Origin of the sequence: Lysinibacillus sp. Bpr_S20 (genome assembly GCF_023337835.1) — a bacterium.
In the GTDB taxonomy this organism is placed as follows: domain Bacteria; phylum Bacillota; class Bacilli; order Bacillales_A; family Planococcaceae; genus Lysinibacillus.
This window is the reverse complement of sequence record NZ_JALNLQ010000007.1, coordinates 115,343-173,013: the sequence shown is the minus strand read 5'-3', so window position 1 is coordinate 173,013 and position 57,671 is coordinate 115,343. Positions and strand designations below refer to the sequence as shown.

The following is a 57,671-nucleotide window of genomic DNA, read 5'->3' as shown; positions in this document are numbered from 1 at the left end:
ATGATGATGAAATTGCAGAGTTTCAGTTAGCTAGAATAATCGATGATTTACATGATAAGGGAATAGAAATCGTATTTATAATTGATGAATTGGATAAAATTGAAAAAGATGAAGATATAAATAATTTGATTTCAGAATTAAAGCCTTTAATGTTAAAGGGAAAGTCTAATTTTCTATTAATATTTGGTCAGAAGATGTTATATAAATATTTAATGGCGGATATTTTTGATAACAATATTTTATCTAGTATTTTTTCTAGAAATATTCATATACCTTTACTTGATAGAAATGGGTTTGAAAAATATTTAAAAATGATAGCTATTGAACCAAAAGTTGTTGACGAGGAATTGTTAATACAGGACTATCTAGATGAAAAAATATTATTGTCAAATAGGATATTTAGAAAATTTATATCTTTAGTAAGGAATGACATCCAATTTGATAGTGATGGTAAAACTTTTATAGAAATAAATGGAAATAACTTAGTAAGAAATACTAATGCAAATTTAGCAAGGATACTATATATGGTAGAAGATGAAATTGAGAGTAGTAAAGACTATGTATTAGATGAAGGAGTTAAAGATTTCCTTATATCAAATTTATATAACACAATATCTATCATGAAAAGAAAGCAGCATGTGTCATTTGGTATTGAGGAGATTTTAGAAGATAAAAATTTTATTGAAGATGAATTTGCATCAGCTTACTTTAGTCACATAAAAAGGAATGTCCAATCTATAATAAAAAAGATGGTTAACAATGGACTGTTAAAAGAAGTAGTAACAATTGATATAGAGAATCCTCATTTATACAATAAAGATAATCAAAAACCAGAATATATGTGGGCAAATCTTGCTAAGATTGAGAAATTAGACAACGATTATTATTCATATTTAGATGAGTTTATTAAGTTCGAAAATTGGTTAAAGAGCATTTTTAGTCAATTGCAAGAATATCTTATTAAAGGAACCTATAATAAGACTAATTCTATAAGTAGGATATTAAATATTTTAACGAAGGAAAAAGTTTTATCAGAACACATTAATAAAGAATTTTCAAGAATATCTAAAGTGCGGAATAGTATAGCACATGGTGAAGAATTAAATGAAGAAGATAGAAAAACATTATTAACATTTGAAGAAGATTTGAACTATTTTAAAGCAAGGATATTTGAAGAAGTAATGATTTATACAACTTCTAGAGTTAATAATATTGATAAAAGGTATTTAAACTTAAATAATTCTTTACAATTATTTGATATGAGCATCGACAACATAAATTTTGAGTTTAAATTAATTAATTCAAAATCTACATTAAATAAGACATTGAAAATGCTAAGAAATGAAGTTGATGTTGAAGGGGTATATAAAGTTCGAATGGTGATTTTAGTTGATGGTATAGTAGAACTACAAAAAGTCAAAAATAGTATTGATGAAATTATCAGTAATAATCAAAGAGTAAAAGTGAAAATTATTGAGAAGGTAAGTTTAGTTGATTTGCAAGAATTTTTGATAGTACGAGATGTTGAATTTATATAGTCTATTTCATAGAAATTTAATATGAAATAATTATTACAACGTTTGATACTCTTGTAAAATCTCCTCTTCCCAAATATCCGTGCCGTAACATCTATCGACGGGATGACTTCCGACTGGGCACGTATCCCTTGGGGCGTACTAGGAAAATTCTCAGTACGCATCATAAACGAAGTAAAACATGTGAACTGTGTGCTGTATGACATTACGTCTAAGCCACCAGCGACGATTGAGTGGGGATAATTAATAAAAATATAAAAAGCCTGGTAGAGCCTTATCTAATAAGGTTTCTTCCAAGCCTTTTTTATAATTAATATATAAATAAAAGGGATAGTTTTAAGTATTTCTTTACTTACTGCGAATATCTGCTTAAAGATAGAGAAGAACAAGTGCCAAAATACAAATGTACTTTGGCACGAATTGAGATACAACTAATGATCATTTATGCAGTACGGTTAAATCGTTTTACTAATAGACTACTTAGTTCAGGAATACAATGAATATACGTATCTGTCGTTGTTGTTATGTCTGTGTGACCTAAGAAATGTTGAATGAATTTTATATCTTTTGTTTGATAGTAGATGCGGGTAGCACAACTGTGACGTAAGCCGTGAACTGAAACAAGTTTTAGTCCGTGTTGAGTTTGGAACTTTTTTAACCAGGTATTTAACTTGCTGCTAATATAAAAAGTATTTTTATTGTTTGGGAAGATAAACTGCTTATCACCTTGATGCTCAAGATTTTGCCATTTTAATTGCTCTTCTTGAAGTTCCTGCCATTTTAATAATGCTTGGAAAGTTTCCTCATCAATATCTAGCGTTCTTTCACGAAGATTCTTAGTACTTTTAATATAAGGCTTATTCGATTCGTCCATACCAACTGCTTGATGAATACGGATTTTTTTATTTTGAAAATCAATGTCTTGCCATTGAAGTGCAAGAAGTTCCCCTTTGCGTAAACCTAAATTTACAAACACGAGAAAAATTGCGATTTTTGAAATATCATCTGTTGTTTTCAGCTTTTGAATAAATACATCTATTTCATCTGATATATATAACAGTTTATCATCTTGTGCATTATCTCTCTTTTTTTCTTCTTTTTTTTCCCATAATCGTAAACCATCAAGTTTAACGGGATTTTTCGGAATGAAATCGTTATAGACAGCTTGTTCTAAGCATTTATTTAGTTCGATTGCTACCTTTGACGGTTTTTGTAATTTTTCTTTCCATAATTCAAAAGACTGCAAAGTATCTTGGTAAGAAATATTTTTAAGCTTTAAATCTCCGTAAAAAGGTAGGATGTGGTTTTTGAAAATACCTTTAATTTTCCCTAAAGTACTTTTTTCGAGGGAACAATTTTGAAGGTATTTTTCATAGTAAGAATGATAGAATTGCTCAAATGTAAGGTTTGGATTGTCAGTATCATTTCGTTGTAGCATTTCCGCCTGCTTTTGAGCATAAAAAGCTTTTGCTTCAGTTTTTGTTTTAAAACCACGCTTTGTAATATCGATTTGCTTTTTCGTATAAGGATCGATACCCCCATACATTTTCACCATATAATGAGGAACGCCTCTTTTCATATATTCTTTAACTGCTTTGTCCATTGTTGTCATTAGAATGATCTCCTTTTGTGTTTTCCATTATTTTTTATGCTTGTACATTTTTTAAAAAGTGATTGATTTCCGTTTTGGAAAATCGCTTGCTGCGACCAATTGAATTACCTTTAAGCCCTTGGTCAATAAGTTTTTGTAAGCTTTTATAGGAAATTCCGATATAGTCGCAAGTTTCCTGAACGTTCAGCCACTCTTTAGCTGTATGTTCATTTTGCTGTCCAATTGTTTCATCAAGTTTTTTTTCAAAGATTTGTTCAAGGTTTTTATCTAGAGTAAATCCAAGCTTTTTTCCAAGGTATGAATCAAGCTTCTTTTCAAGGAATGATTCAATGTTTTTTTCAAGGATTGTCTCAAGGCTTTGTTGAATTAAGTTTTCCATTTTTTCTTCGATTGATTTTTCAATAGTATGTTCCATTCGTTTGTTCCTCCGTAATAGGTAGTAAGTGTTATTAAGCAATGAAGGTTGCTAAAGTGTTAATAAGATACTCTATACACTTGCAGAAAAGATAATTCTCAAAAAAGTGTCGGACACATAAATCGGTGGTTATGAAGTATGTAGCCTGCTGAAGTATTAATACGACACTCTATACACTTGCAGAAAAGATAATTCAAAAAAAGTGTTGGACATACCAAATCAGTGATTATGAAGTATGTAGCCTTCTGAAGCATTAATACGACACTCTACACACTTGCAGAAACGAATATTCAAAAAAAGTGTCGGATACATAGAATCAGCTATTTATAAGCCTTCTAAGTCGGACAAATACTAAAGTTAAGAGAAATAAAATTGTATACTTCTGAACATTTGAATTAATTTCATCTTCTATACAAAAAGATGTTCGATACCATACATCGAAAAAAGGCTGCACTAGGAAATTAAAACTTTCCCAATACAGCCCTCAATCTACTTATTTATGTTGTTATTTGTAACAATACTATTGTAAAGATCACGATAGTATTTTGTTACTTCAGGATATTTTGCTGGAATTTTCCTCATATCTGCCTCAAAGTTCATTTGAGCGACATATGATTACGGTCTTAAATGTTTGTCATTTATATTTCCGAACCAAATAAAAAATTGAAATTGTAGAAAAAACATATTAAAAATGGTAGTACGGATCAATGCATGGTCTGTACTACCATTTTTTATTATGGATGAGAAATATAAAGTTTAGAACACAGCCTCCACTGGCTAGCTACTATAAAACGAAAAACTATAAGTTAGGAAGGAATTATGGTGAAACAGCAGGGCAACATACACCGTACCAACTTTGCACAGTAGTAACATTTACAGCACGCATACTACTTTTGCCGTTAAGTCCACTCAATTTAAAGACAATAATTTCAAATAATTAAGGGCTAAAAGTGCATTCGGATCAGCAGATACATTTGAGGTCTAAATGCCTTTTCTTTTTAATTGACAGTGTTTTGGTTTTCCATGACACGTGCTATTAAACGAAATGGCATAAGTGTGCTCGGAGCGAGAGTAATCCGTAAAGCTCGCTTGTAGTAATACGACAATAGGTAGGTTTACGCACGGACGCATGTACAACAATACCTGCCTCTAGTTCGAAGGGAAAAACGAGTGCGTGCACACATATAGGAATTTGTTGTACACAGTTGTCCCATTTTAGACACAAATAGGGAGTTCCAATCGTAAAGCCAACTAAATTAAAAGTCAATAATTACAAATGAATAGGGGGTATAAGAGGATTCAGATCAGCAGCCACACCTGAGGTTTAAATGTGTTTTTTAATTAAGAGTGTTTTGATATTTCATGGTACGTGCTAGTAAACGAAATGTTTTATAAGCAGCCATGGAGCGAGAGCAATCTGTAAAGCTCGCTTGTAGTAATACGGTAACAGGGTAGGTTTACGCACGGACGTATGTACAGCAATACCTGCCTCTAGTTCGAAGGAGGAAACGAGTGCGTACACACATATAGGAATTTGTTGTACACAGTTGTCACATTTTAGACGCAAATAGGGCGTTCCAGTCATAAAGGCAACTAAATTAAAAGCCAATAATTTCAAACGAATAGGGGATATAAGAACCTTGAACCAGCAGCTACATTTAAGGTTTAAATACCAATTTCCATTTAATTAATAGTGTTTTGATTTTATACTGCCAAATAGTTATATAACATTTATACAACTTATATCGAAAAAGCATAGGGTGCTTCTCGTATATTACTGCCACATTTATATGGAAAGTGATATAAGTTATATAACATTTATACAACATGTATATAACTTATATCGAAAAGTCATAGGGTGCTTCTTGGATATTGGTGCCGCATTTATATGAAAAAGGACATAAGTTATATAACATTTATACAACACTTATATAACTTATATACAACTGTTATATAAGTTTGAAGGAAATTTAAGAGGAAGAGAATGACCGAAAAAACTACAATTAGATTCTTCCAATGAAAAAGCTCATACAGAGCAAAATAATGCAAAAGTTATATAACATTTATACAACTTATATCAAAAAACCATAGAGGTTTCTTGAATATTCAAGCTACATTTATAAAAATAGAGGGATGATTGTTGGAAGGAAATGACTAGGGAAACTATTGAATAATTATTCCGGTAAAAATGGGTTAATTAGCGATGGAAGGATTCGACAAAAAAAACTATTATTTGATTCCTCCAAGGATTTTAGCATAATTAGAGCTTAAAATCCGAAAAAAAGATAAAAAAATTCCGAAAAAAAGTTGAAAAAAATATTTCATTTTTTTATTGGAAATCCTTTAGTACCAAGGGGTGAATGGCATAATTGCTTCGGCAATATCCCCCTAACAAATCATTTACACGGAAGGGGAATAGTGCTATTGAAGTTTGTTAATCTCTATAGTGATAGATACGTTACAGTTTTAAATTATTTGGATATTTTGGGTGAAGACTAATTCTCCGTAATCACAATTGATAAATGTAAAAGAGCTGGTAGCCGCAAATTCTTGTAATAAAGCTAAACGAGCAGATAAAAGTAGAAAGGGCATATATGACTATTTCAGAAGTTTTTTATCTGGTAGATATTCCTATTGCTGCTTTGTTATTATTAAAGTAGTAATTGGATTCATAGTGACTTTATATACATTTCATGGAAATTATTTCCTTGAAAGGTTTGAATACTTGTTTTACTAGGAAAAATCATTAGTAGGTGAAAAAATGACAGCAATCGAAATCCTATCTTTACCGTTTAAGCAAGATAGTATTAATCAAATAAGCAACACAGAACAATATTTAAATTACCCAGTCATTTATGTGCTGAACGGCAACAAAGAGGCTTACATTGGTGAAACGGTATATTTTAAAAATCGCATGAAAGCACACTTAAAAGCTCGTAAAAATATTGATCAAATCAATCTCATCAAGCATGATGAATTTAATCGATCCGCAACATTTCATTTAGAAACGAAGCTTATAAATTACTTCCTTGGTGATGAAAAATATACACTGCAAAACAAAAGTAAGACGGCTAGTGATTTTACGCACAACTATTACAACAAATCGTACTACGATCAACAATTATTTAAAGAACTATGGCAGAAATTATATGAACAAAAGCTTGTTAATCATGAGCTTCATACGATTGAAAACAAAGATATTTTTAAATTATCTCCTTTCAAAGAATTATCCTTAGAACAACTCGAATTAAAAGAAAAAGTACTTGAATTTTGTGAGAAACAAGTACAAGCATCTACAACTGAATATGGCAGCCTTTTAGTAATAGAAGGTGAAGCTGGTGTAGGAAAAAGCGTTGTTTTAAGTTCGATTTTTAACACGATACAGGAACGAGCTGAAGAAGCATCTTCACCACTGTATAAGACAGAAAACTATTTAGTTGTAAACCACGAGGAAATGTTTAAGACCTATAAAGGAATTGCGAAGCAGGTAAAGCATCTAAAGGGGAAAAACTTTGCGAAGCCAACACCATTAGTAAACACACTTCAAAAAGAGCAGAAAAAAGCGGACATTATTTTTGTAGATGAAGCTCATTTATTGTTAACAAAGCCAGATACTTATAATAATTTTAATGGAAATAATCATCTTGAGGAACTTTTAAAGCTGGCAAAAGTAGTCGTTATTATTTATGACCAAGATCAAGTACTTAAGTTGAAAAGCCTATGGGGGGCTGCTACATTAGAGCAACTAAAAAAGTTGAGCACATACCAGGAGGAATATCAGTTATCAAACCAGTTCCGTATGCAGGCAAATGATGAGGTAATTAATTGGATTAATGCATTTAAACGTAAGCAAGTGCTGCCACTACCTCATGATGAGAACTATGAATTTAAAGTATTTGAAACGATGAAAGCTATGCACGAAAAAATAAAGGCTCAAAATCATCAATTTGGATTAAGCCGTGTCGTTTCAACATTTGATTATCTACATAAAAAAGATAGTGGCACATATTATGTGAACGAATCAAATGGCGAATACAAGATGCCTTGGAACACAACAAGTACGAAATACACTTGGGCTGAGAAGCCTGAAACAATTCATGAAGCTGGCTCCATTTATACAATCCAAGGTTTTGATTTAAATTACGTTGGTGTCGTGCTGGGGCCTTCTGTTCAATACGATGCTACTAAAGATGAGATCGTTATTGATACGAATAAGTATATGGACAAAGGTGCTTATACAGGCACAGAAGGCATTATCAATGTAAATGAAGCAAAAGAGAAAATCGTACTTAACTCAATCAATATTTTAATGAAGCGAGGCATTAAAGGGCTTTATATTTATGCGAGTGATGAAGCGTTGAGAGAGAAATTATTGTCTTATTAAAAAATAACGTTATTGATGATTGAGGACACTGAAAAAGTCGATGGCTATTTAAAATACTGTTTATTTTAATAAATTGATAAATTTCATTTTCTATATAAATAATTGGAGGTAAGGTGTTATTAATGAACAGGAACATCAAAGATTTTACTATTGGAGTGCTAGCTTCTTTATCAGCTACATTTTTAACAACATATGCTGTTAACATTATATTATTTGATAAAGCTATTAATCTAACCGGACTTGTTAATTTAATTCTTGACTATAAGTTTTTATTCTATTGGATGCTATTTTTGATCTTTATAATAATAATTCGCTGGTTTATTAGAAAGCAAATATTTAATTTACAAACTCCATTTCCTATGGTTATAGGTTTTGGAGGACATTATGAATTAGAGTTTGAGGGAGAATCTTATGGATTTAAGTGGAAAGTCTATGCGAATCCAAAACGTAGAAATAATTATACGGATGAGATATTGGATATCAATGTAGGTAAAGTGGAAGGTCCATATTGTAAAAATGATTACAGAAAGATGCAAAATACAAGAACCTATTTTGGAAGATATAAATATAAATGTCCAAAATGCGGTTATAAAAGAATTCTTTTAAAGGATTCATGGACATTAAAATGTGATATTGAAGATGATCTCGAAGCAGAGTATAGGGAGAAATTAAAGTTGAATAAACAAAACATTAGATATTAGCTTACTAATGTGGATTTATAAAATAATTTTAAGGAGCTGTTCGAAATGGGGAGTTTTCTAACAGAAATTAAACAGAAAAGAACTATTGAAGAATTAGTAGAGTATATAAAAAGTGTCTACGAAAATGATACTTCATCATATTTGCCTGCTTTAATAAGTGAAGGTAGTTTCATTGGTACTGAAGAAAGTGATTTCTATTTAAAAGTAGTGTTAAAACATAAAGCATTAGATATTAATAAGACTTGGTTAAAAGGGAATCTGCAATTTTATTTAAATCAAGATGAAGATATTTATAATTCTTTAGATCTTTATAAAATATTTGTTCATAATTTAATTGTGTATAGAAACTTTAAGGAAACCAGCGTTTATGAAATTAATCCTAATTTGACTTCGAATGAAAATTATTCTGAATTGGGGGTTAAGGATTTAAAATATGTTGATGCTATTTATATATCAGGCATGCAACAAAATGAAGTACAAAATGTAATTCAGTATGAAAAAAAAGGTTCAGATGAATATCTTAAAGTTAGTAAAAAATTCCTTGCAGATTATGTAGTCCATGAAGATTCTGAATGGACTACGGTATATGAATTGGTTATTGAGTTTGAATATAGGAATAAAACTAACACTTTTGAACAGTTAGATTATCAGAATAACGAGAGTGCATTTATAGACGTATCTACATCTTCCGGAGATATAATGATATTAGGGAGTATAAAAGTACCGTTTATAAAAGAGAATAGGAAAGAAAGAGCTATTAAAGTAATAGATTTAAATAATCATATCTTACGAAATCATAATCCTAAAAATTACAATGGAGATACTGATGAAGGATTTGTAGTTTTTTCGAAAGAAGCATACGAAGCTTTAATGGAGAGTTACTATTTTTATGGGATAGAAATTATTGATAGACAGGATATTACTAAATCAATATTAGTAGATTATTTCCCTGATAAAATTGTCTTTTTTGAAGCAGAATATAATAAACTCCCTGATAAAATTAAAGATAAAATCGACATATATAATCAAAAAGTTTTGTATGACCTTAATGATATTATTAGTAAAGCTATGTTTGAAATGCAATTAAATGCATCTTGGGGTTGGGAAAAGTATTTGGAACCAGATAAATTATTAGCAAGCTTATTTAGAGAGCGATACTTCAATATTTCAACTGATCGAAATTTAAGTTTTACGTATCCTAACGATTTGGTGGAATTTGGAGAATTTATTAATATGATTGAAGAAATTTCTAAGATTAGGTTAGATAGATTCAATCAACAATCAGCTGAAGTTATAGCGTTAACAAAAATTAGAGATAAAGCTTATATAGATGAACTTACAAATGCATCAATCATTAATTTATATTTAAAATATTGTTATGCAGTTAATAAGGAATTGAGGGAGGAATAATGGATCTTAAAATATACGTTGGTCCTAATGGTTCTGGGAAAACTACAGCATTAAAAAAAATATTTAAAGATAATCCAGCTGCCTTATATATAAACGAAGAAGGTCAACCACAGTTTAACCAAAGTAAAATGAAGGTTAGACTTGATTTTGCTGCTTATAAATACATTTACAATAACGAATTAGAACGAGGTAGTACTAATTCTAAAAATGCTGAAACCGAAGCAATTTCTCCTAAATTAAATGCATTTATTAAATTACTAAGTAACTTAGTTGAGAAAAACAAATTCATGAATGAGAAGCCATCTAAAGGTCAAGAGAAATTTACCAATATTTTAACGATATTATCCGAGTACAATTTAAATAATTTGAATTATATATGTTTTGATGAACCAGAGAATTTTTTAGATGAGGATCATATTAAATTAGTTTGTCGTTTATTTAGAGAATTAGCGAATGCAGATATAAAAATTCGTATTGCTACACATAGTGTCCGTTTGCTTTCAGAAATTAATGTTAATATAAAAGACTTGTGTATTTTAAATCGAACAATAACAGGTGTAGAAACTATTAATTTAACATTAGAAAGATTGAGAAGTATTATGGAAGATACAGCTCGTAAGACTTTAAGTTTTGAAAACAGAAACTATACTATTAGAAATAATATAAAAACAAAATTAAATGCTTATGAAAATGAACTGTTTTTTCAAGCTTTAGTTACTCAAACACTGTATAACGATGAGTTTTATAGATGCTTATTTAATAAATTTATTATATTAGTTGAAGGGAAATCAGAAATTTTGGCTTTTAATTCAATTAAAAATAGATTTGAGAGTTCAACCGAGTTTTATACTCCACATGGAAAAGTCTATATGCCTTTTTTTGTTGAAGTATTTAAAACATTAAAAAAAGATCTACTGGTTATTATTGATGGTGATGAGGGGAGCCAAGATGGATTAGTACTAGCTTTGACAGATTACTTTAAGGAGAAATCACTAAGTAGTGAAATTAAGTTAAAAGTACATAATCCAGATTTTGAAACTGTTTATAACATACCGAGTGATGAGATATTAACAGGAATTGGGATTTCTCGTAGTGCTAATGAATTTAAACCTATAGTCTCAATGATATATTTTAATGAAGTATCAAATCGTGATAATCTATACAATGAGATTTATGAAGTATTAAACCCTTTAGAAACAGTTTATGATTTTGAATAAATATAAATTTATTAGTATTTTAAAATTGTAGTAATAAAAAAGATTTCTGAACCAGTCAGCCAACGAGAGGGGAAATGGAGTTAAATTCAATCTATTCAGCCTATGTAAATTCCAGCGAGATTAGCGGTCAGAAAATCCTATTAACAAACTATATTAAATTCCTATCCTACATCGTAAATGGTGTAGGATTTTTTTTGCTTATCTTCTTCAAACCCTCCGTTTTCCACTCTTAAAATGTTAGCTAAGTAACATTTTAAATAAATTTGGTGTAAATGAATTTGGCATTCAGTTTATGTCATAAATGGCAATGGAGTATACTGTTTCTTGCAATATTATTCATACCTCTAGTCGTTAATTTGAATTGGAGAATACTATTATAAAGCTTATCTGGCTAAGTGTTTCATCATATTCCCCCATGTAAAGCATAAATATTCGTATTTTTATGCAAATCTGCATTGTCATTTATAGCATTTTTTAATTGACAAACATAGTGTGGAAAATATTTATTGAATAGTTTCTCTCGGAACTTTGTAGAATGAAACGTCACTTGAAATATAAGCAGTTAAGAGACGTAAATAAGCGGGGAATATGGCGTAAGTAAGAAACGGCAATGCGTTGATATAACTACGTTAAATAGAAAATCTCCGCTTCAAAAGAGGAGAGAAAATATGATTCATACAGCAGAATTTTTAATACAACTAGATTACGAACATATAAATTTTAGAAAGGATCACTATGGCAAAGAACCGATAAACCAAATTTTACACAGGTATATGATGAAAGGGATTAGTAGTGTGGAATACTCAAATAACTTTAATGCATCTTGTAAGATGGTAATTGATATTCCTTTGATTTTAAATAAAGGGAATGTAGTAGAAAGTGATTATGAGCAAGTTGAGCGTTATATTAAAGGAGCATTGAGCATCGTTTATGGGGACGAGCAATTATTCGAGCAACATAATCTTAGTAGAGTTGATTATCGATTTGATATTGAGGTTTCCGATGAAAATATTAGGAACATTTACTTTGAATTATTCAGGAAGTTAAATAAGAAAAAGGCTCACTTGGAAAAAAAGATTTATTTTACTTCACAATATCATCAATGTAAAAGCATTCATACTATCTTCTATGATAAGGAACAAGAGCGGAGAGATAAAAATGAACATATTGAAATGTGGGAAAGAGGGATGATGAGGTTTGAGGTGTGTGTTAAAAAAGATCATTTGAAGTACAAAAAATATAAAAAAGGAGAGCTACGGTTTTTAAAAGACTATTTTAAAAAAGAAAAATACACCAACTATATGAACAAGTATATTTTGAACATTTGCCCTACTGGTGATTTTTATTCTTATCCTATGTTAGAGGCAATGATTGCTGCAATGGATTTATCAATTAGAGAAAAATCAGAAATGAAAAAATTAGCAAAATATGTTTCTAAAGGAAACTTAGATACACCTGTTAAACATTGTTCAGATAGCACATATCGAAAATATCTGAAGCTGTTCAATGAGCATGGAATAAATCCGATTACGATTCCACCTAAGTACAAGCTAGATTATTTAGAAAGCTTAGTGAAGCAAGCTGCCTTGTAAATAGGAGAAATTTCTTCAGTGAAAAGAAAAATACCATTGCCTAGTATGTACTAAGCAATGGTACTTTTTATTTGCCAATAGCGTGGTCCTTTGAAATATTCAACAGATCGAGTGCCGTTGAAAGAATGCTTTTTTTCATGTCTGTACTTAAAATCTCTTTGGTATAAAAGACTTTTTGTTTTAGATAAAGCGATTATATTTCGCGTTTTCTAACTATTATATTTATATGCATGAATTCTATTAAATTGTCTTTAAGACATCGACTTATTTGTTTAATAATTTAGTGTAATTTGGATTTTATGTTAAAATTAATATAGTTATTGAATCCTATTTATGAGCAGTTATTATCATAAAATTGTTACCTATATTATATTTATAAGGAGATAAAATGAAAAAACAATCTCAAAATTCAATAAAGAGAATTGAGTCTTCAAGAACTGGCGGACAAATAGCAATGATGGGATATTCCTATCAATTATTATATTCCTTATATCTAACCTTACTCCATGTAAAAAATGAGAATTATGTTAGATTTGAAGGCATCGAAGATATTGATAGTTATCTTGTAGAAGAAAATAAAGAAGGTACTATTTATCATACTCAATTAAAATATTCAACTAATAAACAAGATGCTAGTTTTATGAAGAGTGTCTTAAAAAATTTCTTAGAAATTTATTTATTAGATAAGGATAATGAAGTAAGATTTTTTAAATTAGTTTATAACTTTGATGTAGCAAAAGGGAATTTGGAAAAATTAATTCAGAATAATCTTGATGAAGAAAATATTAAATATTGGAAAAAAATAATTGATACAATTAAAATTGAAAATTTAAATTGGGACTGGAATAAATTCGATTTTAATAAATTTATAAAACAATTAAAGTTTGAGAAAGTCGATAAAGAGTTTTTAGAAAATGAAATTGAAAAATTAATAATCAAGCGTTTTGAAATTCATACATCAAATATAAACCTTTTTTTTAACGGGTTATTTTACACAATTTTTCAAGCTGCCAAGGAACGTGAAAAAATTAATGACAACTTACTAAATACGTTAATTCAAAATATCAAAGAAGACATTCATTTTGGAGAAAAAAATCCCGCAGTACATTGGATATCTAAGATTGACTTTAAGAAGACCTCTCCAGATTATTCCTCTAATTTCTTTGAAGGAAAAAGAGTTACGGTAAATGATATTGTAGCAAATATTCCGATTAGAAGACTGGATCTTGAAAATCAAGTAAGACAATCGATATTTAATAATACTATCACTGTTATTAAATCTTCTAGTGGACAAGGAAAATCTACTCTAGCGTTACAAGCTATGTTTAATTTAAATAAAGATATGACTGTTTATAGAATAGATTGGTGTAAGGATTCTAAAGAAATAAAGCATCTAGTACAATATTTTAAAAATCGTATATCTGTTGGAGAACAAGTACTTATATTAATTGATAATTTAAATGAAGATCATGCAGAATGGAATAAACTAGCGTTTAAATTAAAAGAAGATATTTCTATAAATTATAAAATAGTTATAACTGTTAGAGAAGAAGATTGGAATCAATATGCGGGAGATCAAAGCCAAATAGGTTCATTAAATTTAATTAAGCCTGAATTAACCCCTTACGAAGCTAAAGAAATTTACTACCAATTAAAATCAATTGGTAAAATTCACCCGAACACTAAAAATTGGCAAATAGAGTGGGAGAAAATTGATAAAAGTAGGTTACTTATTGAGTTTATTTATTTAATTACTCAAGGTCATATGATTAGAGAACGTTTAGAAAATCAATTGAATAATTTAAGTAAGATGTCGGATTATTATTTGAAAGTTGAAACACTAAAAATCGTAACTTTAGCAGACGTTTTTGGTATTAAAATTAAAACGAAAGAATTGACTGAATTTTTATGTAATACTTTCGAGATACTTGACATTAATTTTACTTTTAAAAGCTTAGAAAATGAGTATTATTTAAAATTTGAAAATGATACTGAATATATTGAAGGTCTTCATCAAGTGAGGTCTCAACATATTGTTAATATACTATTTGAAAATACTCCATATAGTAATACTTTATTAAGTCTTATTCAAATAGTAGATGACTTTTATATAACTAAACTTTGTTCATATCTTCCATCCTATTTATCATCAGAATTAAAAGAAGAATTTTATGAGAACCTTGCAAATAAAGCTGCTTTAAAGTCATATATATTTATGACAAATATTATTAAAGGATTATTTTCTGGGTCTACTTTGCAATATTACATTGATAATAAATTTGCATTTGATGAAGCAAATGCAAAAGGAGTTTTATTCTTTTTTATAACAGGGCTATTTCCAATTCCTGATAAAACAATGCAAAAATCATTAGAAGATATTTTCGATACTCTAAAGCGAAATGATAAATCTTCAGAAGGAGTAATAAAATTTGAATCTACTTTAAAATCAACACCCAAACTAGAGCTTACATCTACGGATGCTTATATTTTTTCATATTACTTAAACGAAAATTTGTATAATAAAAAGCTAAAAAGAATTAAAACTAGCTTTTCGGACTTATCATATTGGTTATACAGAATTGATAAAAATTTCAACCTTACATGTTATTTAGATATTGAACAAATTTGGACACAGCGTGATAGTTGGAGTTTCCATGACTTAAGTAAATTAATGTTTTTATATTCTAAAACATCCATACAAAAATTCAATGAATTTATTTCTAAAAATAAAGATGAAATATTTTCCTATTTAAAAATTCAAACTGATTCTTTAGAACTTAAAGAAGCAAATAATAATATAATAATAAAATATCTATTATCACCCTTTGATCAACATAATTCGAATAATCTCAGTGTAAACCGAATAGAAGAGATTTGTAGATTTTTACCTATTTACGAAACATATATAACTGAGACAATAAAGTTAGAAATTGATATTTTAAACCAGTACGAATATCACGACGATTCTTCAAAAAAAATACCTTACGAAAATGTGATATTAAAATTTAATACAGATATGACCTCAATCTGGTTAAATACATTACAAGGAATGTACAAAGCTGATTCCATATATCAATGGCAAGAACATTATATTAAACTAAGAAAAATTATTTTAGATTTAATAGAAATATGTATTTCATTTATTACAAAAAGAATAAAGGGAAAAAAACTTGGGCAACAGGAAATAAACGAATTTGTTAAGTTAAAACAATCTTTTGAAAGTCAAACATTAAGAAAAATGATTTTTCCTTCAACTGACTTTAATTCAAAGCATAATAATTCAAGTAATGATTATAAAATTAGTGAAAGTTATTATCATGACTTTCAAATATTTTTAAATGCATTTATCGATCTTTTAACTTTAAAGGATATTTCTCACAAACTAGTGTTAATTAATCTAAAATATTCTATAAATCAGCTTTCTATTATGCATCAAAAGTTTACATTAATATGTTCTAATACTTACTCTTATTTTGATTTAGAGGAATTATACACTTTAGAAATAAACGCTTTTAATAAAATGTATACTTATATTGATTATTTTATAAATAATACACATTTTAATAAGAAGTTTAGTAACTATGAAATTGAATTATGGAAAAGAAATCAGAAGAATCTATTATTGAATAGTATCAAAGGGATTATTAAGTCTATTAATATTGACCATTCAATAAAAGTCCTACCACCTAAAGATATATTTCAAGAAGATATATTTAATGTTCTACCTATTTGTATGCATATAAATGAATTTAAGTCTATGAACTTTTTGGATTTAATTATTACTCTAAATCAATTTAAGAATTTAGATATTTCATTTATAAACATTACTTTTATCGATTCTAACAATAAAATTTTACCAAATAGTTTCAGGGTAGCTATCGACAAAATAAATGATATTGCTGAAAATAAATCTATGACATTTAATCCGTTTCTACCAATACCAATAAATCTTGAAATATTAAAATTACTTGATTTAGATTCAATTAATATAATTAAACAAGACAATAATATAAACGATGATTTACTTTCTATTTTATATCAACTTTGGACCTATAGTGTTATTAGTTCTTATACAATAAAAGTAAACGATTCAAATGAATTATATTTCTTAAACACAAAGTTAATTGCAATAAAAAATAATATAGAAACTGGTCTTTTTAATTCGAATTTTTCAAGTGAATATAAAGATTTTATAACCGAGATACTAAGGTCTGTATTGGATAACAAACTTACTATAGATAACACTATAATTAATAATTTTGTTAATCAGATAATTTCCGAAACGATAGAAGAGCTCAACTAGACAAAATATTTTATCATCTAAATTATTTTTATTTTTTTAGTTAAAAATTATTAAAGGAGTAGAACATGCTATTTAATACTGGTTCTTCAATCTAATTATAATATAGCGAGCTATGCAAAAAGCCTTTTAAACTTTACGTATAGCTCAGTTTTAATTCTCACTATAGAAAGGTTACTTTATCGAATATAATCTAAGTATTTTTTTCCTCTTTCTAAACAAATAACCCAAACTGAATTGTTAGAAGCTAGTTTCCCTGTATGGAGATTTATAATACGGTGTTGACACGTCTGGCTATAATCTGGCTAATAATAATTAGAAGTGCTTGAAAACGTTGATATGACTAGGTTTATAAGCAATTAGTTCAAATCCCCGCCGTTTCCATTTGACGGAATCAAATGATTTCAATGAGTGTCAAAACCCTTTAATGTCAAGGGTCTTGGCACTTTTTTAGTTTCATTTGATTTCACTGAATTTCATTCAAATCTTAACAATTTTGTTGAAAAATCATGAAATAAATATAGAAGAGCTATGATCTGTAAACGAAGATGATAATGTAACTATTTCCGATACAGCGGAAATAGAAGTTTCCATGTTTCCTGCAAAAGAAGAAGGATTTAATCAGGTTTCTTAAAAGAGCATAAAATGGGACTCGGCTCGTTCCTTCAAGGACCGCCAGCGTTAATAAGGCTGATGAGAAAGAAAATTAGTGCCGAACTTTCTCATCGGCCTTTTATAATTTTGTTGAAGTATAGAAAATAGAAGTTGATTGGACTTTGTCCGGCAACTTCTATTTTTTTGGTCTTATAACACAAAAAAAATATAATTTATGTCTCTTTTTTATCTTACAAGACATATGTTTAGAAAATTCCAACAATTAAAATTGTAGTAATAATAACTTAATTCGAGGTGAGCATTATGAATAAAACAGTCATCGAAAAAATTACGCATATTGTTGGTGAAAAATACGTTAAAAGCTCAACTGCGCAGCTCTTAGCTTATTCCTATGATGCAACAGCAAACTTCCAGCGCTTACCTGATCTTGTTATTTCACCAGGGAATGCAGAGGAAATTGCAGAGGTTTTAAAAGTATGTAGTGAATATAAAATTTCAATTATTCCTCGTGGCTCTGGGACGAACCTTGCTGCAGGAACGGTACCTTATGAGGGGGGGGTAGTGATTTTATTTAATAGAATGGATCAAATTTTAAATTTTGATAAGGAAAATTTAACGATTACAGTACAGCCAGGTATTATATCCGAAAATCTTTGTACATTTGTGGAATCACATGGTTTATTTTACCCTCCTGATCCAAGCTCAATGAGAATTTCTACAATTGGTGGCAATGTCAGTGAAAACTCGGGTGGCTTGCGGGGCTTAAAATACGGTGTAACAAAGGATTATGTTAGAGGTCTACAAGTTGTTTTGCCGAACGGAGATATTTTAGAAACAGGTGGCAAACTAGCAAAGGATGTAGCAGGCTATGACCTCACATCATTATTTGTTGGAGCAGAGGGAACATTAGGTGTTGTAACAGCGATTACATTAAAGCTTATCCCGTTGCCACAATATAAAATGACGAGCATTGCATACTTTGAATCTTTGGAGGATGCAGCGCGTACAGTCTCGTCCATTATAGCCAATAAAATTATTCCCGTAACACTAGAATTCCTTGATAAAAAAACCATTATCGCTGTCGAGCAATATATGAGAATAGGTCTTTCAACAGATGTAGAAGCAATGCTATTACTCGAGCAGGATGGTGAAATGTATCAAGTAGAACAGGATGTCAATGAAATGGTACGAATCGCAAAAGACAATGGTGCACTTTTTACACAAATTGCAAAAGATGCGCAGGAGGCGGAGCAAATTAAAATAGCAAGACGTGTAGCTTTATCTGCCTTGGCGAAATTAAAACCGACAGTTATTTTAGAGGATGCAACAGTACCACGATCAGAGCTGGCAAAAATGGTCATGAGTATTAATGATATTTCCGAAAAGTACATGGTCAATATTGCCACATTCGGTCATGCCGGAGACGGAAATTTACACCCTACCTGCTTAACAGACCTACGAGATGAAGATGAAATGCAGCGTGTGGAAGCGGCATTTGAGGGAATTTTTGAGGCAGCATTGACGTTAGGCGGTACGATTACAGGGGAGCACGGTGTAGGTGAAATGAAAGCACCTTATTTAGAATGGAAGATTGGTCCTGTTGGTATCACTGTAATGAAAAACATTAAGCAAGCCTTCGATCCAAACAATATTATGAATCCTGGCAAAATCTTTGCAAAAGAAACGAAGAAAAGAGTGGTGGTAGATGGTGGTAACTAACATACAGCAGCAAATGCAACAATCCTTCGAGACACATGTCGATGAAAATTTATTACTCGACTGTATGAGATGCGGCTTCTGTTTGCCAAGCTGCCCGACATATCTTCATACAGAGCAGGATGAGGCACAATCACCTCGTGGGCGTATTGCTTTAATGAAGGCAGTACGTGATGGAATAGTACCTTTCGATGCATCCGTAGAAAAATCATTTGATTTATGTTTAGGATGTCGTGCATGTGAGCCAGCATGCCCAGCTGGAGTACAGTATGGTGCTTTAATCGAGCAAACTCGTGAGGCGGTACAAGAAGTGAAGCACTCATCCTTCTTAGAAAAAACAACACGCACAATTGTTTTTAATAATCTTTTCGTTAAGCAAAAAAATATGGAGCATGCAGTCAGTCTACTGCATTTTTATCAAAAAACAGGAATGCAAAAAGCTGTTCGAAAAATTGGCTTTTTAAATTTATTCCCAAAGCATTTAAAAACAATGGAGGCATCTTTACCACCTGTTGCAAAAAAGATACAGCCGTTAAAACAGGTAAAAACAGCTGCGATGAAGGTTGCCTTTTTTACAGGCTGTCTAATGGATACACTTTATAAGGAAACAAATGATAAAACTGTATCCTTGCTACAAATGCTTGGTGTGGATGTTATCATTCCAGATAATCAAAATTGCTGTGGGGCTCTGCATGGACATAGTGGAGAGCTAAAGCGTGGTAAGCAAAACTTAATTCTTAATGTTGAGCTATTTGATTCAGATGACTACACTTATATTGTCAATAATGCTGGTGGCTGTGGAGCTTTCTTAAAGGAGTATGAAAAGCATTTACATAGTGATGAACGGTATCGTGAAAAAGCAATTCGATTTTCAAAGAAGACAATTGATATTTCAAGTCTGCTTGTCAAAGCTGGTCTACTAGATTATTTAGCAACCTTGCCACAGCAAGCAAACCAAACGCTTGTGACGTATCAGGATTCCTGCCATTTACGCAATGTCAATAAAGTCTTCAATGAGCCAAGAATGATATTACAGGCGCTACCGAACGTCCACTTTAAAGAGCTACCAAACGCCCATACATGTTGTGGTTCAGCAGGGATATATAATTTGTTGCAGCCTGCATTAGCGGGGGACATTTTGGACGCAAAGATGGCAACGATTAAGGCGCTACAACCGACAGTTATCGTCACAGCCAATCCTGGTTGCTTACTGCAAATTCAAGCGGGTATCCATAAAGCGAAGCTAGAAGTCAGCATGCGAGCCACACATATTGTTGATTTTATCTACAATAGCATAGCAAAATACAGTAAAATATCATGAATATACCGAAAATTCTATATAATCGGTATATTATTCTGCTATGGGGGTGGCACAATGTTTGATTTGCAAATAATTGGAACGAAAATTGTAAGAGAGCTTGGTGAATTGATTGACCAGAATGTTGTTGTAATCGATCATAATGGATTTATTATCGCCAGCACGGACATGTCTAGGGTGAACCAATTTCATGAGGGTGCATTAATAGCCATGAAGAAAAAAGAAGTCATGCATATGACAAAGGAGCTGTCAGTCCAATTAAAGGGTGTGCGTGAGGGGCTTGTCATGCCATTAGTTATTGAAGATACATCGATTGGAGTAATTGGTGTTACTGGACAACCTGTTGAAATAGAAAAGTATGGGAAGCTTGTTCAGAAAATCACACAGTTTTTTGTGGAAGATTTTTTAACGCACCGTAAAAAAGAACGAGAGACCAAAATGTTTGAGCTCTTCCTGCTTGATTTATTAAATGGCCAGGTAAATCAATTGTTGCTAGAACAACGGGCAGAAATGCTAAATATTGATACGGAACTCTACAACCGAATTATTATTATTCAATTGAATAGGAGAATTGATGAGAAGGGGGTGGATTATTTGCGTGCAATTCAAATAATCCATCCTCAATTACATATTTTTCAATGGAGCTTTGATAAGCTAGTGCTGCTTGTCCCGAAAATAACGCGTATTGATTTAGAGCAAACACTTTATTCCTTTAACCGCAAACTTATTAAGCTATATGATGACGATATATTTATAGGCGTCGGCAATTCACATTCCTTCTTTGAGCTAAATGAATCTTATAATGAAGCAAATATAGCGTTAACAGTTGCTATTGAAAATAGACGAATAGTATTTGAAGAGGATTTGAAATTAGAGTTACTATTGTCCGATCTTGATGAACAAAAGGTTGGTAATTTCATCGGAAGAACAATTGGCTCTTTAATAGAGGAAGAAGAATTAATATACAATCTAGAAATGTGGCTAAAAAGTAAAGGGGGCTTACAGGAAATTGCTGATGCCCTTCATATCCATAAAAACACATTAAAATATCGCTTAAAAAAAATAGAAAAGCTTTTAAATATTGATATTAATAATAATGAAAATAAATTGGAATTAATGATTGCTATTTTACTGTTTCGGAAAAGAAAAAGTGTTTAATTAAATAGTTAAAAATGCTGTTATTTGAATAACTTTTATATGTTAGAGACAAAAATCAATCAATTATTTTATAATTTTTTATCCTCTAAGAATATATATTTAGATTTTTCGGAATTATAAAATAATTATTAAGTCTAACATAAAAAGAGTAGGGGGATATTTTATGAAGAAATTTTTTAAAGGGAGAAATCTTCTCTTGGCAATGCTCTTGATAGTTTCAGCAATACTAGCTGCCTGTGGTGGTAGCGGTGGTGGGGATGCTGATGGTAAAGAAAAGTCATATAAATTAAAAATGTCTGTCACTGTATCAGATTCATCAACATGGTATGAGGCAGCAAAAAAACTGGCAGATGATATGGATAAAGAAACAGATGGTCGCATTAAAATTGAAGTATTCACAAATGAACAATTATCTGGGGGAGATTCAGGAAAGGCTGTTGAAGGGTTAGCAAAAGGTTCAATCGATTTAACATTTAACTCTACTATTATTTATTCGATTTTAGATCAACGTTTTGGTGTGGCAAGTGCACCTTTTTTACTGAAGGATCATTCAGAGGTTGATAAAGTGTTTAATGGAGAAGGGGGAGAAAAGCTTAAAGAACTTTTAGCTGAAAAGGGTGTACAAGCTTTAGGCTATGGCGAAAATGGTTTCCGTCAAATAACGAACAGTAAGCATGAAATTAAACTACCAAAAGACTTAAGTGGATTAAAGATTCGTATACCTGGTATTACCATGTACACAGATTTATACCGTTCATTAGGAACAGACCCTGCAACAATGACATTCTCAGAAGTGTTTACAGCGTTACAGCAAGGTACAATTGATGGTCAAGAAAATCCTATTGATGTTATTGCTTCGTCAAAGTTAGAGGAAGTTCAAGATTATTTAACATTGTGGAACTATTCATATGATCCATTAGTGTTAGGTATGAATAAAAAGCTGTATGGTTCTTTAAGTGATGCAGACCGTGAATTATTTGATCGACTAGGAAAAGAGGCAGCTGCTTATCAAGTGAAAATTGCACGCGAAAAAGAAGCATCACAAATTGAAGATTTAAAAGCTAAAGGAATGAATGTTTATATGCCAACAGATGCAGAATTGGCAGCGTTTAAAAAAGCTGTTCAGCCTATTTATGATAAATATACTGATATTTGGGGAGAAGATTTACTGAAAGCGTTTACGCCATAAGGGGGAGACATATGAAATTCTTAGACTACTTTGAAGAGATTATATTAAGCGTTTCATTTGCAGCAATTACATTTATTACATTTGTAAACATCGTTTCTCGCAATTTAGTCAATTTATCCCTTTCTTTTACAGAAGAAATCACAGTTAATTTGTTAGTATTGCTGACATTTGTTGGTACAGCCTTAGGTGTGCGTAGATACGCACACCTTGGTTTTACCTTATTGTTCGATAAAGGGAATAAGCTGACAAAAAAGGTGATTGTAATTATTTCATCAGTAGCGAGTGGTGTATTGTTTGCTGTATTACTTTATTACGGCATTGATATGGTATTGTTCCAAATGCAGATTAATCAAACGACACCAGCCTTAGGGATGCCGCAGTGGATTTTATCTTCTGCATTACCGCTAGGTGCATTACTGTGCTTAATTCGTACAGTTCAAGCAATGATAGAAGAATATAAAGCGGTGAGTAAAGAAGGTAATGGAGCGAAAGGAGATGAGGTAGTATGACAGCATTATTACTTTTTGGCTCCTTTATATTGCTCGTATTTTTAAGGGTACCGATCGCTGCTTCCTTAGCAGTAGCTTCAATGGTAGTACTATTTACATCTCAAGGGCTATCAGGGTTTGAGGCATTAACAGATATTATGTATACGAGTGTGGCAAAGTTTACGCTATTAGCGATTCCATTCTTTATTTTAGCTGGTGTCATTATGGATCATATCGGAATCTCTAAGCGTTTAATTGACTTTGCACAAACATTAGTAGGACATCGTAAAGGTGGCATTGTACTTGTAACGGTAATAGTAGCAATTTTCTTTGCTGCTATTTCAGGATCTGGTCCCGCGACAGTTGCTGCAATTGGAGGTATTCTAATTCCGGCAATGGTGAAAAACGGCTACCGCAAAGAAACTGCTGGAGGATTAGTGGCGAGTGCGGGTGCGATAGGCATTATTATTCCCCCGTCGATTGCCTTCATCATTTTTGCAGTAGTAGCAGGAGATCAAATCCCGATTACGATTAATCGTCTTTTTATGGCTGGGGTTATACCGGGTATTTTAGTTGGGATCGGTTTATTTATCGCTGGGATGTATGTTCGCAAACGTGACATTAAAAAGGGTATTTTTAACGACTCTGTGGAAGCAGCTAGGCAAAAAAGTACAGGAAAAGAACGTTGGGATGCATTTATTAAGGCACTTCCAGGATTAATGATTCCTGTCATTATTTTAGGTGGAATCTATGGAGGGTTTTTTACACCAACAGAAGCGGCAGTTATTGCGGTTGTATATGGACTGGTTGTAGGACTGTTCATTCATCGAAAAGGCTACATAAAAATGATGTATCGTATTTTTATTGAGTCGGCGTTACAAACAGCTGTTGTTATGATCATCGTAAGTGCGGCATCTGTCTTTGCCTATATTGTAACAACAGAACAAATTGCCTCAACTATTTCAAATACTGTTTTAGGTTTAACTGATAATAAAATCATTATTTTACTACTCGTAAATATTATTTTATTAATTGCGGGTGCATTTATTGATGCCATTTCAGCGTTTTATATTTTCGTACCGATATTACTTCCGATTATGTTAATGCTCGATGTAGACCCAGCTGTATTTGGCGTGTTTATGACGATTAACTTAGCAATCGGCTTATTTACACCACCTGTTGGCTTAAATTTATATGTTGCAGCCAGTATGTCAAAGGCTAATATCATTCAAATTTCAAAAGGGGTTGTACCATTTATTGTTGCTTCTATTATCGTCTTATTACTTGTAACATATATACCTTCTCTATCAACATTTTTACCAGATTTATTAAATATTAAATAGCAAAGGGGAAAACTATTATGACATTAAAAGATGATGTAGCGATTGTTACAGGAGCGGCAAGTGGTATTGGACAAGCAGTTGCGGTCCAGCTTTCAAAGGAAGGGGTACATGTTGTTTTAGTTGACTTAAATTCATGTGAGAAGACAATTGAAAAACTAGCACATGACAGCTATTTAGAGTGCTTAGGAGATATTCGTGATGCAGAGTTTGTGAAAGCAACAGTTAATCGCACAGTTGAAAAATATGGAGAGATTCATATTTTGGTGAATAATGCTGGTACATGTAGTCGAAAAAATATTGAAACGATAACGTTCGACGATTGGTCACGTGATCTTGATACGAACTTAAAAGCAGCATTTATGTTTACACAGGCATGTGTTTACCCACATATGAAGGATGCCCAATATGGTCGGATTATTAATATAAGCTCAGTATCAGGTTTAAACGGTGGTGTTACATCTGGAGAAGATGGTACAGGGCGCTCAGGTCCAGCTTATGCTGCATCAAAAGGAGGGGTAATTGCTCTTACGAAATGGGTAGCAAAAGAGCTTGGCCCATTAAATATTACTTGTAACTCTGTGGCACCAGGTGCAACCTTAACAGGTATTACAACAGGGGTTCCATACAATTTAGATCAGCAGGTCATTAAGCGTATTGGCACACCTGATGATATTGCAAGTGCTGTTTTATACTTTGCATCTAGGGAGGCTAGCTATACAACTGCCCAGGTGTTGAAGGTAGATGGAGGGATTAGTATTGGATAATTCTAGTTGGCAAGCTTTGTATGACCGACCTACGGATAGAATTATCGGGAGATTGAAAGCAGGAACGGATTTATTTACTGGGATTAAAGAGGTTTGTTACCACTTTGGTGTAATGGGAGGGCAATTTCAATGCATGGGATCCTTAAAGCAGGCTACCTATGTCCAAGTTCAAAGAGGTGAAAAGAAAGGGACCATCGTTTATTCCCAAAAACGGCAAACTACCTCCCCGGTTGAACTTATTTCCGGTTTAGGCTTTATTGGGGTAGATATAGAAACGAATGATTTAGATATTCATTTCCACGGATCTTTTGTTGATTGTGATCAAAACTTTTCTGGCGGTCATTTTCTTGAAGGAGAAAATGAAATCGCAATTACAGTCGAATTCATACTCTATCCATTAAAAGAGGCTATACCGAAAAGACGTAAGGATGACCAATTCGGGGTTCTAATTTTTCACTTTGAAGAATAGGGGGAAGATAGATGAGTACAATCGGCCAATTAGCATTGAAATCAGCTCGCGCATATCCAGATAAAATAGCAGTTAAATTTAAAGACCGTACTATTTCCTATGCTCAATTAATAGAGCGTGCCTATGCACTAACAGCCTATTTTAAAAGTCTGAACTTACAAAAGGGAGAACGCGTAGGTATCTTAATGTCTAATCGATTAGAGCATATTGAACTTGATGTAGCCGTTTCTTTATATGGTCTAGTTAAAGTACCACTTAATTACCGCTTGCATCCGAAAGAACATGATTATCAGGTTAATGATTCAGCTATGAGCCTAATTATTGGTGAAAAGCCATTGATAGATCCGCTGCAAATTGACTTCCCAATTATTTATTGCGGAGAACCGTATGAGCAAGTGGTTAAACAATTTAAAGGGCAGGCCCATGTAAATGAAGTAGACGAGAATGATACGATGGCCATTATGTATACTTCGGGAACGACAGGCAATCCAAAGGGCGTAATGCTATCACATCGCAATATGGTCAGTGGAGCTCTTTCATTAGCAATGGCATGTGAAGTTGACTATAAGGATATGCTCGGTCATGTTGCACCTTTAACGCACGGGGCAAATTTCTTAAGTCATGTGGCATGGCTCTATGGCTTAACACAAGTCGTATACGATAAATTTGAGCCAGAGCACTTTGTTGATTTATTAGAGCGGGACCGTATTTCAATCATTTTCCTAGTACCAACGATGGTTAACTTAATGATTCAGCACGAGCAGTTCAACCCGCAAAAACTAAGTAACATTAAATCGATTAATATGGCAGGCTCACCCATTGCCGCTGCTAAGTTGCAAGAGGCACTAGCCAAAGTAGGCACAAAATTTGTAGAAACATATGGTCAAGTAGAAGGACCCATGTGTATTTCAATAATGCCACGCGAGGATTTGCCATCTCGGCTTGATTCGTGTGGAAGAGTTGGACCATTTGTTGATGTGAAAATTATTGATGCTGAAGGCAATGAATGTTCAGTAGGTGAAATTGGAGAAATCACAGCAAAGGGCCCACTTATTATGCAAGGCTATTGGAATAATGAAAAGGCTACGGCCGAAACATTGCGTGACGGTTGGCTTCATACAGGCGATTTAGGCAGACTAGATGAGCATGGCTACCTTTATATTGTTGACCGTAAAAAGGAGGTCATCATTTCAGGTGGCGTCAATATTTATCCTCGAGAAGTAGAGGAAGTGTTGAACAAGCATGAATTCGTCAAGGAAACATGTGTGATTGGTATTCCAGATGAAAAATGGGGCGAATCCATCGTCGCATATGTAGTGCCAAACGGGCGTGGACAAATTGAGAAGAATGCATTAATCGAGCTTTGTCAGGAACATTTAGCGAGCTTTAAAAAGCCAAAAGAAATTTACGTAGTTGAGGCGCTACCAAAAAGCTCCTATGGGAAAATTTTAAAACGCGAGCTAGTAAAACAGCATATGGAGGTGACACAATGAGTGTATATGTTCATAGTGTAAGTATGACGAAGTTCGGAAACAGTGAAAATACTTCATTAAAGGATTTAATGCTCGCTGCTAGTCGAGAGGCGTTAGAAGAAGCAAGAGAGTTAAAAATCGATGCAGTTTTTGTTGGTAACTATATGGGTGGTAGCTTAGCCAATCAAGAAATTCTAGGCGCGATTGTAGCCAATGACTTGGGGCTCGGTCCTATTCCTACGGCCAAATTAGAGGGAGCCTGTGCATCAGGTGGTATCGCATTACGCCAAGGTATTCTAGGTATTTTAAGTGGTGAATATGAAAGCGTTTTAGTTGTCGGTGTGGAAAAGATGAAGCATGCATCTACGGCTACTGTAACGCAATTTATTAACTCTGCAATGGATCAGACGACTAACGAACGCTATGCTGGTCTAACTTTCCCAGGATTTTTTGGTGTAGTGGCGAATCGCTATTTCTATGAAACAGGTGCAAATAAATCCCATTTAGCGAAATTAGCGTTAAAAAACCGTGAAAATGCATTACAAAATCCACTAGCTCAATTCCGAAAACCAGCAACACTAGAAGAAATTATGAACGCACGCATGATTACAGATCCACTTGGCTTATTCGATTGTTCACCGATTACGGATGGAGCAGCAGCAGTTGTTTTATCTCGTAAGCCATCTGATATTAAAATATTGGCATCAGCGCAGGCTTCAGGTCCGACGATGATGCAGGATGCCATCGATTTATTATCATTACCAGCAATTCGTATATCAGGTCAGCAAGCCTATGAAAAAGCAGGTGTTAGTCCTGAGGATATCGATATAGTTGAAATTCACGATTGCTTTTCAATGACTGAAATGCTGGCCATTGAAGAGCTCGGTTTTTTCCCGAAATTAGAAGGTTGGCTAGCCATTGAGCAAGGAAAAACGTGCGTGAACGGAGAGAAGCCTGTTAATACAAGCGGAGGTCTTTTATCCAGAGGACATCCTATTGGCGCAACAGGTGTGGCGCAGTTTTACCAATTAGTGCTCCAATTGCGTGGACATGCACCAAACCAGCTAGAAAAACAACCACGATTAGCACTTGCACAAAATTTAGGTGGCACTGGTTCATATTCAGTTGTCCACATATTAGAAAGGGTGTAGCAGATGAAGGTTTATGAATGCTGTGGTGTGGAGTCAGTGACGAAAAAAGTGTATTGCAGCACCTGCCGCCAAGAAATCAAAAACGAACGAGAAGTCCCAGATGAGGGAACCGTTTATAGCTATACAGTCATTCATATTGCACCAGCAGATTACGCCCATTTGGCACCGTATACTGTTGCTCTAGTGCAGCTAAAGGATTCAACTGCCAAACTAACGGTGCGCATTCAAGAAAGTGTGCAAATCGGTGACCCCGTACAGCTTGATCAAATTGCAGATGGAACATACATTTATCAAAAGGTTAGGACTGCTTAAAGAAGGGTATGAAGTATGGTAGGCTGTTTGGAAGGCTATATCTTTCCTGACAGTCTACTTTCTTATGAAAAGCCAATGAATCTTTGGAAAGATTTGTAAAAGGAGGGGATTTCAATTTAGATCTTGCTCAGGTGCTAGGCTGTTGTCCCGATAGCCAAAAATGCGGAAATCATGACAGTAGTTTATTTCGCGAGATTTCTTCTTGCGATTGAATAAAACATGAGGTGATGACTTGGCAAATGCAAAGGTTTATACCATTTTAGTATTCGTTATGTTTCTTTGGGGCATGAATGTTACTTGGCTGAAAGTAATTGTTTCCAATGGAGATCCATTAACGATCCAAACAGCACGCATTTTTCTAGCAGCTATTACAATTTTTATTATTTTAAAGCTAATGAAGCAGCCGCTCTATGTAAAAGGAATGCCATTTAAGTACATATTAATCGGTTGCTTTTTCGGCGTCATTTGTCACCATGTCTTTTTAGCGTATGGTATTGTTCGAACAACTGCCATGAAAACAGCCATTATTAGTGGTTTAAGTCCACTCTTCACAGCACTTATTGTAGTATTATTTAAAGACACTGTTATGACGAAAACAAAATTAATTGGCTTTACACTTGGAGGAGTTGGCGTGCTATTCGCAGTTGTGGACGACATTAACGAGCTGACAAATCTACAGCTAGGTGATTTTCTCGTGTTTATGTCATTCTTTTTACAGGCCTTTAGCTTTATCGCAATTCGTCGAGCAACTAAAATCATTTCTCCCATACTAATGACAGGCTGGATGCTTCTCATTGGTTCATCACTATTACTTGTTTTTACATTTATTACAAGCTTCAGAAGCTACGGAGCATTTTTATCCTTCAGTTCATTCATATGGCTCGTATTTTTCATGTCGGCTATTTTAGCTACTTCTATCGGACATACATTATATAATTTATGTATAAAACACATTGGTGCAGCGGAATCCGCTATTTTTGTGAATTTCAATACCATATTCGCATTAATTGGAGCGGCACTATTTTTACATGAAATCATTACACTGCAGCAATTTATCGGCAGTTTAATTATTACTTTAGGTGTCATCATCGGCACGAGCAATTTAGAAGAAAGATTTCTTCAAAGGAAAAAAAATCGCGATAAACAAGAGTGTTTAGAAAAGTAGGGTAGCTCAACATTTACTGGTCGCGTAAGCTTGTAGCGCTCTGCCTCTACGTAGGGCCAACTTTAGTGGGAACAGTCGATGGCGCCATCTGGGTTTCAAGGTTAGCGTACAGGACGCCTGTTTGTCGGCATAATGTTACGTGAATCGTAAATAGGTAAACTAAGCGCGTAGAAGCTGAAGTATTGGAGTTTCTGGACACGGGTTCGACTCCCGCTGTCTACATACATTAGAAACAAAATAGTTCAAAAAGTGCCAAGTTATTTAAGATATCAAGGGGTTGATGCTTTTTTTGCTTAAAGTACTTAAGCAAATGGTCTTACTGACTGTTTGCTTTAATTGTTGTCTAAAAAAATAGTTTGAACGATAAATGATCTTAGGAGAAACTGCAAAATGTTATGAAGTTTCTATTGATAGAAAATAACTTTCTTAAATCATCAAAAAGCAGAGGATTCACTAGCTATTAGGTCGACATGGTTGAATTTTTTAATCTTGGTGGAATTACATTCAAAAAATTATTTAAACGTATCCTAACAAGTGTTTATTCTTTCTTTTAAATGGGAATGTTACCTCAAGGGCCAGAGTAATTAAAAAAATTTAATGTTTGATTAGGCGACAAATAGGGTAATGGTTAATGCAAGGATCATCACCATATCGTGTAGTTGATTTCCGTTTTGACTGGGCGCTTTCTAGGGAGCGTTTAGTCAAAACGGAAATCAACTTATATAGGGCATTCATCCGCAACTTTTGGTGATGAGTCAATGACAAAATACGCTTCCAATTGTACAAACATTTATAGGTGTATTGGTATAGTGAACTTTTTAAGCTAGTACCATAAATATGACTTCATAGATCGAAAGGATGACGCACTATGCTAAAAAACACAAAAAATAATAGAGAAGTTAATGATACTGTAATTATTTTAGAAAAGTACAAGAAAGACATAGAGTTAATTCAAAAATCATTAAAACAACTTGAGATAGAACTTAGTAAATTGCAGGGTGAAGGACTAGTTGAAGTAGAAAAGTTGGTCAATAATGTGAGTATGTTACAGAAGCTTTCAACAAGTGTAGAATTTAAAGCAAAAAATCTTATCTGCAATAATAATACAATTGAGACATCACTGCCTGAAGAATAAATATAAAACTACATAGAAGGTAAGTGACATTAGGTAATAAATTTTTCAGAGAGAAATAAGGTTGGAGATGCATCAATTATATTTGTTATTAAATGAGGCAGGCTTGATGTTTAAGGGTCAATCAGATCAGGGAGAGGTAGATTTCATTCTTCTTGAAACCTATGAAGATGGAACAACACATTCAGTAGATGTACATACATTTGAAACGCTTTTCAAGGATGTGATGGGGAATCCAACCTATGAAGCACTGTCAGGATCTCATACTTTTAAATGGGGAGATACGCAATGCACGATGACTGCTGAGGAAATGGGCTATCAAAAGTATTTTGGGCAATGGAAGGAGCGAGGGTTTATTTAAAACTCAGTTAAGTAATTTTTAACCGTTTTATTGTTTTGGCTTTTAAAACTTATATTAATTTATAAAGAAATCCTCAATGAAAAATGGGTAAAAATCCCGAAATATACAGTATGTTATATTAATTTATAAAAGGATTGTTGGGGGCTTTTTCTGTGGATCATTTGAACGTGTTTAATTCATATAAAAATAAGGCGCATCATCATGAGGATGAACTGACTAGAACGTTTTTGATATTAGTAAAAAATATCCCGTCAGTACAAATTATGTTTTTAGAGTTGGTTCGTCAGGAGTTATTAAATTTTGATTTAAAAAGAGATGAGCAAATAGAGTCGATTGCTACCGGTGATTTAAGTGTTGAGTTAGTAAGTACACAGCTAGGTCATACGAATGAATTATTTAAAGGTACAGCTACTGAAGGTCGTAAAGTAGTTTCAATTATTATTTCTGATGACAAACTTGATATGAAAACTAAAGTCGAAAATGATAGTCGTGGTGCCCGATACGATGGCGTTATTTTTGCTGATCCAGGATGGCTGTTCATCGTTGAAAATAAACCACTTCGCGAAAATATTTGGTTACGTCAGCTTAACCCTTCATTTTTGGAAGAAGTGGGCGTGAAAATAGTAGAGCAAGTTTGTGCTTTATCTTGGCGTACAGTCATAGAGAAACTTAATACGATAGTACAAAATGAGATGGTTTCTGGCCTAGAAAAACAACTTATAGAAGATTTCATCGAGTATATCGATCATGAATTTTCTTATTTAAACCCTTATACGCAATTTGCAGTATGTAAAGGGAATCAATATTTATTAAATAAACGTTGTGTGGCTTTATTAGAAGCGATGAAGATTGACGGGGAAAATGCAATTGTAGACTATCATCGAGGATGGAAGAATTATGCGCAAAGTAAGAAAGATACGGTGAAGCAAATTGCCCTTGATTCTAGTGTTGAAGGAGATAGCTGGAGTATTCATTTATGGCTTTATGCTGGAGATACAATGCATGCTGCTAAGAGTACATATTCAAACTTAGATGTTGAAAAGTTAAATAATTTAATGAATATAGGATTTAAACTTTCAAGTAATTTTCATGTATCTTATCGCTCAAGCAACCTGTTGTGGTTTAAGGGAAAATTAACTTTTGAAGAATATATTCAATATTGGAAAATACATTCGCCGACCTTACGTCAGTCGAAAAGAGAAGAATTTGACGATTTATTCCAATCATTCGAAAACAGCGGAATGACTTTACCTGAAGATCAACATCTAATACAAGAAAAGATTTTATGTAAGAATTATGACCGTCTAAATATTTGTCCAGGTTTTGTCATGAAATATACGTGGACAAGTGAAGAAGCTAGTAAACTAGATCAACGAAATCAGTTTTTAGAAGATTTAATAGAAAAAATAAAAATTGCTTTTGAAGCAATTGGTGATGAGATCGAACTTTCAACTTGAAAATAATATTTACAACTGAGCCTTTTACAAAATAGAAGTGCGGGTTGTTAGGGGATACGTCCAATTACGAAATGCCCTAGAAGAAGCAGAAGAAAGGTCCAATAGGGTGAAAAATAGATATTGCTATATACTAAAAATGCAGCAACCTTCAAACAGTTCGCTGCATTTCTTATTATCAACCTTCCTCAAAAAAATCTAAAGCCATCCTCTTTACCGTAAAGGTTTGAATATTCGATACACCCACATTGTATAAAAACATTAACTTAGTAAGTTTCATGTCATCCATTAAAATTAATGATCTATCAATGCTTTCGTATAAGATGTGACAGTTAATACATCTCATTGAAGTTACTATTCCATAATCCACTCGGCTTCACTTACAATCTCAGTGTAACAACTGCTGGAGAAAGAGTTTTGAAGTATTGCAGAACGGATAGGTTGTTAGTAAAGTGAATAGAGAGTGGTTCACTTTGTAAATAGTAAATTAAGAGATAAGGGCAAGTGATGATGGCACTTGTATATGAAAGTAGATTAGCCGTAGCTACGTCAGCAACACTATAACAAGTAGAAGATGGAGGTTTTAAATTATGATGCTACAGTTGCATATTGAAAGTAAGGAAAAACCAGAAATATATCGAAAGTTATTGTTACCGAAGAACAGTAGTTTTTCTTTGCTAGATGAAATGATATTCCTAAGTTTTGATTTGGATGGGCCGGACTATTTTGATTTTGAAATGGTTAAAAAAGATGGGCGAGTATCGAAAGAAAAGATTTGTTTTTTACCTGAAAATGATACGGATTTTGATACCGATGAAGAGTTGGTCGATGAATGGCTTCGAAATCCTGGTGATGAAGCCTTTGCACATATCATTGATCATAGTGAATCATTTATTATTCGATTAGAGAGCAATAAGGATGTATCGATGAACGCTGAAACTCCTGTATGTATTGCTGGAGCAGGCAATATTCACACGGGTAAATTGGACAAGATCAATTTGGAGGAAATTAATGAATGGATACGGGGGTATGAAGAGGTAGATCATTTCCTCGAAAGCCAAGAGCCAGATTATCTTACTTTATTGGAGCTTACGAATGAGCTGAAAAAATTAAAGCCATGGCAATATTTTGGGGATGATGAAGTCGTTGGCATTCACTTTGAAGATACCGATTATAAAGTACTTGTTTCTGTCATGGGAGCAGGCGGTGAAGAGTTTGGATTAATGATTTTTGACATGGAGCTTGGTTATACTAGCTTATCGAAAATTCTCTTTGAGAAAAATGTATCGAGCGATGTTTCCTATGGTTTAAATGCTTTAACTGTGAATTTTGTTGATAGAGGAGAGTTAGATCCTGCAGATTATCTGTTAATTAAAGATTGTGGGCTATCGTTTAGAGGGAAGAAGAACTGGATTCAATTCCGGAGTTATTTAGAGGGAACGCATCCTGAAAGACCAGATTATCTAGAGGTAGAGTTATTAATTAATGTTATTAGTAGGATGATTAATATTGTAGAAGCTCGGAAGGATGGCTGGGAATATCCGGAGGTAGCACCACATCAATATCCAGTATTTAAAGTGGAAATGGATGGTGCGTTACAAGAGATTTATATTTTGCACATAAATGTCACAAAGCCAACGTATGAGTGCTACGAGGAAATTTCAATGTTTGAAAAAGCAAAATATAAGAAAAAGCCTAAAAGCGCGTTACAAGTTGAATATGATTTATTTTACATGCCTTTTGGTGTAGAAGTCGAAGAAATAGACCGCACTGTATATCCGACTGCTGGTATGCTTGTTGACCGAGGAAGCAATTTTGTTATTGAACACGAAATGCTCCCTATACCTAAAACGGCACAAATTGCACAAAGTCTTTTATGGACATTTTTGCAAAACATGGATGTAAGGCCGAGCAAACTATTTGTCTCTAAAGAGTTAAGACCGATTCTTCAACCACTAGCAAAAATAATAGGGATAGAGCTTGTAGAAAGTGAACTCCCTGCTATTCGAGAAGTGAGAGAGTTTATGATGAAAACTGTACCGATGGATTTATTGGAAGAATAGGGAATAACTAATCATAGAAAATCCCACGGAGAGATTGAAGACTTTTCCGTGGGATTTTCTTTTAAAAGATGCCCTATCCTCGATAAACACTTTCACATGTATCAGGTGCTGGTTCATAGAAGCAATGATTTTTAAATTGGCCAGTAAAAGGTTGACCGTACCATGTTGGAGGACATGGTGCATATGGATTGAAATACCAAAGTGCAAATTTCGCTGGATGTTCTCGCCAATAATCCAGTGTCAGTTTTGCTAATCTTCTTTCGTTAGGTCGTGCTCTTTGGTAAAACATATTCCCTTTTTGAACAGCTTCAAAAGAATAATTTCCTCCCTGTACCTGATAAATGACATCATTAATGGTTCTTAAATCTTTAAAATCGGGACACTCTGCTATAACACGATTCACAATGACATTACCGACATATAGCATTCCTTGATTGCCTTCACCTACCGCTTCCGCTCTCATCATCCTTGCCACTAAATCAATGTCGGAATTTATATATTTTACTCTTGGCAATTTTTCACCTCCACCATATAGTATGAAAAAGAGCCGTCATTATTGTCATTTGAAATTCTAAATGTAACGACAACAAAAAACACACCCTCTATGCTGCTGACAAAACGGCAAGATGGCGTGTTTAGTTTGTATTAAAAGTTCTTTTTGAAGTACGGTGTTTTTTTCATGACGATACATACTGGAATCGCGATTAGTAAACCGACAACGTTTTGGATGATGTCTCCTGGAATGGATGCCATAGGAGCAACCCAGCTTTTGAACATAATGGCTTGCCCGATATAGTAAACCCCCATCATTACGGGCATAGCAACAACTGCTGCTAAAATATTTAGTCGGACGTCGTCGCCTCTATGTCCGTTAGACCAAGCGATTTTCCCAACAATAGCACCTTGTAATGCGCGGGAGATAATTGTAGTTGGCGCCCAAATTAACCAACCACCGACGATATCAAACAAGCCCATTCCGATTGCTCCGGCAAGTGCTCCCTTTTTAGGGCCGAATAAAATCGACGTAATCAAAAGCATAGATGTCCCTAAGTGAATCAGTCCACCTTGCCCGAATGGTAGTTTAAAATTAATAAACATTGTGGCGACGAAAACAAGTGCTGCTAAAATGGATGTCATCACCAAATCAAATGTATTCGTGCGTGGTTTTGTATAGGAATGACGTTGTATAGTTTGCATCTGCGTATCCTCACTTAGATGAATTTTTCGATAATTTTAACTTTAACAAAGGACTGACTATCGTAAAAGTGCCAATTTGATAAAAATATTAAAGGTCAGTTTGCTTTTATATAAGAGTACGCATTTTCGCATCTTTCCAAGTATGATACGATGAAGAGAAGACAAGCAAGACAGTTAGGTGGGGAGTATGATGAAAAAAGTTGCGGTAATTCAGGATATGTCATCCTTTGGGAAGTGCTCGTTAACGGCTGCGATGCCTGTGCTGTCAGTGATGGGGGTTCAGGCCGTACCATTACCAACTGCAATTTTAACGGCGCAAACTGGATATCCGAGTTTTTATTGTGAGGATTTGACGCCAAAGATGGACTATTTTGTAGATGAGTGGAGCAAACTTGGCGCGACCTTTGATGGCATACATACTGGCTTTGTGACAGGCAAGGAGCAAATCGATAATATTTTTCGATTTTTAAATGTGTTTCATTCGAGTGAAACGACGTTGCTTGTTGATCCTGTCATGGGCGATTTGGGCGAGGTCTATAAAATGTATACAGGCGAGTTGCTTGATCGTATGAAAGCGCTCGTGAAGAGTGCAGATATTATTACACCTAATATTACAGAATGCTGCCTGCTTACAGGTTTGTCCTATGAGAAGCTACAAAGCTATCAAGACGATGCAGATTATATAAAGGCGTTAGAGGAAGCGGGCCATCAGCTACAGCAGACAACTGGTGCGAACGTCATTATTACCGGTTTGAATCCGCCGCCAGCAGATGCAAGCAAGCGTTATGTAGGCAATATGTATGTCGATGCACAACGTTCATTTTCAAGCATTCGGGAATACAACGGCGAGAGCTATTCGGGCACAGGTGATTTGTTTGCATCCGTTATCATGGGTGGCATGATGCGCGGTCAGGATTTAGTCGAATCAATGAAACTTGCGGAAGCATTTTTAGCCGCTTCGATTGAAGCGACATCGAAAGAACAAATTCCACGCGAAGCAGGCGTGAATTTTGAAAAGTTTTTACGAATGCTACTTTAGCAATCTTTAACAAGAGTATTCATCTGCTTTTTAAGGATATAATGAACATCATGCATTGGGGAGGTGTATAATGGATTCAATTAGATATTACGTAGTGCAAGTAGATGATCGCTATTACCAGGGAGAAGTTGACCTCCAACCATTTACGGATGATGAAGAACAGGCCTTTGCGTTTACGGATATTGTGACTGCAAACGAATTGGCAAATAAGGTCAATGGAATCGTCCTGGCAAGAGAAGTCAGTTATCAGGAGCTAGAAGACTTTTCAGCACAATATCTGGTTGAGTACGACGCATTGCCAAAAGAAGAGCGTGACACGATAGAATCATTTTGTAGGGAACTCCATTTAGGAATATATGAATAAACACTGAATCGAATCTTTTCGGTTCTTTTTTATGTAGTTTTCGACGCTGCTAAATCAATATTTCTGTGTAGACTCCACACTTCTTCTACAAAATGTCCAACTCCTTGTTATTTTTGTATAATAGAGGTAGATAGAATTTGGAAGTTGGTGAATTATGAAGAACTGTAGTCAGATTAAGCAGGATCGTGCTCGTGAAACGCGTAATACATTGATAGAGGCAGGCAAGAGGGTATTTTTTGAGCAGGGCTTTCAGAAGTCGACGATGAAGCAAATTATTAAAGAAGCTGGAGTGGGGCATGGTACGGCCTATGTATATTTTTCGAATAAGGATGCACTTTTAATAGAGATTATCGATTCACTGCTTGAGAAAATGTACAATATTGCGATGCTGAGCTTTGTTCCGAAATCGAAGGAAGAGGCAAGGGAGCAAATTATATATCAGGTAAAGGCTTTCAATAAGCAAGGCATTGAAAATGAAAAACTAATGAGGTTAGTGCTTGAGGCGATTGGTGTTTCAGAGGAGGTTCGAGAAAAATGGTCTCTTGTTCAGCAGCATTTTATTGATCATATTGAGAAGGATATTTTATATGTGCAAAATAATAATATTGCGAAGCACCATCTTAATGCCAAGGATGTTGCACATATGTGGTATCACATTAATGAGAATTTACTATGGCGTTGCCTGCAAGATCCAAACGTTTCCATTGAACAGAATGTAGATTTAATCGTCCATTTTTATATTGAAGGTCTTTATACAGATTAACCTCCTTTGTTGGAGGTTTTTTCTGCTTTGTGCCTCAAAAACTATATTTAGAGTACGGAAATTCTTTTGTTAAAAATATTGACACTGTGTCACTTTTTGATAAGATGGGTATAAGGTAGTAAAAAGTTACGATGCTGCCATCATTTCAAAAGAGGGGTGTTTATAATGGAATTTAATCCAACAAGAGAATACGCAACTTTTTTAGACAAAAATGATGATTTAAAACAATTTAGAGAGCAATTTTATATTCAGCCAGAAAAGATCTATTTCGATGGTAACTCATTAGGGCTATTATCGAAGAGGGCAGAGGCAAGTTTGCTAACACTTTTAGAAACTTGGAAGCAGCATGGCATTGATGGATGGACACAAGGAGAGAATCCTTGGTTTTATTTGTCGGAGCAGGTGGGCGTACAGCTTTCAAAGATCGTTGGTGCGAAGCCCGAAGAGGTCATTGCTACAGGCTCAACTACTGTAAATCTGCATCAAATGATTGCAACGTTTTATAAGCCAACAGGCAAAAAAACGAAAATAGTAATAGATGAATTGAATTTTCCAACAGACTTATATGCAGTGCAAAGTCAGCTGGGGATGCACTATGAAAATATCGAGGATCATATTCAATATGTACGTAGTCAGGACGGGCACTGTTATACGCATGAGGATATTGTTGCAGCGATGACTGATGATGTGGCATTGATCATCCTGCCGGGGGTGTTATATCGTAGTGGTCAAATACTTGATTTGAAAGCGCTAACAAAAGAGGCGCATAAGCGTGGTATTGTAATCGGCTTTGACCTGTGCCACTCAGTTGGTTCAGTTGAGCACTCACTACATGACTGGGATGTTGACTTTGCCTTTTGGTGTAACTATAAGCATTTAAACGGTGGCCCAGGTGCTGTTGCTGGTTTATTCGTGCACGAAAAGCATTTTGGTACGAAGCCGGGGCTAGCAGGTTGGTTCAGCTCTGATAAAGAGAAGCAATTTGATATGGAAACGAGTCTTATACAAGCAAATAATGTGAGCGCCTATCAAATGGGTACACCGCATGTATTAAGCTTAGCACCGCTTCTAGGTGCGCTTGAAGTCTTTAATGAAGCGGGGATTCACCGTATTCGGGAGAAATCGATCCAGCTAACAGGGTACTTCATTCAGCTATACAAGCAATATTTAAGTGAATACGATTTTGAATTAAATTGCCCGGTGAGCAATGAACTACGTGGCGGTCATGTCTTTATTACACATGCGGATTCGGCTCGTATTTGTAAGGCTTTGAAGATGAAGGGAGTTATTCCTGATTTTAGAGCGCCGAATGGCATTCGTATTGCGCCGGTAGCGCTTTATAATACATTTGAGGAAGTATATGAAGTTGTTCAAATTTTAAAAGCGATTATGGATGAAAAATTATATGAGCAATTCAAAAACGAACGTGAAGTGGTAGCATAACGAGAAAGTATAAAGAAATTAAGGAAGTAAAACGATGTTATTTTAATAGGACGAATCTTTAGGCATGAGTCTTGTGAGGCTCATGCTTTTCCGCGTACAAGAAGTGCTAGCTATGGAAAAGCATTTTTAAGGTTTTCTATCGAGAAGACAGTCGCTAAAAAATACCTTCAAGTTTGACTTAAAGTGTTCAAACTTGAAGGTATTATTTATCTAAGTCATTTTTACTTGCTCTTTTTCCGGCTCATTAGCCATTAAACGTCTCTTCGCTTCGGTTACTCTTTTCCAAACAATGTAGCCAATGGAAATAACGAGGAGACTTGGGAAGCCAACGAGCAGGGTTGGCCTAAAGTCTGGTGAGAACCATGTTGATAGTACAACAGAAGCTAATAGAACGGCACCTAGGATTGTTAAATAAGGATACCCAATCATTCGTACCGGCAGTTTTTCGCCATCGACCGCTTTATATTTTTTACGGAAAAATAGATGAGTAATAAAAATCATAAACCATGCGAACATTGCTCCAAAGCTTGATATAGAAATCATTAGTGACAAGGCTGATTCGGGCTTAAAAATCGAAAATGCAGCGGCGATCACAATACCGATAACTGATGCAAATAATGCCTTCGTGGGTACTTGTCTTTTGTTTAGCTCGCCTAGTTTCTTTGGTGCAAAGCCACCACGTGAGAGCGAGAACACCATACGTGTTGAGATGTACAACTGACTATTCATAGCAGAAAGTGCGGCGATTAAAACGACAAAATTCATGACAGATGCTGCCCCTGGAATATTTAATATTTCCATTACTTTCACGAATGGGCTCTTGTCTGTCCCTGCCATTCCCCAAGGAACGATCATTAGCATAAGTGCAAGCGTAAGGATATAGAACAAAATCAGACGAATGATAGCTGATTTTAACGCGATTGGAACAGCCTTCTTTGGATCTTCAGCTTCACCAGCGCTAACGGCTATCATTTCAATGCTTAAATAACTAAATAAAGAAACAAAAATCCCCATCCACATACCCCAGAAACCATTTGGGAAAAATCCGCGATCATTGACATAGTTTTGGATGCCGATATTTGATGAGGCATCTGCACCGAAAATAACGAAAGAAGCTAATATGATAAAACCAACAATCGCAACGATTTTAACAACAGAGAACCAATATTCTACGACACCAAATAATTTAACAGTGGTAGCGTTTACATAAAGCAGTATAGCAGCAAACAATATAATCCAAACAGCATTTGGTACGCTTGGGAACCAGTAATTCATGTAAAGTGCAACGGCCGTAACCTCTGTTCCAATTGAACAGATTAACGAAAACCAATAAGCATATCGAATAGTAAAGCCAGCCCATGAATTCACATATTTTTCAGCATATGCACCGAAGGATCCTGTTGTAGGATGAGCTACCGTCATTTCTGCAAGACAGCCCATCAATAATAATGCGATAACAGCACCGACTGAATAGCTAAGAATAACACTTGGACCAGCAAGACCAATTGCTAAGCTACTACCTAGAAATAAACCAGTTCCGATTGCTCCACCGATGGCTATCATCGTAATTTGCTTCGTGGATAGTCCTTTATTCAGACCTTGCTCCCGTTCCATGATGTCATCCATATTATGATTGTTATTAACCATTTTTTCAGCCCCTTTGTTTAAATAGTGCGTTCCATCAATCAACTTCTTTCTAGTATTTATAAAACTTTGAATATAAGCCTATACTAAAATAAAAGTGACACTGAGTCAATAATCAATGTCGGAATTTGCTGACAATTGTTATCTTTTTCTGTTTCAGGTAGTTATTCTTTATGTGAGAGTTCCGCGTTCTAAATCATGTATCCTTGTTATTTAAGGAGTTTCTTATCGTTTTTAACTAATGTATCGACTTTTGTAGATAACTGACATACTATCAATATTTTGGTGTTGAAATTAGATGTAGATGTTTTCGAGACTAACAAACTATAAAAAGAAAAAACCTTGAAGAAACTAGCTCTTCTAAGGCTTTGCCAAATGCTTTATTTAGACATGATGAATACACATATTTTTAAAAACTACATGTAGAATTATGATCCGTCCCAAAGTATATATGAAAATGCTTACTGCAATTTGGATTGAAAAGAGTATGACAATGCTTACATGTTTTACTATTCATATATTCATGAATGGTTAAAACATTTTTACATACACCACAAAAAATGGCCTTTTCCTCAAAATCCTCTTGCTTCCAGGGCTGAATGTTATGATCTGTATTTTCCTCATGACATTTATAGCAAGGGTAAAACTCTCCGCAACATTTAAACTTAATGGAAATAGTATCTTGTTTAGTAGAATAGTGTTTACATCTACCTTGATCATCCACAACATTTCCTAAAATAATCATATTTCTAACCTCTTTTCCTAAATAAAATCTTCTAATTGCAATATCGTTTAGATTAAAACTTCGCCAGTGGCAATTAATTCATTATATTGCTCCTCTATTATTCTAAAATGATGCTTTTCGTGAATAGCAAGTAGCTGGATAGATTGTATAAGGTTGGGATAGTGCGCGATAGGATCTGGGAAGACAATATGCCCGGCAATATCCTCCTCGATATTTTTTACTAATTTTTGCATGGCGTTCGTTTCGTTTACTAGTATTTGTTCAATTTCGTCGCTGCTCAGCGTAAAACGTATGTTGGAGGGAGGCACTAATATTCCTGGTGCTCTCATGCCTCGTCCCTTTTTCTTTTTATATTCCTCGTAAATATCATGTATTTCAGTAGCGAATGGTTTGTTTCTTCGCATTTTAGCGTAAGGCGTCAGTAGTAAGGATAACTTTGTTGCATTTTTAAGCATTTTGAGGATTAGATAAAGGTGAAAGAAGTGTTCACCGATAGACCATTTCCCTTCTTTCTCACGATGCCATAGTTGTTCCTGCGAGAGTGAATGAATGCGAGGTAGGTAGTGAGCTCGCTGCTCCTGTAATGTATGAAAATGATGCGCCATACTGTTAGATTTCATATTTTAGATTCTCCTTTATGCTGTTATTCCTATTTTAGGAAACTTTGTGTTGAAAGTACATGAAAGTCTTTTTATAATTGTCTGAAAAGTATCGTAGGGGGGGAATACATGAATAGTAGACTTTTAACAGCTGCAGATGCTGAAGCCTATCGAAATTTAAGATTAGAAGCACTACAAAATAGTCCCGAGGCATTTGGCTCCAGCTTTGAGGAGGTAAAGGATAATCCGATTGAGTTTTTTGCCAGCAGATTTGAATCTTCTTATACACTAGGGGTATTTGATCATGAAGACTTAGTGGGCGTTGCGACGTTAGTGCAGGAAAGCAAGCTTAAGTTAAAGCACAAAGCTAGTATCTTTGCTGTTTATGTTTCTCCGAAAAAACGTGGACTTGGCATTGGCAAGCGTTTAATGGTTGAAGCCATTAACAAGGCGAGAGAGTTAAAGGGAGTGGAGCAGCTTACTCTATCGGTTGTATCCTCGAATGCTTCAGCAAAAGGTCTGTATTGTTCTTTAGGTTTTGAGGTTTTTGGAACGGAGAAGAGGGCATTAAAAATAGATCAGCAATATTTTGATGAAGATTATATGGTGTTATTTCTTTAAAATGAAAAACTCCAAATAGCATGTTAACCTCTATTTGGAGTCTTGTATTTATGGCGATCGCCACCATCATAAACGTGACGAAGCTATTAGCGTTTGCTCGTTTTATGTTTCAGTAGCTTTACACTCAGGACGATATTGATGATTGATAATGGACATGCTAGCCATAACCCTAAAATACCTAAGCGTTCAATTTGAATGGGTGATTGATTGTAAAAATAATGAAAAGTGATACCTAGAACAAGTAAAATTGACAACACAATATTGGTCGATGCAATTTTATTGCTGCTAGTCATAATTGCCTCCAATCGATCCTTTTATTGATGTATAGTATGCTTGAAATAAAAATTTGATAAAGACCTTAGAAAATGAATGGGATCAATTGGAACAAAGTTCATTTTGATTTGGAATATTCAGTTAATTCAAAGGGTGAATTTTTAATTTCTAGGGCCTATTCTGCCACCTTTAGTTAACCAGCTCCAACATACCTCGAAAAACCTAAACTTTTCTTGTAATAAATAAGGAAAACCAATAAAAAACCAATACAAAAAAGCAAGAATCAATACACCAGTTAATATACTGTTCATCTGTGTGGCAATAAAAATGCTCAAGAACATAATAAGAAAATATAGTACAGCAATTCTCCTGTAGGCAATCATAAATTTCCCCTCCTATAAATTACAATCATACTGAAAAGATAAACTTTTTAGCAATAAATTACAACAAAATCACCCACCTTTTTTGAAATGAAGAGATTTTATCACTTCGGATAACTCCATGATGACAGATTCTAATTTATCTATTTTCCGTTCAAATCGAATGAACAGATAAACTGTTAAGGCAATTGGAAACCCAAAATTTCCTATTAAGCTAATCCACATTGAAACATTCTCTGGTACTATCATGTAAATCAACCTCCTCTGATAATCCCTTATTGCTTGGTACGAACACCAACATTTAAACACTATAAAATGTAAAGAGATGTCTTTCTATAGAAACACAACTTAACTGTTAAAAAATATTATTTTGTCCCGGTTTCATGTCTATTGTTGAATCACCTTTTTGTCTATAAAGGTGATTTTTTTATCTTCGAATAGGAACATTTGTTCTTATTTTGGTTTATAATATAGATAGTACATTCACTTTATATAGAAAGAAGGCGGATATATAGGAGGGTTTATTACATGGAGAAAGATAATCAAAAAATAGAGGAATTCTTCTATAGGAATAATGAACAGGTCAATAATCCGATTATTAAAAGCTTTTTGTCGGATTCTAAAAATCTGTATTTGGTGCAAAAGGCGATCTTATGTCCAACTGATAGTAATAAAAAACGCGTTGATGAATCTTTCCAATCTCACTATATAAATGTTAGGAAAATCAAATACGTTAGTAATTTAATTTATTTCTTTAGTTTAGATTTTGATAAAAAAAGGAGAAAGCTGCAAAAGCATACTTTATTAATATTAGATAAGGGCTTATCTGAAGAAGGTGGAACGACTGCAATCGAGCAAATAGAAGATACAAGCCATGAAAAAGAGCTTGATCATATAGTTGGGAAAGGGCTATTAGACCATATTGAGGATGAACAACTTTTAAAATCCTTACAAAAACTAACGGTTAGACAGCTCCAAATTTTAGAGATGATTTATGTAAAAGAGCTTTCTATAAAAGAAATAGCCCAAACATTACAAACAACTCCACAAAATATATCAAACCTTCACAGGAAGGCTTTAAATAAACTCAGGTAATACACTAAATAAAGGGGGACTAACCTATGGCATATTTAGACAACCAACATAACGAAGAGACTCTAACAATTATAGAGAATTTCATACCTAAAATTAAACATTGTTTACACAATACAGATTATCAAGAAAGGGAAGACTTGGAGCAGGAAATTAAATTAAAAATTATAGAAAAGCTTGCTACAGTAAAATTTCAAGATGCGCCTAGTTTTTGGGACTTTTTCTCGTGAACTGTCTATGTAGATGGATTGAGCTGGCAACCTAATTAATTAGTAGCTAGCCGATCACATTTGCAGCGAACCCGAGCGGATGAAGTAGTGACCCGATCACATTTGGGGCCAACCCGAGCGGATTGAGGCACGCCCTGATCACATTTGCGACCAACCCGAGCGGATTGAGGCACGACCCGATCACATTCGCGACCAACCCGAGCGGATGAAAAGCCACTCGATCACTTTATATCGCAACCGATGTCGACACCTTGAAAAAATAAAAAACGATGTACATAGCGAAGACACTATGCACATCGTTTTTTTGATTGATTAGCCTTTTAGGAAATCTGGTTTTGCGAAGTTTGGATTTGGATATTTATAGAAGCCTTCACCTGTTGCGCGGCCTAGTTTGCCTTTATCGATATACTCTGTTTTTAAGAGGTTGGCTAATTTTTTTAAGTTTTCTTCACCAGTAGCAGCGGCTTTCGCTTCTACAATGTTGAAAGCTGTATTAATACCGACAATGTCAAGGATGGCGAATGGACCTAGTGGTGCGCCTGTTCCGATCATCCATGTTTTGTCGATCGTTTCTGGGTCTGCTACTTCTTTAACTAATAGTGATTCAGCAGCATCTAAAAATGGTACTAGTAATGAATTTAAAATATAGCCTGGTTGTTCTTTATATAATGGAAGTGGAACCATGCCGATTGCACGGGCAAATTCTACGACCTCATCGAAGACTTTCATATCAGTGCCTGGGTGTTTCATAATTTCGGCTGTGTTGTTTTTCCAAATCGTATTTGCAAAGTGAAGTGCTAAAAACTTTTCTGGACGGCCAGTTGCTTCTGCAAATTGGCTTGGTAATAACGTTGATGAGTTTGTCGCAAAGATTGTTTTAGCAGGAGCCACTTTTCCAAGATTTGTGTAAAATTCTGTTTTAATTTTAACAACTTCAGGAATCGCCTCAATTACAAGATCAGCATTTGCAACCGCTTCCGATAAATCACTATTAAATGATAAACGTGCATATGCAGCATCCACTTCTTCTTGAGTCGCACCTAAATCTTGTTGATATAATGGTTTTAAATTTGAAATACGATCTTGTGCATTTTTTAATGCCTCATCATTAATGTCGTAAACGGTTACATTAAAACCTTTAAAAGCTGATTGATAAGCAATTTGACTACCTAGAACACCGCTACCTGCAACTGTAATATTTTGATAATTCATCCTAAATTCCTCCTTTGAAATTGTTACACTAATATAATTATATGGATATTTGATGTATCCCTTATCACAACTCCATACTACTGCTTTCGACATTGGAAAATCAAATGAAAGCCTCAATTATTATAATGCTATAAAAATTTACGCTAATGCAAATTACATAATCATTCAAGTATGGTCTAATAACAATAAAAAAATGCCACTCGAGAAAGTGACATTTTATCCCTTAAAAGATAATTAGTGTTTTGATAGAATTCAAAGGCAAAATCGTAAATGTAGAATATCCCGATATCCTATGCAAATATGATTTGTAGAGCATGAATGGGCGTTTGCTAGTATCACTTTATACCTATTAATAGAAAAATAGATTTACTATTTTTCCTAGACAAATAAAGATAGGATGTTTATTCAAAATGAAGAATATTGATACATTTCAGTAGAATTGTTGAGGAAATTAACCGATTCACTGTAGAAATTATGTCATAAATTATTTTAAGTTTACTTGTGATTTAGTAACTTTTTATTTTATGAAAAATAGGACTTTTTTATAATTTTGAATAATTTACATATTTTTATAGATTTACTAATGATTATTTTAGTAAACTGAATTTATGAATTGAAAGGGGAAAGAATGATGAAGAAAACATTTTTAGCTGGAGCGCTTAGTATTGCATGTTTGACAGGAGGTTTTGGGTTACAAGCAAATGCACAAGAAACTGTAGATGTTGCTAGCTTTATCCACCCTAAACAGGCAGTTGCAGCGACTAAACAAGTGCAATCAATGACTTACCAAGATCTTTATAAAACACTAGTAATCGCTAAATTAGCATATGAAGATAAAGAAATGTCAGTAGTCGCGACGAAAAATAGTATAACATTAAAGCTTTCGTTACAAGGACTATTGAAAACGAATAAAATGACTGCACAGGAGCAAAAAGAATTTAAAGAGCTTTTTGGTGAAGTTATTCAAATGAAATTTACTCCATCTGGAAATACATTTAAGGCAGAGGTTTATGCTGAAGGAAAATGGCAAGCTTTAAGTGATAAAGATTTGAATGCATTTGTAGGATCAATGCAGGAAGATGATTTCAAGTTAAAACCAGGCGGTTACTTCACGGATACTATTGGACATTGGGCTGAGGGCTATATCCAATTACTGTTCCAAGCAGACATTATAAAGGGTACAACTTCTTCAACATTTAATCCGAATGGACAAGTAACACGTGGACAATTAGCTTCTATGATTTTCCGTGCTTCTGGGTTAGATGTGAATAAAGATTATGAAGGTCCTGCTACATATAAAGATTTGGCAAAATACCCGGGTGCGAAGGAAGTAGCGATTTTAGAGGAATATGGCTTAATCGATATTTTTGATGGCGCTAAATTTGAACCATATAAACCTGTTACGCGTGAGGAAATGGCATATGTAACAGCAAGTTATTTAGAAGCAATGGAATATGATGTAAGTAAGGTTAGCAAAAATAACCCATTTACAGACAAAAACAAAATGCGTAAGGAAACGGTTGAAGCAATCGGATTATTAAAGCAATTAGGTGTTGTTGATGGAACAAACGGTCAATTTAATCCAAAAGGTAACCTTACACGTGCACAATTCTCTAAAATCCTAACACTAACATTAATGTTAGTTGGTGACGACGAATAATAAAAAAGAAGCAATCCACAATATTGGGTGGATTGCTTTTTTATTCGACCAGCATATGAAATACGTGGCTTAATAAATATCCTAATAAAACGTATGCTATAAGGGATTTCAGCGTAACTGAACGAATATGATGCAAAATAAATTCCGAAATACTGGCGGTTGCGATTAACCCAATTGATACGCCCATTAGTACTCCCTGTGCTTTATCAGATAACTCCCAATATTGGCCGATCTGTATAAAAGTACTAAAGAAAATCGAAAATGCTATAAAATAAATAAAGAGTCTCCAAAGCCTTTCTCCTTGTGATAGTAATGCTGTTGAAAGTGCAAAACCTTCTGGTAGATGATGTAGAATAATAGAAGCTGTTAGCGTAATACTTAATGCGGCATTCCCTAATAACTGTCCGATCGTAAGACTCATTGGAATAGTGTGGATAATGATAGCGATTGCTAGTAGTGATACTGAGGGATTTTGAGTATGGGAAGTGTGAAATAAACTATTAAGTACTTCAAACATTAAATAGCCCAACAAAATGCCAAGTAAAAGGCCGAGTGATTGGTATAGTTGGAAAGAAGAAGGAATAACGTCTACTACAAGTAAGCCAACTAAAAATCCCCCACATAGTAATGATAATCCATGGGTTGTATGTTGGAATAGCCTAGAGAATATCCAAGCTAGAGCTCCTCCTATGCTAGCGCTAAAAAAAAGAAAACCACCAAGTATCATTGCACTCAACTGCAAAATTCCTCCACCCTATATATTCTTTATGCCGAGGCATAATTGATAAAATATATGCTAAGTAGAAACGAATATGATAATGGGAGGTTATAGAATAAGGTTCAAGTTATGAATGACTAAAAAATAAAAAGACTATTTTATCGATCAATCTATTTTTAAGGGGTTTATTAGCGAAATTAATCGAGCAGGAATAGAAAAGGTATGTAAAAAATCCCCTGCGTCAATGCAATGACGCGGGGATTTTGTGACACCTACTAAAAGTGTATTCCTGGTTTATCAGTTAGTTTGCAGCCTGTACCATATTTCGCTTTTAAGGCACCTTTAAAATTTGTTTGTTCAAGCTCTGGGTACGCTTGCTTCCAAAGTTCAAATACATTGTGACTTGATGCAGTACCTTCTTTTGTTAGTCGAACAATATGGAAACCATATTCATCGTTGCATCGAGCTAATGGACGATTTTCGCGCACTGTAATGATTCGACCGCTCGCTGTTACATCATATAAGCCTTCGTAACCTGAAATGGCACGTCTTTCTTCATCAAAGTCAGCTGTTTTTTCTACTTTTTCTTTTTTGGCTTCTTTGACTGCCTTTTTTTCTACAGGCTTTGCAGCTTCTTTCACTTCATGTTTCTCTACAGGTTGAGCTACTTCTTTGACTTCATCTTTTACAACAGATTTAGCCTCTTCTTTATTTTGAGTAGAAAGCTGCTCCACAATGACGAAATCTTTATTAGAAGCTTTGTCGCTCATTGTCGCCATCACGTTCATAATAGAACCTACATAACGCACTGGTTTATCTTTGTCTTCTTCAAATACAAAAATATTATAATCGGTTTTATTCATCTTTTTCATAATGATATTTCCTGTTTTAGTAGTAAAACCGATAAATTTGTTCTTTTTAAGTGCTTGTACTGCTTGTTGCTTTGTTAAAATCATTTTTAAATCTCCTAAAGAATTGTTTTTTCTATTTTACCATAAAATCAGTTTTCCTGTTTTCTTTACTATTGGATGTTGCATTAGTGCCTTGCAAAACGATTAGGTAGGTACTAGAATTGGTCGGGTAATCAAGAAAAGTGATCAGGTAGAGCGCAGAATTGCATATAATGAAAAGGAGGATTTCATATGGTTCAACATCTATTTAATATGAATTTACAATGGTCGGGGGGGAGAAATGGGACGGGCACTATTGCTGCAGACAATCTACATACGAAAATTTCTATTCCGAAAGAAATGAATGGACCAGGGATTGGGACGAACCCTGATGAAATGTTGCTTGGAGCGGCAGCAACGTGCTATTTAATTACACTGGCTGCGTTACTTGAAAATTCAAAGATTACTGTGTTGGATTTGTCTATGCAAGCTGAAGGTTTTGTGGATGTCACGAACGGTGTTTTTACGTATGAGAAAATCATACATAAGCCAAGGATTGTTGTACAAAATGCAACTGAGCAAGAACAAAAGAGAATTCATCGATTAGCAGAGAAAGCAGAGCAAACATGTATGATTAGTAAGGCGTTAAAAGGAAATGTTGAAATTACATGCGAGGCGCAGATTATACAAGGGTGAATATACATGAATGAATGTTAGGGGTTATTCAAAAATAATTTTGAAATAACTCCTTTTTTTCATTTTATTATCAAATTGCTTGTTCAAAAGTAGTTCTATAAATATCCAAAATGAATATATAAAGTTAAGTGCTAAAAAAATGCAAAGGATGATGAATTGCACGGGCAGTCAGCTCAGGCTATTAATTTTTATAGTCAGTACGGAAAGCGAATTTTTGATATTGCGGGGGCACTCCTATTACTTTTCATAACCATTCCTCTCATGTTAGTAGTATTCCTCATTCTACTTGTGAAAACAGGCCGCCCTGTTTTTTTTAAACAAATCCGTACCGGACAGAATCATCAGCGCTTTGTTATTTGGAAGCTGCGGACAATGACCATTCAGGCAATTCCAGTCAAAATGCCTACTATGTGTGCGGACGGAATCCCGGATGATTATTTTTTTAAAACTGAACAGGATGCGCGAATCACGAAGGTTGGGGCAATTCTTCGGAAGTTAAGTATTGATGAAATTCCACAGCTCATTAATGTTTTAAAAGGAGATATGAGTATGGTTGGACCACGACCAGAAGTTCCGACCATAACAAATGCCTATAACCCGATACAGGCACGACGTTTAGAAGTAAAGCCAGGTATAACAGGGCTTGCTCAAATTAACGGTCGCTCTACTATTTCTCACGGACAAAAAATTTTATATGACCTAGAATACGTTGATCATCATTCTTTTTGGATGGATTTTAAAATTATCATCAAAACACTTTACGTAGTTTTAGCGAGAACAGGTGCTTATTAAAGATGAAGGAGTGTTTACTTCTGAAGATCGTTCAACTTATTTTACGTATGGATAAGATTGGAGAAGCTCAAAAGCAGCGATCCAGCTAAAAAAGGATTTACAAACCTTTTTGCAAGTAAGAGCAATATTTAAAAAATACAGCTAGATATTATTGCGGCACATTCATCGAAGGCGGGCGCCAATGGTCGTGTAGTCGGTAGGCTTTTGCGCATAAAAAAGGTGATGTATGTTCAACAGCGAAAATTATTACGGTATCTGAAAAAATTGCTCCGGCTCATAAAATGCTGACGATTCATAATGAAATCGACTAAGAAGCAAGTAGCACCTATGAAAAAGAATGAGGAGCATCCATTAATCGTCATGGTTGCTCGTTTTGAAGTGCCAAAAAGACAGGATTTATTGCTCGAGACATTAGCAGAGTTTTTTTATACCCCTTGGCGTCTCCAATTCATAGATGACGGCTCGCTCCGTCCTAGATTAGAAAAATTCATTACCGACAAAGGCTTAATGGAGCGTGTCTCATTTTTAGTCAATCAATTAGATGTCACATCTTTACAAGGGTACCTAGTGAACGTCGCTTTTTACGTTTCTACCAATGTATCGGAAAATGCTATTTGTCTCGAACAAGCTGTATTAAAGTCGGCTAAGAAAGGTGATTAGTTTGCAATTAATTCGCATTCGAACTGATAATGAGCTTATGTGGTACAAGGATATTTGGGATGAAATTTTAGCAACGGAGGACAATGATAATCCATTTATAGAATTTGCTTGGTTTTATAACTGGTGGCAAATTGTTGGGCGAAGAGAGCGTGTTGAGCTCTATGCCGTTGAAGAAAATGGTGCGATCATTGCCTTTTTCCCCTTCTTAGTTCGACTTCGATGGGGAGTGCGGATTTATGCTTTTGTTGGTGAAAATATGGCGAATTATTCAGGTATCGTAGCGAAAAAAGAATGGCTGTTGCCCGCTACGTCCTTTGTATTTGATCAGCTCATTGAAAAGTATAAACATCTACTATTCTCATTTCATGGATTATTGGAAAGTAAAGACTCTACAAAGGTACTGGAACAATATTTTATTGAAAGGCAATTACGCCCTCGTATTTTTCGTGTGGTGACGCCGTATCTTGCTTTTCACGAAGTAGATTTTTCTAATTATTTAAATCAACGTATAAAAATGCATGGTATGGATAGAAGAGAACAGAAGCTACGTAGATTAGGATCATTAAAGAGAAAAATCCCTTCGCGAAACGAGCTTTGGCAAATGTTTCGATTATTTGATCGACGATGGGCAAAAAAAATAGCAAGTGATTTTACAAAAGGGAAGAAAAAGGATTTTTTCGAACGGTTAGCGTTTCTAAAAGGGGAGGCATTACAAGTCGAGGTAGACGCACTTGTGTTTGAAGACCAGTGGATTGCCTTCACCTACGGAATTTGCTGTCGTGGACGGTATGTAACTTACGCACTAGCACATGAGCCGACATTTAATCTATTTGAGCCTGGTAGATTAGTGAATCAGGAAACGATTAAGCGAACCCATTCTGAAAACTATCGCTTGTTTGATATGAGTATTGGCTACGAGCCGTATAAATTCGATTGGCGCTCAAATATTGATTTTACAAGGCGTATGCTTGTAAGCAATGGGACGAAACGAGCAAAGCTATTAGCGTACAGTTTTACGCTGAAGGAACGACTCAAGGAGTTTTTAAAAGGCAATCATCGTGTCATGGAATGGAAACTCAATAGGCTTGGTCAATTACGTTACTTAGTAAAGTATGGGAAAGTAAAAGATTGGCTAGAATATGGACAACTGTTCGTAGAAAAATTTATTCGTTTTAAGCAAGTGGATTTGTATGAATTATCCCCATCAGATAGTGTTGTACCGCATAGACCTGTAGGCGTTTTGTTTGAGGAGTTGTCGATACAGGAGGCGATGCAACTCGATGATGAAGAAATTATTTCTCTATTTTACAAGGGATACACCATTTATAAAGATTCTTTTGCAGACACGAATAAGCCTGCGTTTGCGTTACATGCAATGAACTGGCGTGTAGATGCATTGCAAATTGTTGAAGCATTGCCAAAGCAGACATATTTTTTAACCTATGATGTTTATAAAAATATCGATATTATCACAGCCTTTTTTCAAAAAATGAAACCTGCACAAACACTATGGGTTACTGCAAGTTTGTGGCAATGGCGAAAGCGTAAACAATTATTGCGGCTAGGCTATAAACGTATTTCTCGAATGAAGCATTTTAAATGTGCTCGCTATGAGCGAAATCATGCAGAAAAATACACAGAGAGTGGGGGCGATGTTCATTCTGTCCATTAAAAGTAAGCGATGGAATATCGCAATGCAGCATTTTTATTTTGTAGAAAAGCCAGCCAATGTAAGAAAATCAATGAAGGTTATTGGCTATACTAATTCACTTGTACCGAGCCGTAAGCTTGTGAAAAGTGAGACGGTTCATATTCACCTTACTGATAGTGAGTCATCCATGTATCTTGCTCTTTCAGAAAGCAATCGAAAAATTCTTCGCCGTGCAGAAAAAGAGTCCTATCAAGTTTTTATTTATAAAGAGCCATCGGATGGAAATTTACGAGCCTTTCAACAGTTTTATAATAACTTCGCCAAAAGGAAAAAACTCGAGCTAATTAGTAAGTCTCAAATGGAAGCTATTACGCTCTTAAAAAATAAAGGGGCACTATGGTTGTCTGAAATTCGAAGTATTTGTGGACAAACATTGTGCTATAGACTCGATATTGTGTACGCTAAAAAAGCGATGTCCTATTATGTAGCGACTTGTCATCCACAATCGATGCCAGATCATTTAAAAAGACCAATTCGTTATGCTAATCGGTTCTTACTTTGGCATAATATATTGCATTTAAAGGAGCAAGACTTTGTTTTATATGATATGGGCAAGCTGACAGATGATCAAAATGTTCGTGCATTTAAGCTAGGCTTCGGTGGACAAGTCGTCGATGTATACTCTGGCTACATTACCCAATCCAAAATACGTGCACTGTTACTGGGCGTGCAAAAATGGAGGAAGTAGTAATTGAAGTAAATCGTGGAGGTCTTGTCATATCATTGGATTTTGAGCTAAATTGGGGTGTCCACGATGTTTGTAAGTACGGACAATATAATAAAAATTTATATGGCGTTCGTGAAGCATTGCCTAAAATACTCGAGTTGTTTGAACAGTATGGCATTCATGCGACTTGGGCAACAGTGGGACTATTGTTTGCAGAGACAAAAGCTGAAATGGCTCATTACTTAAGAGGTATCCCCGTAAAATATAAAAACATGCGCTATGCAGCACATACACAACTTGCAAAAGTAGGAGAAAATGAGCAAGAGGACCTTTTACATTTCGGCAAATCCTTAATTGAGAAGATTAAACGTACGCCACATCAAGAAATAGCAAGTCATACATTTTCACATTTTTATTGTTTAGAAAATGGACAAACTGAAGCAGATTTTCGGGCAGATCTACATGCTACTGCCATGATTTGCGAGGAAAATATCGGATTGATGAAATCGATTGTATTTCCGCGTAATCAAGTGAATGAAGCCTATTTCCCAGCCTGCCAGGAAGTGGGGTTTGTATGTTATCGAGGGAATGAAAATCATCCGTTATACAATCCACAAAAATTTACGAAAAAAAGGCGACTATTAGGTGCGAAAAAATGGCTGGATAGCTATGTTAATGTAACAGGAAATCATCTAGTAACGCTAGAAGAAATGCTGCAGGATTCCTTTATTAACATTCGTTCAAGTGCATTTTTAAGACCTTATTGTAGCCCTTTACGATTTTTGGAAGACTTAAAGATCAAGCGTATTAAAGAAGGTATGCATGCTGCCGCAATGTCTAAGGCTTTTTATCATTTATGGTGGCATCCTCATAATTTTGGCAAGAACATTGAAAAAAATTTAGCGATGCTTGAGGAGATTTTACAGTATTATCGAGAATTGCATAATCGATATAGCTTTCAAAGCTATACGATGCAAGAGGTCGCAGAGCTTTGCCAAACTGTATCCCGCAAAAGCCCGATAGGTGAAGACTAATGATCAGTAGGGTGAAAAACCTGAAAAAGTAGCAAACTAGAAAAATGACCTAGTTTGCTACTTTTTGTGATTAAAGGGGTAAATGGAGTATGTAGATTTTTTAAGAAAGTAAGAGGGAAAATACCGAGCTTTGACGAAATTATATGTACTAATGGTACTATGGATGTTGAAAGTAATTATTTAGGTATATTTGTGGGGACAGCAAAGTGGCATAGGGCAATTGACTTCAATTTGGCTCATCACCAAAATCGGAGATAACAATTTGTTAAAACATTGTCACGCATGGAAGTTGATTGGAGTGGAGGCTGGGCTACTCCTTGGGGATTAGCAATAGAGGAACGAAGGCTAAAATCATCACATCCTGTGATAACGCCTTCGTGACCAACATCCTGTTGGCCCAAGCGGCTCATCGAACGCCCCCAGGAAGCTTTGCTCTGTGCGAAAGCGTAGCGGCAGCAACAAGGTTTTATCTGTAGCGAAAGCGAAGCGTCAGCGATTGTTTTATCTGTGCGAAAGCGTAGCGACAGCAACAACAAAGCGCCCAGCCGGAACGGAAATCAACCCAACGCTAAGTTATAGAAAATAGCATGAAGGTGGTCGTTAAGATGTTTATTCAACCAGAATGGCAGTATAAGCAAGAAAATGGTTCAGCAATGCATCAATGGATTAAGCAAAAGGAAAATCCGATTCCAAGTGATGTAGATATTATTTTATACGGTGCTTTATTATCGTACGCTAGTAAATCCTCTCAAAAAGCATTGTATCCAACAGCATTTCGAAAGGCTTGGCCAAGCTTTCAATCTTATAATTTAGATGAGCAAGTAGATTTGCGCTCATTGGCAGTTGTTGATGTAGGCGATGTGGCCATCCACGAGACTGATAGAATGCTTTCAGAGTCAGCTATCGAAGCTGCGGCAGAAAGCTTAAGCACTGCCTATGCTAAAAGTTTCACGTGTCTTATTGGTGGAGATCATGCGATTACAGCGTGCTCTCTTAGAGGAATAAAGAATGCTTTTCCAAAGGATCGCATAGGGATTATTCAAATTGACACGCATTTGGATGCCCGGAATCAGGAGGAAATTGGCTTAGCTATGGATTCTCCAATACAGAAGCTCATTGCAGCAGGCGTTGTAGAGGGCAAACATGTTTATAATGTCGGGTTACACGGCTTTTTTAATTCACCTGAAATGATTCACTACGCGAAAGAACAAGGAATACATATGATTACGTTAAAGCAAATGCGCCGTGACGGCATACAATTAACGATTCGCGAAATGCTTCGTCAGCTTATGTATGAGGTGGATCGTATTTATGTCTCTGTAGATTTGGATGCACTCGATATTACATTCGCCCCAGATGTACCTGCAGCAACACCAGGTGGTTTAACGGCCTATGAATTATTCGATATCCTAAAGCTCATTGGAGAAAATGAAGGAGTCCGCCATATTGACTTTGTCTATGCAGATCCAAAAGAGGGGGAACTACGCTCAGAAACAGTAAAGATGGGTGTGACAGCATTTTTACAATGGTTAACAGGTATTCGACTGGATTCCCGTAATCGTATTCAAAAAAATAATTCCAAGATTTTAAGTAAATAAACTAGTAAAAGTAGATTTCCCATGTAGTGGAGTTACCTCTACATTATTGTATTAAAAAGCTATCGTTTTGAAGATTGACCAAGACGATAGCTTTCTTTTTTTTTATCCTCTGATGTCTTTCATAGAAAGAAACCCTATGCATGACTTTCTAATATAAATAATTCAATAATTAGCTAACATAGTTCTCTTCATTTCTTTCAACAATATTACTTTCTTCATCAGTATTAGCAAATATTTTTTTTCTAACGTTGTATGTTGCAAACGCAATTATAGAAATAATTATGAGGTTAGTAAATTGACTAAGGGA

General features: G+C 34.6%; 53 protein-coding genes and 1 pseudogene (2 of these 54 running past the window's edge). 40 read left to right on the top strand and 14 right to left on the bottom strand.

All coding sequences use genetic code 11. The annotated features are described in order from the left end of the window. Nucleotides 1–1,538, top strand: the 3' portion of a protein-coding gene (locus tag MWJ95_RS17470; protein ID WP_249106837.1) for a P-loop NTPase fold protein. Its footprint begins 736 nt before the window's first position; 1,538 of the gene's 2,274 nt are visible here — the last part of the coding sequence; its start codon lies beyond the left edge, outside the window; its stop codon occupies nt 1,536–1,538. Between the two features lie 75 nt (nt 1,539–1,613). Next, nucleotides 1,614–1,778, top strand: a pseudogene (locus tag MWJ95_RS17465) (GMP synthase (glutamine-hydrolyzing)); the annotation flags it as partial. 199 nt (nt 1,779–1,977) lie between these two features. On the opposite strand, the gene MWJ95_RS17460 reads toward MWJ95_RS17465, so the two are convergent. After that, nucleotides 1,978–3,147, bottom strand: a complete 1,170-nt coding sequence (locus MWJ95_RS17460; RefSeq protein WP_249106836.1) for a tyrosine-type recombinase/integrase — start codon at nt 3,145–3,147, stop codon at nt 1,978–1,980. Between the two features lie 34 nt (nt 3,148–3,181). Next, nucleotides 3,182–3,562: a helix-turn-helix domain-containing protein gene (locus MWJ95_RS17455; protein ID WP_249106835.1), complete on the bottom strand. Its 381-nt coding sequence runs from the start codon at nt 3,560–3,562 to the stop codon at nt 3,182–3,184. Between the two features lie 2,761 nt (nt 3,563–6,323). On the opposite strand from MWJ95_RS17455, the gene MWJ95_RS17450 reads away from it, so the two are divergent. The 22 genes from MWJ95_RS17450 (at nt 6,324) to MWJ95_RS17345 (ending at nt 35,336) form a co-directional block, all read left to right on the top strand. Further along, complete coding sequence (locus MWJ95_RS17450) at nt 6,324–7,946, top strand: DUF2075 domain-containing protein (protein ID WP_249106834.1); 1,623 nt, start codon at nt 6,324–6,326, stop codon at nt 7,944–7,946. Nucleotides 7,947–8,068: 122 nt separating this feature from the next. Next, nucleotides 8,069–8,647, top strand: coding sequence for a hypothetical protein (locus MWJ95_RS17445; RefSeq protein WP_249106860.1), 579 nt, complete (start codon nt 8,069–8,071; stop codon nt 8,645–8,647). A gap of 45 nt (nt 8,648–8,692) precedes the next feature. Next, nucleotides 8,693–10,057, top strand: coding sequence for a hypothetical protein (locus tag MWJ95_RS17440; protein WP_249106833.1), 1,365 nt, complete (start codon nt 8,693–8,695; stop codon nt 10,055–10,057). Continuing rightward, nucleotides 10,057–11,274, top strand: coding sequence for a TOPRIM nucleotidyl transferase/hydrolase domain-containing protein (locus tag MWJ95_RS17435; protein WP_249106832.1), 1,218 nt, complete (start codon nt 10,057–10,059; stop codon nt 11,272–11,274). The genes MWJ95_RS17440 and MWJ95_RS17435 overlap by 1 nt, the downstream gene beginning before the upstream one ends. Before the next feature lie 668 nt (nt 11,275–11,942). Further along, complete coding sequence (locus MWJ95_RS17430; protein ID WP_249106831.1) at nt 11,943–12,866, top strand: hypothetical protein; 924 nt, start codon at nt 11,943–11,945, stop codon at nt 12,864–12,866. A gap of 388 nt (nt 12,867–13,254) precedes the next feature. Then, nucleotides 13,255–17,169 (top strand): P-loop NTPase, encoded by a 3,915-nt coding sequence (locus MWJ95_RS17425; protein WP_249106830.1) that lies wholly within the window; start codon nt 13,255–13,257, stop codon nt 17,167–17,169. 915 nt (nt 17,170–18,084) lie between these two features. Further along, nucleotides 18,085–19,500, top strand: a complete 1,416-nt coding sequence (locus tag MWJ95_RS17420) for an FAD-linked oxidase C-terminal domain-containing protein (RefSeq protein WP_249106829.1) — start codon at nt 18,085–18,087, stop codon at nt 19,498–19,500. Continuing rightward, on the top strand, nt 19,487–20,818 hold the full coding sequence (locus MWJ95_RS17415) for a (Fe-S)-binding protein (protein ID WP_249106828.1): 1,332 nt from the start codon (nt 19,487–19,489) through the stop codon (nt 20,816–20,818). Before MWJ95_RS17420 ends, MWJ95_RS17415 begins: the two co-directional genes overlap by 14 nt. Before the next feature lie 54 nt (nt 20,819–20,872). After that, complete coding sequence (locus MWJ95_RS17410; protein WP_249074999.1) at nt 20,873–21,973, top strand: CdaR family transcriptional regulator; 1,101 nt, start codon at nt 20,873–20,875, stop codon at nt 21,971–21,973. A gap of 163 nt (nt 21,974–22,136) precedes the next feature. Continuing rightward, nucleotides 22,137–23,162, top strand: coding sequence for a DctP family TRAP transporter solute-binding subunit (locus MWJ95_RS17405; protein WP_249106827.1), 1,026 nt, complete (start codon nt 22,137–22,139; stop codon nt 23,160–23,162). A gap of 11 nt (nt 23,163–23,173) precedes the next feature. Then, on the top strand, nt 23,174–23,671 hold the full coding sequence (locus MWJ95_RS17400; RefSeq protein WP_249075001.1) for a TRAP transporter small permease: 498 nt from the start codon (nt 23,174–23,176) through the stop codon (nt 23,669–23,671). Further along, the gene (locus tag MWJ95_RS17395) at nt 23,668–24,993 is read left to right on the top strand and encodes a TRAP transporter large permease (RefSeq protein ID WP_249075002.1); all 1,326 of its coding nucleotides are present in this window, start codon (nt 23,668–23,670) and stop codon (nt 24,991–24,993) included. The genes MWJ95_RS17400 and MWJ95_RS17395 overlap by 4 nt, the downstream gene beginning before the upstream one ends. A gap of 17 nt (nt 24,994–25,010) precedes the next feature. After that, entirely contained in the window at nt 25,011–25,757 is a 747-nt protein-coding gene (locus MWJ95_RS17390; protein WP_249075003.1) for an SDR family NAD(P)-dependent oxidoreductase, read from the top strand. Next, entirely contained in the window at nt 25,750–26,226 is a 477-nt protein-coding gene (locus tag MWJ95_RS17385) for a PCC domain-containing protein (protein WP_249075004.1), read from the top strand. The genes MWJ95_RS17390 and MWJ95_RS17385 overlap by 8 nt, the downstream gene beginning before the upstream one ends. Nucleotides 26,227–26,237: 11 nt before the next feature. Then, a complete protein-coding gene (locus tag MWJ95_RS17380; RefSeq protein WP_249106826.1) occupies nt 26,238–27,719 on the top strand; it encodes a class I adenylate-forming enzyme family protein in 1,482 nt (493 codons plus the stop codon). Continuing rightward, nucleotides 27,716–28,849 carry a thiolase C-terminal domain-containing protein gene (locus MWJ95_RS17375; protein ID WP_249106825.1) on the top strand — a complete coding sequence of 378 codons (1,134 nt, stop codon included), beginning with the start codon at nt 27,716–27,718 and terminating at the stop codon, nt 28,847–28,849. Before MWJ95_RS17380 ends, MWJ95_RS17375 begins: the two co-directional genes overlap by 4 nt. Before the next feature lie 3 nt (nt 28,850–28,852). After that, entirely contained in the window at nt 28,853–29,161 is a 309-nt protein-coding gene (locus MWJ95_RS17370) for a Zn-ribbon domain-containing OB-fold protein (protein WP_249075007.1), read from the top strand. A gap of 232 nt (nt 29,162–29,393) precedes the next feature. After that, entirely contained in the window at nt 29,394–30,326 is a 933-nt protein-coding gene (locus MWJ95_RS17365; protein WP_249106824.1) for a DMT family transporter, read from the top strand. 868 nt (nt 30,327–31,194) lie between these two features. Further along, nucleotides 31,195–31,461, top strand: a complete 267-nt coding sequence (locus MWJ95_RS17360) for a hypothetical protein (protein ID WP_249075010.1) — start codon at nt 31,195–31,197, stop codon at nt 31,459–31,461. A 67-nt stretch (nt 31,462–31,528) separates the two neighbouring features. Beyond that, the gene (locus MWJ95_RS17355) at nt 31,529–31,819 is read left to right on the top strand and encodes a hypothetical protein (protein WP_249075011.1); all 291 of its coding nucleotides are present in this window, start codon (nt 31,529–31,531) and stop codon (nt 31,817–31,819) included. Between the two features lie 152 nt (nt 31,820–31,971). Next, nucleotides 31,972–33,276 carry a hypothetical protein gene (locus MWJ95_RS17350; RefSeq protein ID WP_249106823.1) on the top strand — a complete coding sequence of 435 codons (1,305 nt, stop codon included), beginning with the start codon at nt 31,972–31,974 and terminating at the stop codon, nt 33,274–33,276. A 587-nt stretch (nt 33,277–33,863) separates the two neighbouring features. Then, nucleotides 33,864–35,336 carry a DUF7309 domain-containing protein gene (locus MWJ95_RS17345; protein ID WP_249106822.1) on the top strand — a complete coding sequence of 491 codons (1,473 nt, stop codon included), beginning with the start codon at nt 33,864–33,866 and terminating at the stop codon, nt 35,334–35,336. Between the two features lie 73 nt (nt 35,337–35,409). Here the strand turns inward: MWJ95_RS17345 and MWJ95_RS17340 are convergent, their stop codons facing one another. Together MWJ95_RS17340 and MWJ95_RS17335 are read right to left on the bottom strand one after the other, a co-directional pair. Beyond that, on the bottom strand, nt 35,410–35,850 hold the full coding sequence (locus tag MWJ95_RS17340; RefSeq protein WP_249106821.1) for a cell wall hydrolase: 441 nt from the start codon (nt 35,848–35,850) through the stop codon (nt 35,410–35,412). Nucleotides 35,851–35,981: 131 nt separating this feature from the next. After that, complete coding sequence (locus MWJ95_RS17335) at nt 35,982–36,533, bottom strand: ECF transporter S component (protein WP_249106820.1); 552 nt, start codon at nt 36,531–36,533, stop codon at nt 35,982–35,984. Nucleotides 36,534–36,723: 190 nt separating this feature from the next. Here MWJ95_RS17335 and MWJ95_RS17330 point away from each other — a divergent pair, with 190 nt between their 5' ends. The 4 genes from MWJ95_RS17330 to kynU all read left to right on the top strand — a co-directional run bounded on the left by MWJ95_RS17330 (nt 36,724) and on the right by kynU (nt 40,142). Further along, nucleotides 36,724–37,572: a pyridoxamine kinase gene (locus MWJ95_RS17330; protein ID WP_249106859.1), complete on the top strand. Its 849-nt coding sequence runs from the start codon at nt 36,724–36,726 to the stop codon at nt 37,570–37,572. Between the two features lie 70 nt (nt 37,573–37,642). After that, on the top strand, nt 37,643–37,936 hold the full coding sequence (locus MWJ95_RS17325; RefSeq protein ID WP_249106819.1) for a hypothetical protein: 294 nt from the start codon (nt 37,643–37,645) through the stop codon (nt 37,934–37,936). A gap of 154 nt (nt 37,937–38,090) precedes the next feature. Beyond that, the gene (locus MWJ95_RS17320; protein WP_249075023.1) at nt 38,091–38,699 is read left to right on the top strand and encodes a TetR/AcrR family transcriptional regulator; all 609 of its coding nucleotides are present in this window, start codon (nt 38,091–38,093) and stop codon (nt 38,697–38,699) included. A 156-nt stretch (nt 38,700–38,855) separates the two neighbouring features. Next, nucleotides 38,856–40,142, top strand: a complete 1,287-nt coding sequence (gene kynU / locus MWJ95_RS17315; protein ID WP_249075024.1) for a kynureninase — start codon at nt 38,856–38,858, stop codon at nt 40,140–40,142. 210 nt (nt 40,143–40,352) lie between these two features. Here the strand turns inward: kynU and MWJ95_RS17310 are convergent, their stop codons facing one another. From MWJ95_RS17310 to MWJ95_RS17300, 3 genes are all read right to left on the bottom strand, one after another. Then, on the bottom strand, nt 40,353–41,789 hold the full coding sequence (locus MWJ95_RS17310) for an amino acid permease (protein WP_249106818.1): 1,437 nt from the start codon (nt 41,787–41,789) through the stop codon (nt 40,353–40,355). 406 nt (nt 41,790–42,195) lie between these two features. After that, a complete protein-coding gene (locus tag MWJ95_RS17305; RefSeq protein ID WP_249106817.1) occupies nt 42,196–42,531 on the bottom strand; it encodes a CHY zinc finger protein in 336 nt (111 codons plus the stop codon). Between the two features lie 47 nt (nt 42,532–42,578). Then, complete coding sequence (locus MWJ95_RS17300; protein ID WP_249106816.1) at nt 42,579–43,151, bottom strand: DinB family protein; 573 nt, start codon at nt 43,149–43,151, stop codon at nt 42,579–42,581. A gap of 108 nt (nt 43,152–43,259) precedes the next feature. Between MWJ95_RS17300 and MWJ95_RS17295 the strand changes: the two genes are divergently transcribed. Next, complete coding sequence (locus MWJ95_RS17295) at nt 43,260–43,751, top strand: GNAT family N-acetyltransferase (protein WP_249106815.1); 492 nt, start codon at nt 43,260–43,262, stop codon at nt 43,749–43,751. Between the two features lie 86 nt (nt 43,752–43,837). On the opposite strand, the gene MWJ95_RS17290 is transcribed toward MWJ95_RS17295, so the two are convergent. After that, nucleotides 43,838–44,044 carry a hypothetical protein gene (locus tag MWJ95_RS17290; protein ID WP_249075029.1) on the bottom strand — a complete coding sequence of 69 codons (207 nt, stop codon included), beginning with the start codon at nt 44,042–44,044 and terminating at the stop codon, nt 43,838–43,840. A gap of 432 nt (nt 44,045–44,476) precedes the next feature. Continuing rightward, a complete protein-coding gene (locus MWJ95_RS17285) occupies nt 44,477–44,653 on the bottom strand; it encodes a YvrJ family protein (protein ID WP_249075031.1) in 177 nt (58 codons plus the stop codon). Nucleotides 44,654–44,932: 279 nt separating this feature from the next. On the opposite strand from MWJ95_RS17285, the gene MWJ95_RS17280 reads away from it, so the two are divergent. Together MWJ95_RS17280 and MWJ95_RS17275 are read left to right on the top strand one after the other, a co-directional pair. Beyond that, nucleotides 44,933–45,499: a sigma-70 family RNA polymerase sigma factor gene (locus tag MWJ95_RS17280; RefSeq protein ID WP_249075032.1), complete on the top strand. Its 567-nt coding sequence runs from the start codon at nt 44,933–44,935 to the stop codon at nt 45,497–45,499. Nucleotides 45,500–45,525: 26 nt separating this feature from the next. Continuing rightward, a complete protein-coding gene (locus MWJ95_RS17275; protein WP_249106814.1) occupies nt 45,526–45,726 on the top strand; it encodes a hypothetical protein in 201 nt (66 codons plus the stop codon). Between the two features lie 312 nt (nt 45,727–46,038). Here the strand turns inward: MWJ95_RS17275 and MWJ95_RS17270 are convergent, their stop codons facing one another. Continuing rightward, nucleotides 46,039–46,938, bottom strand: coding sequence for a 3-hydroxyacyl-CoA dehydrogenase (locus tag MWJ95_RS17270; protein ID WP_249106813.1), 900 nt, complete (start codon nt 46,936–46,938; stop codon nt 46,039–46,041). Between the two features lie 628 nt (nt 46,939–47,566). Between MWJ95_RS17270 and MWJ95_RS17265 the strand changes: the two genes are divergently transcribed. Then, the gene (locus MWJ95_RS17265; protein ID WP_249106812.1) at nt 47,567–48,598 is read left to right on the top strand and encodes an S-layer homology domain-containing protein; all 1,032 of its coding nucleotides are present in this window, start codon (nt 47,567–47,569) and stop codon (nt 48,596–48,598) included. A 40-nt stretch (nt 48,599–48,638) separates the two neighbouring features. Here the strand turns inward: MWJ95_RS17265 and MWJ95_RS17260 are convergent, their stop codons facing one another. Together MWJ95_RS17260 and MWJ95_RS17255 are read right to left on the bottom strand one after the other, a co-directional pair. Further along, complete coding sequence (locus MWJ95_RS17260; RefSeq protein ID WP_249075128.1) at nt 48,639–49,325, bottom strand: ZIP family metal transporter; 687 nt, start codon at nt 49,323–49,325, stop codon at nt 48,639–48,641. Between the two features lie 266 nt (nt 49,326–49,591). Then, nucleotides 49,592–50,272 (bottom strand): NUMOD4 domain-containing protein, encoded by a 681-nt coding sequence (locus tag MWJ95_RS17255; protein WP_249106811.1) that lies wholly within the window; start codon nt 50,270–50,272, stop codon nt 49,592–49,594. A 186-nt stretch (nt 50,273–50,458) separates the two neighbouring features. Here MWJ95_RS17255 and MWJ95_RS17250 point away from each other — a divergent pair, with 186 nt between their 5' ends. From MWJ95_RS17250 to MWJ95_RS17225, 6 genes are all read left to right on the top strand, one after another. Continuing rightward, complete coding sequence (locus MWJ95_RS17250; protein ID WP_249106810.1) at nt 50,459–50,902, top strand: OsmC family protein; 444 nt, start codon at nt 50,459–50,461, stop codon at nt 50,900–50,902. A 156-nt stretch (nt 50,903–51,058) separates the two neighbouring features. After that, a complete protein-coding gene (locus MWJ95_RS17245) occupies nt 51,059–51,694 on the top strand; it encodes a sugar transferase (RefSeq protein WP_283164741.1) in 636 nt (211 codons plus the stop codon). Nucleotides 51,695–52,021: 327 nt separating this feature from the next. Continuing rightward, nucleotides 52,022–52,354, top strand: coding sequence for a hypothetical protein (locus MWJ95_RS17240; RefSeq protein ID WP_249075038.1), 333 nt, complete (start codon nt 52,022–52,024; stop codon nt 52,352–52,354). Between the two features lies 1 nt (nt 52,355). Then, the gene (locus MWJ95_RS17235; protein WP_249106809.1) at nt 52,356–54,026 is read left to right on the top strand and encodes a GNAT family N-acetyltransferase; all 1,671 of its coding nucleotides are present in this window, start codon (nt 52,356–52,358) and stop codon (nt 54,024–54,026) included. Continuing rightward, on the top strand, nt 53,977–54,753 hold the full coding sequence (locus tag MWJ95_RS17230) for a hypothetical protein (RefSeq protein WP_249106808.1): 777 nt from the start codon (nt 53,977–53,979) through the stop codon (nt 54,751–54,753). The genes MWJ95_RS17235 and MWJ95_RS17230 overlap by 50 nt, the downstream gene beginning before the upstream one ends. Then, nucleotides 54,741–55,766, top strand: coding sequence for a polysaccharide deacetylase family protein (locus MWJ95_RS17225; protein WP_249106807.1), 1,026 nt, complete (start codon nt 54,741–54,743; stop codon nt 55,764–55,766). The genes MWJ95_RS17230 and MWJ95_RS17225 overlap by 13 nt, the downstream gene beginning before the upstream one ends. Before the next feature lie 239 nt (nt 55,767–56,005). Here MWJ95_RS17225 and MWJ95_RS17220 read toward each other — a convergent pair whose 3' ends face one another. Continuing rightward, complete coding sequence (locus MWJ95_RS17220; protein ID WP_249106806.1) at nt 56,006–56,176, bottom strand: hypothetical protein; 171 nt, start codon at nt 56,174–56,176, stop codon at nt 56,006–56,008. A gap of 26 nt (nt 56,177–56,202) precedes the next feature. Between MWJ95_RS17220 and MWJ95_RS17215 the strand changes: the two genes are divergently transcribed. After that, complete coding sequence (locus MWJ95_RS17215; RefSeq protein ID WP_249106805.1) at nt 56,203–56,352, top strand: hypothetical protein; 150 nt, start codon at nt 56,203–56,205, stop codon at nt 56,350–56,352. Nucleotides 56,353–56,371: 19 nt separating this feature from the next. Then, nucleotides 56,372–57,364 (top strand): agmatinase family protein, encoded by a 993-nt coding sequence (locus MWJ95_RS17210; RefSeq protein ID WP_249075042.1) that lies wholly within the window; start codon nt 56,372–56,374, stop codon nt 57,362–57,364. Between the two features lie 169 nt (nt 57,365–57,533). Here MWJ95_RS17210 and MWJ95_RS17205 read toward each other — a convergent pair whose 3' ends face one another. Next, nucleotides 57,534–57,671 carry the 3' end of a hypothetical protein gene (locus MWJ95_RS17205; protein WP_249106804.1) on the bottom strand. 360 nt of this gene lie beyond the right edge of the window, so 138 of the gene's 498 nt are visible here — the last part of the coding sequence; its start codon lies beyond the right edge, outside the window — the gene reads right to left on this strand; it ends in the stop codon at nt 57,534–57,536.

What these genes read in the sequence shown, in the direction of transcription:
- MWJ95_RS17460 (WP_249106836.1), bottom strand. Translation starts at nt 3,147, where the DNA reads ATGACAACAATGGACAAAGCAGTTAAAGAATATATGAAAAGAGGCGTT.
- MWJ95_RS17455 (WP_249106835.1), bottom strand. Translation starts at nt 3,562, where the DNA reads ATGGAACATACTATTGAAAAATCAATCGAAGAAAAAATGGAAAACTTA.
- MWJ95_RS17450 (WP_249106834.1), top strand. Translation starts at nt 6,324, where the DNA reads ATGACAGCAATCGAAATCCTATCTTTACCGTTTAAGCAAGATAGTATT.
- MWJ95_RS17445 (WP_249106860.1), top strand. Translation starts at nt 8,069, where the DNA reads ATGAACAGGAACATCAAAGATTTTACTATTGGAGTGCTAGCTTCTTTA.
- MWJ95_RS17440 (WP_249106833.1), top strand. Translation starts at nt 8,693, where the DNA reads ATGGGGAGTTTTCTAACAGAAATTAAACAGAAAAGAACTATTGAAGAA.
- MWJ95_RS17435 (WP_249106832.1), top strand. Translation starts at nt 10,057, where the DNA reads ATGGATCTTAAAATATACGTTGGTCCTAATGGTTCTGGGAAAACTACA.
- MWJ95_RS17430 (WP_249106831.1), top strand. Translation starts at nt 11,943, where the DNA reads ATGATTCATACAGCAGAATTTTTAATACAACTAGATTACGAACATATA.
- MWJ95_RS17425 (WP_249106830.1), top strand. Translation starts at nt 13,255, where the DNA reads ATGAAAAAACAATCTCAAAATTCAATAAAGAGAATTGAGTCTTCAAGA.
- MWJ95_RS17420 (WP_249106829.1), top strand. Translation starts at nt 18,085, where the DNA reads ATGAATAAAACAGTCATCGAAAAAATTACGCATATTGTTGGTGAAAAA.
- MWJ95_RS17415 (WP_249106828.1), top strand. Translation starts at nt 19,487, where the DNA reads ATGGTGGTAACTAACATACAGCAGCAAATGCAACAATCCTTCGAGACA.
- MWJ95_RS17410 (WP_249074999.1), top strand. Translation starts at nt 20,873, where the DNA reads ATGTTTGATTTGCAAATAATTGGAACGAAAATTGTAAGAGAGCTTGGT.
- MWJ95_RS17405 (WP_249106827.1), top strand. Translation starts at nt 22,137, where the DNA reads ATGAAGAAATTTTTTAAAGGGAGAAATCTTCTCTTGGCAATGCTCTTG.
- MWJ95_RS17400 (WP_249075001.1), top strand. Translation starts at nt 23,174, where the DNA reads ATGAAATTCTTAGACTACTTTGAAGAGATTATATTAAGCGTTTCATTT.
- MWJ95_RS17395 (WP_249075002.1), top strand. Translation starts at nt 23,668, where the DNA reads ATGACAGCATTATTACTTTTTGGCTCCTTTATATTGCTCGTATTTTTA.
- MWJ95_RS17390 (WP_249075003.1), top strand. Translation starts at nt 25,011, where the DNA reads ATGACATTAAAAGATGATGTAGCGATTGTTACAGGAGCGGCAAGTGGT.
- MWJ95_RS17380 (WP_249106826.1), top strand. Translation starts at nt 26,238, where the DNA reads ATGAGTACAATCGGCCAATTAGCATTGAAATCAGCTCGCGCATATCCA.
- MWJ95_RS17375 (WP_249106825.1), top strand. Translation starts at nt 27,716, where the DNA reads ATGAGTGTATATGTTCATAGTGTAAGTATGACGAAGTTCGGAAACAGT.
- MWJ95_RS17370 (WP_249075007.1), top strand. Translation starts at nt 28,853, where the DNA reads ATGAAGGTTTATGAATGCTGTGGTGTGGAGTCAGTGACGAAAAAAGTG.
- MWJ95_RS17360 (WP_249075010.1), top strand. Translation starts at nt 31,195, where the DNA reads ATGCTAAAAAACACAAAAAATAATAGAGAAGTTAATGATACTGTAATT.
- MWJ95_RS17355 (WP_249075011.1), top strand. Translation starts at nt 31,529, where the DNA reads ATGCATCAATTATATTTGTTATTAAATGAGGCAGGCTTGATGTTTAAG.
- MWJ95_RS17345 (WP_249106822.1), top strand. Translation starts at nt 33,864, where the DNA reads ATGATGCTACAGTTGCATATTGAAAGTAAGGAAAAACCAGAAATATAT.
- MWJ95_RS17335 (WP_249106820.1), bottom strand. Translation starts at nt 36,533, where the DNA reads ATGCAAACTATACAACGTCATTCCTATACAAAACCACGCACGAATACA.
- MWJ95_RS17330 (WP_249106859.1), top strand. Translation starts at nt 36,724, where the DNA reads ATGAAAAAAGTTGCGGTAATTCAGGATATGTCATCCTTTGGGAAGTGC.
- MWJ95_RS17325 (WP_249106819.1), top strand. Translation starts at nt 37,643, where the DNA reads ATGGATTCAATTAGATATTACGTAGTGCAAGTAGATGATCGCTATTAC.
- MWJ95_RS17320 (WP_249075023.1), top strand. Translation starts at nt 38,091, where the DNA reads ATGAAGAACTGTAGTCAGATTAAGCAGGATCGTGCTCGTGAAACGCGT.
- MWJ95_RS17310 (WP_249106818.1), bottom strand. Translation starts at nt 41,789, where the DNA reads ATGGTTAATAACAATCATAATATGGATGACATCATGGAACGGGAGCAA.
- MWJ95_RS17305 (WP_249106817.1), bottom strand. Translation starts at nt 42,531, where the DNA reads ATGATTATTTTAGGAAATGTTGTGGATGATCAAGGTAGATGTAAACAC.
- MWJ95_RS17300 (WP_249106816.1), bottom strand. Translation starts at nt 43,151, where the DNA reads ATGAAATCTAACAGTATGGCGCATCATTTTCATACATTACAGGAGCAG.
- MWJ95_RS17295 (WP_249106815.1), top strand. Translation starts at nt 43,260, where the DNA reads ATGAATAGTAGACTTTTAACAGCTGCAGATGCTGAAGCCTATCGAAAT.
- MWJ95_RS17290 (WP_249075029.1), bottom strand. Translation starts at nt 44,044, where the DNA reads ATGACTAGCAGCAATAAAATTGCATCGACCAATATTGTGTTGTCAATT.
- MWJ95_RS17285 (WP_249075031.1), bottom strand. Translation starts at nt 44,653, where the DNA reads ATGATAGTACCAGAGAATGTTTCAATGTGGATTAGCTTAATAGGAAAT.
- MWJ95_RS17280 (WP_249075032.1), top strand. Translation starts at nt 44,933, where the DNA reads ATGGAGAAAGATAATCAAAAAATAGAGGAATTCTTCTATAGGAATAAT.
- MWJ95_RS17275 (WP_249106814.1), top strand. Translation starts at nt 45,526, where the DNA reads ATGGCATATTTAGACAACCAACATAACGAAGAGACTCTAACAATTATA.
- MWJ95_RS17270 (WP_249106813.1), bottom strand. Translation starts at nt 46,938, where the DNA reads ATGAATTATCAAAATATTACAGTTGCAGGTAGCGGTGTTCTAGGTAGT.
- MWJ95_RS17265 (WP_249106812.1), top strand. Translation starts at nt 47,567, where the DNA reads ATGATGAAGAAAACATTTTTAGCTGGAGCGCTTAGTATTGCATGTTTG.
- MWJ95_RS17260 (WP_249075128.1), bottom strand. Translation starts at nt 49,325, where the DNA reads ATGATACTTGGTGGTTTTCTTTTTTTTAGCGCTAGCATAGGAGGAGCT.
- MWJ95_RS17255 (WP_249106811.1), bottom strand. Translation starts at nt 50,272, where the DNA reads ATGATTTTAACAAAGCAACAAGCAGTACAAGCACTTAAAAAGAACAAA.
- MWJ95_RS17250 (WP_249106810.1), top strand. Translation starts at nt 50,459, where the DNA reads ATGGTTCAACATCTATTTAATATGAATTTACAATGGTCGGGGGGGAGA.
- MWJ95_RS17240 (WP_249075038.1), top strand. Translation starts at nt 52,022, where the DNA reads ATGAAAAAGAATGAGGAGCATCCATTAATCGTCATGGTTGCTCGTTTT.
- MWJ95_RS17230 (WP_249106808.1), top strand. Translation starts at nt 53,977, where the DNA reads ATGCAGAAAAATACACAGAGAGTGGGGGCGATGTTCATTCTGTCCATT.
- MWJ95_RS17225 (WP_249106807.1), top strand. Translation starts at nt 54,741, where the DNA reads ATGGAGGAAGTAGTAATTGAAGTAAATCGTGGAGGTCTTGTCATATCA.
- MWJ95_RS17220 (WP_249106806.1), bottom strand. Translation starts at nt 56,176, where the DNA reads ATGAGCCGCTTGGGCCAACAGGATGTTGGTCACGAAGGCGTTATCACA.
- MWJ95_RS17210 (WP_249075042.1), top strand. Translation starts at nt 56,372, where the DNA reads ATGTTTATTCAACCAGAATGGCAGTATAAGCAAGAAAATGGTTCAGCA.